General features: G+C 42.5%; 41 protein-coding genes (1 of these 41 only partly in view). 26 read left to right on the forward strand and 15 right to left on the reverse strand.

Annotated elements, in window-relative coordinates; genetic code table 11:
- Positions 1 to 128: 128 nt before the first annotated feature.
- The 13 genes from KXQ82_RS18440 to KXQ82_RS18500 all read left to right on the forward strand — a co-directional run bounded on the left by KXQ82_RS18440 (position 129) and on the right by KXQ82_RS18500 (position 14,324).
- Positions 129 to 965 carry an ABC transporter ATP-binding protein gene (locus KXQ82_RS18440; RefSeq protein WP_219490032.1) on the forward strand — a complete coding sequence of 279 codons (837 nt, stop codon included), beginning with the start codon at positions 129 to 131 and terminating at the stop codon, positions 963 to 965.
- Between the two features lie 3 nt (positions 966 to 968).
- On the forward strand, positions 969 to 1,904 hold the full coding sequence (locus tag KXQ82_RS18445; protein WP_219490033.1) for a hypothetical protein: 936 nt from the start codon (positions 969 to 971) through the stop codon (positions 1,902 to 1,904).
- Between the two features lies 1 nt (position 1,905).
- A complete protein-coding gene (locus tag KXQ82_RS18450) occupies positions 1,906 to 2,280 on the forward strand; it encodes a GntR family transcriptional regulator (protein WP_219490035.1) in 375 nt (124 codons plus the stop codon).
- Positions 2,281 to 2,293: 13 nt separating this feature from the next.
- On the forward strand, positions 2,294 to 3,076 hold the full coding sequence (locus KXQ82_RS18455; protein WP_219490037.1) for a hypothetical protein: 783 nt from the start codon (positions 2,294 to 2,296) through the stop codon (positions 3,074 to 3,076).
- A 70-nt stretch (positions 3,077 to 3,146) separates the two neighbouring features.
- A complete protein-coding gene (gene ggt / locus KXQ82_RS18460) occupies positions 3,147 to 4,829 on the forward strand; it encodes a gamma-glutamyltransferase (protein ID WP_219490038.1) in 1,683 nt (560 codons plus the stop codon).
- Positions 4,830 to 4,912: 83 nt separating this feature from the next.
- A complete protein-coding gene (locus tag KXQ82_RS18465) occupies positions 4,913 to 5,776 on the forward strand; it encodes a helix-turn-helix domain-containing protein (RefSeq protein WP_219490039.1) in 864 nt (287 codons plus the stop codon).
- A 99-nt stretch (positions 5,777 to 5,875) separates the two neighbouring features.
- Complete coding sequence (locus KXQ82_RS18470; protein WP_219490040.1) at positions 5,876 to 6,658, forward strand: class I SAM-dependent methyltransferase; 783 nt, start codon at positions 5,876 to 5,878, stop codon at positions 6,656 to 6,658.
- Between the two features lie 172 nt (positions 6,659 to 6,830).
- Positions 6,831 to 8,030: an MFS transporter gene (locus KXQ82_RS18475; protein WP_219490041.1), complete on the forward strand. Its 1,200-nt coding sequence runs from the start codon at positions 6,831 to 6,833 to the stop codon at positions 8,028 to 8,030.
- Positions 8,031 to 8,280: 250 nt separating this feature from the next.
- Entirely contained in the window at positions 8,281 to 8,796 is a 516-nt protein-coding gene (locus KXQ82_RS18480; protein WP_219490042.1) for an RNA polymerase sigma factor, read from the forward strand.
- A complete protein-coding gene (locus tag KXQ82_RS18485) occupies positions 8,793 to 9,686 on the forward strand; it encodes a HEAT repeat domain-containing protein (protein WP_219490043.1) in 894 nt (297 codons plus the stop codon). Before KXQ82_RS18480 ends, KXQ82_RS18485 begins: the two co-directional genes overlap by 4 nt.
- A 7-nt stretch (positions 9,687 to 9,693) precedes the next feature.
- On the forward strand, positions 9,694 to 10,548 hold the full coding sequence (locus KXQ82_RS18490) for a hypothetical protein (RefSeq protein WP_219490044.1): 855 nt from the start codon (positions 9,694 to 9,696) through the stop codon (positions 10,546 to 10,548).
- Between the two features lie 4 nt (positions 10,549 to 10,552).
- Positions 10,553 to 11,443 (forward strand): DUF4097 family beta strand repeat-containing protein, encoded by an 891-nt coding sequence (locus KXQ82_RS18495; protein ID WP_219490045.1) that lies wholly within the window; start codon positions 10,553 to 10,555, stop codon positions 11,441 to 11,443.
- 136 nt (positions 11,444 to 11,579) lie between these two features.
- Positions 11,580 to 14,324 carry an outer membrane beta-barrel protein gene (locus KXQ82_RS18500; protein WP_219490046.1) on the forward strand — a complete coding sequence of 915 codons (2,745 nt, stop codon included), beginning with the start codon at positions 11,580 to 11,582 and terminating at the stop codon, positions 14,322 to 14,324.
- A gap of 61 nt (positions 14,325 to 14,385) precedes the next feature.
- Here KXQ82_RS18500 and KXQ82_RS18505 read toward each other — a convergent pair whose 3' ends face one another.
- Both KXQ82_RS18505 and KXQ82_RS18510 read right to left on the reverse strand, forming a co-directional pair.
- On the reverse strand, positions 14,386 to 16,797 hold the full coding sequence (locus tag KXQ82_RS18505; protein WP_255563725.1) for a glycoside hydrolase family 2 TIM barrel-domain containing protein: 2,412 nt from the start codon (positions 16,795 to 16,797) through the stop codon (positions 14,386 to 14,388).
- Between the two features lie 56 nt (positions 16,798 to 16,853).
- Positions 16,854 to 18,971, reverse strand: coding sequence for a beta-galactosidase (locus KXQ82_RS18510; RefSeq protein ID WP_219490048.1), 2,118 nt, complete (start codon positions 18,969 to 18,971; stop codon positions 16,854 to 16,856).
- 317 nt (positions 18,972 to 19,288) lie between these two features.
- Here KXQ82_RS18510 and KXQ82_RS18515 point away from each other — a divergent pair, with 317 nt between their 5' ends.
- The gene (locus KXQ82_RS18515) at positions 19,289 to 20,515 is read left to right on the forward strand and encodes a DEAD/DEAH box helicase (protein WP_219490049.1); all 1,227 of its coding nucleotides are present in this window, start codon (positions 19,289 to 19,291) and stop codon (positions 20,513 to 20,515) included.
- A gap of 116 nt (positions 20,516 to 20,631) precedes the next feature.
- On the opposite strand, the gene KXQ82_RS18520 is transcribed toward KXQ82_RS18515, so the two are convergent.
- From KXQ82_RS18520 to KXQ82_RS18535, 4 genes are read right to left on the reverse strand one after another with little or no spacing between them, the layout of a single operon-like run.
- Entirely contained in the window at positions 20,632 to 23,763 is a 3,132-nt protein-coding gene (locus KXQ82_RS18520) for a family 78 glycoside hydrolase catalytic domain (RefSeq protein WP_219490050.1), read from the reverse strand.
- Between the two features lie 43 nt (positions 23,764 to 23,806).
- On the reverse strand, positions 23,807 to 24,787 hold the full coding sequence (locus KXQ82_RS18525) for a transglutaminase family protein (RefSeq protein ID WP_219490051.1): 981 nt from the start codon (positions 24,785 to 24,787) through the stop codon (positions 23,807 to 23,809).
- Between the two features lie 39 nt (positions 24,788 to 24,826).
- On the reverse strand, positions 24,827 to 25,765 hold the full coding sequence (locus KXQ82_RS18530) for an alpha-E domain-containing protein (RefSeq protein ID WP_219490053.1): 939 nt from the start codon (positions 25,763 to 25,765) through the stop codon (positions 24,827 to 24,829).
- Between the two features lie 29 nt (positions 25,766 to 25,794).
- Complete coding sequence (locus KXQ82_RS18535; protein WP_219490055.1) at positions 25,795 to 27,243, reverse strand: circularly permuted type 2 ATP-grasp protein; 1,449 nt, start codon at positions 27,241 to 27,243, stop codon at positions 25,795 to 25,797.
- 295 nt (positions 27,244 to 27,538) lie between these two features.
- Here KXQ82_RS18535 and KXQ82_RS18540 point away from each other — a divergent pair, with 295 nt between their 5' ends.
- Together KXQ82_RS18540 and KXQ82_RS18545 are read left to right on the forward strand one after the other, a co-directional pair.
- A complete protein-coding gene (locus KXQ82_RS18540) occupies positions 27,539 to 27,679 on the forward strand; it encodes a hypothetical protein (RefSeq protein ID WP_219490246.1) in 141 nt (46 codons plus the stop codon).
- Positions 27,680 to 28,094: 415 nt separating this feature from the next.
- Positions 28,095 to 28,430, forward strand: a complete 336-nt coding sequence (locus KXQ82_RS18545; protein ID WP_219490057.1) for a hypothetical protein — start codon at positions 28,095 to 28,097, stop codon at positions 28,428 to 28,430.
- Between the two features lie 167 nt (positions 28,431 to 28,597).
- On the opposite strand, the gene KXQ82_RS18550 is transcribed toward KXQ82_RS18545, so the two are convergent.
- The 3 genes from KXQ82_RS18550 to KXQ82_RS18560 form a co-directional block, all read right to left on the reverse strand.
- Positions 28,598 to 31,147, reverse strand: a complete 2,550-nt coding sequence (locus tag KXQ82_RS18550; protein WP_219490060.1) for a winged-helix domain-containing protein — start codon at positions 31,145 to 31,147, stop codon at positions 28,598 to 28,600.
- Positions 31,147 to 32,307 carry an ATP-binding protein gene (locus KXQ82_RS18555; RefSeq protein ID WP_219490062.1) on the reverse strand — a complete coding sequence of 387 codons (1,161 nt, stop codon included), beginning with the start codon at positions 32,305 to 32,307 and terminating at the stop codon, positions 31,147 to 31,149. The genes KXQ82_RS18550 and KXQ82_RS18555 overlap by 1 nt, the downstream gene beginning before the upstream one ends.
- A 996-nt stretch (positions 32,308 to 33,303) precedes the next feature.
- Positions 33,304 to 34,335, reverse strand: coding sequence for a LacI family DNA-binding transcriptional regulator (locus KXQ82_RS18560; protein ID WP_219490063.1), 1,032 nt, complete (start codon positions 34,333 to 34,335; stop codon positions 33,304 to 33,306).
- A 273-nt stretch (positions 34,336 to 34,608) separates the two neighbouring features.
- On the opposite strand from KXQ82_RS18560, the gene KXQ82_RS18565 reads away from it, so the two are divergent.
- The 3 genes from KXQ82_RS18565 (at position 34,609) to KXQ82_RS18575 (ending at position 37,640) form a co-directional block, all read left to right on the forward strand.
- A complete protein-coding gene (locus tag KXQ82_RS18565; RefSeq protein WP_219490064.1) occupies positions 34,609 to 36,249 on the forward strand; it encodes a glycoside hydrolase family 28 protein in 1,641 nt (546 codons plus the stop codon).
- Between the two features lie 120 nt (positions 36,250 to 36,369).
- Entirely contained in the window at positions 36,370 to 37,143 is a 774-nt protein-coding gene (xth, locus tag KXQ82_RS18570) for an exodeoxyribonuclease III (protein ID WP_219490065.1), read from the forward strand.
- Between the two features lie 11 nt (positions 37,144 to 37,154).
- Positions 37,155 to 37,640 (forward strand): YdeI/OmpD-associated family protein, encoded by a 486-nt coding sequence (locus KXQ82_RS18575; RefSeq protein ID WP_219490067.1) that lies wholly within the window; start codon positions 37,155 to 37,157, stop codon positions 37,638 to 37,640.
- A gap of 4 nt (positions 37,641 to 37,644) precedes the next feature.
- Here the strand turns inward: KXQ82_RS18575 and KXQ82_RS18580 are convergent, their stop codons facing one another.
- Both KXQ82_RS18580 and KXQ82_RS18585 read right to left on the reverse strand, forming a co-directional pair.
- Complete coding sequence (locus tag KXQ82_RS18580; protein ID WP_219490068.1) at positions 37,645 to 39,555, reverse strand: tetratricopeptide repeat-containing sensor histidine kinase; 1,911 nt, start codon at positions 39,553 to 39,555, stop codon at positions 37,645 to 37,647.
- A gap of 88 nt (positions 39,556 to 39,643) precedes the next feature.
- Complete coding sequence (locus KXQ82_RS18585) at positions 39,644 to 40,330, reverse strand: class I SAM-dependent methyltransferase (RefSeq protein WP_219490069.1); 687 nt, start codon at positions 40,328 to 40,330, stop codon at positions 39,644 to 39,646.
- A 124-nt stretch (positions 40,331 to 40,454) separates the two neighbouring features.
- Between KXQ82_RS18585 and KXQ82_RS18590 the strand changes: the two genes are divergently transcribed.
- On the forward strand, positions 40,455 to 43,577 hold the full coding sequence (locus KXQ82_RS18590; protein ID WP_219490072.1) for an AsmA family protein: 3,123 nt from the start codon (positions 40,455 to 40,457) through the stop codon (positions 43,575 to 43,577).
- Between the two features lie 10 nt (positions 43,578 to 43,587).
- On the opposite strand, the gene KXQ82_RS18595 is transcribed toward KXQ82_RS18590, so the two are convergent.
- From KXQ82_RS18595 to KXQ82_RS18605, 3 genes are read right to left on the reverse strand one after another with little or no spacing between them, the layout of a single operon-like run.
- Positions 43,588 to 44,232 carry a response regulator gene (locus KXQ82_RS18595; RefSeq protein ID WP_219490073.1) on the reverse strand — a complete coding sequence of 215 codons (645 nt, stop codon included), beginning with the start codon at positions 44,230 to 44,232 and terminating at the stop codon, positions 43,588 to 43,590.
- A complete protein-coding gene (locus tag KXQ82_RS18600; RefSeq protein ID WP_219490074.1) occupies positions 44,219 to 44,659 on the reverse strand; it encodes a response regulator in 441 nt (146 codons plus the stop codon). The genes KXQ82_RS18595 and KXQ82_RS18600 overlap by 14 nt, the downstream gene beginning before the upstream one ends.
- A 4-nt stretch (positions 44,660 to 44,663) precedes the next feature.
- Positions 44,664 to 46,508, reverse strand: a complete 1,845-nt coding sequence (locus KXQ82_RS18605; RefSeq protein WP_219490075.1) for a PAS domain-containing sensor histidine kinase — start codon at positions 46,506 to 46,508, stop codon at positions 44,664 to 44,666.
- Positions 46,509 to 47,100: 592 nt separating this feature from the next.
- Between KXQ82_RS18605 and KXQ82_RS18610 the strand changes: the two genes are divergently transcribed.
- From KXQ82_RS18610 to KXQ82_RS18630, 5 genes are all read left to right on the forward strand, one after another.
- Entirely contained in the window at positions 47,101 to 50,202 is a 3,102-nt protein-coding gene (locus tag KXQ82_RS18610; protein ID WP_219490076.1) for an amidohydrolase family protein, read from the forward strand.
- Between the two features lie 17 nt (positions 50,203 to 50,219).
- A complete protein-coding gene (locus tag KXQ82_RS18615) occupies positions 50,220 to 51,536 on the forward strand; it encodes an amidohydrolase family protein (protein ID WP_219490077.1) in 1,317 nt (438 codons plus the stop codon).
- 451 nt (positions 51,537 to 51,987) lie between these two features.
- Complete coding sequence (locus KXQ82_RS18620) at positions 51,988 to 52,845, forward strand: sigma-70 family RNA polymerase sigma factor (protein ID WP_219490078.1); 858 nt, start codon at positions 51,988 to 51,990, stop codon at positions 52,843 to 52,845.
- A gap of 380 nt (positions 52,846 to 53,225) precedes the next feature.
- Positions 53,226 to 53,678, forward strand: coding sequence for a PepSY-like domain-containing protein (locus KXQ82_RS18625; protein WP_219490079.1), 453 nt, complete (start codon positions 53,226 to 53,228; stop codon positions 53,676 to 53,678).
- Positions 53,679 to 53,880: 202 nt separating this feature from the next.
- The gene (locus tag KXQ82_RS18630; RefSeq protein ID WP_219490080.1) at positions 53,881 to 55,608 is read left to right on the forward strand and encodes a T9SS type B sorting domain-containing protein; all 1,728 of its coding nucleotides are present in this window, start codon (positions 53,881 to 53,883) and stop codon (positions 55,606 to 55,608) included.
- On the opposite strand, the gene KXQ82_RS18635 is transcribed toward KXQ82_RS18630, so the two are convergent.
- Positions 55,609 to 56,733 carry an acyltransferase family protein gene (locus KXQ82_RS18635; RefSeq protein ID WP_219490081.1) on the reverse strand — a complete coding sequence of 375 codons (1,125 nt, stop codon included), beginning with the start codon at positions 56,731 to 56,733 and terminating at the stop codon, positions 55,609 to 55,611.
- A gap of 83 nt (positions 56,734 to 56,816) precedes the next feature.
- Here KXQ82_RS18635 and KXQ82_RS18640 point away from each other — a divergent pair, with 83 nt between their 5' ends.
- Positions 56,817 to 57,671 carry the 5' portion of an anhydro-N-acetylmuramic acid kinase gene (locus KXQ82_RS18640; RefSeq protein WP_219490082.1) on the forward strand. 324 nt of this gene lie beyond the right edge of the window, so 855 of the gene's 1,179 nt are visible here — the first part of the coding sequence; it begins with the start codon at positions 56,817 to 56,819; the stop codon falls past the right edge of the window.

Genomic DNA, 57,671 nt, shown 5'->3' on the forward strand with positions numbered 1-57,671 from the left:
ATGGCAGATAGATGCCCATCATTTTATCCTCCATAAAAAAATATTTTCATTCAAAATTTTGAAATATCAGATCTAATTTTTACAATTGTACTGTACTATTTAAGTAGTACAGTAAAACAGATTGAATTATGATCATATTTGATAATTTAACCTTTGGCTACAAAAAGGCCGAGCCGGTACTGCAGGATCTGAACCTTGAACTTAAGCAAGGCCATATTTATGGTTTACTGGGGCAAAACGGCGCAGGAAAAAGCAGTTTGCTGTATAATATTTGCGGTTTGCTTTTTGCCAATAAGGGCCAATGCCATGTGCTGGGCCAGGTCCCTTCCAAACGCAACGTTTCGTTTTTACAACAGGTGTTTTTATTACCCGAAGAGTTTTACATACCACGTGTAAACCTTGCCGGTTACTTAAATACCTATGCTCCCTTTTACCCGGCTTTTGATAGGGATATGTTTTACCGTTTTGCAAAAGAGTTTGAAATACCCGATACCGGTAACCTGCAAAGCCTTAGCCATGGCGAGCAAAAGAAGGTGATGATCAGCTTCGCGCTGGCTACCAATGCTAAGGTATTGCTCATGGATGAGCCAACAAACGGATTGGATATCCCATCAAAAAAACAGTTCCGTAAAATTATAGCCGGTTGTATCCGGCCCGATCAAACCATGATCATCAGTACCCACCAGGTGCGCGACCTGGATAGCCTGATAGACCACGTACTTATCCTGAAGGATAAGAACATCATTGTGCACGAGCCCGTTGACCGCATTACCGAAAAACTGGTATTTAAACAAGCCATGACTTTGAATGAAGCCGGCGAAGTAATATACAGCGAAGGCGGCTTAAAAGGCTATGCTGTAGTGGCGCTAAACAAAAAAGAAGAGCCATCGCGCCTGGATATGGAAATGTTTTTTAATGCCGTGCTCAGCAACAAACAACAAATTGTTCAATTATTTAATAACTAAGATATGTCGATCAATAGAATTTGGTACCTGTTTAAAATGCAATGGGTAGAAAACCGTAAGCTTTATGTGTTGGGCTTATTAGCCATGATGGGTATTGAAGGGTTGTTTTATTTTACCTCCAGCAGCAGCCCCAATAACCAGGAGATGTTTTTTACTATCGGGCTGCTGTTATCATCATCAATTTTTACATCAACCATTTTGAGTCGGTTTACCGATAAGCGTACCGCCCTGAGCGCGTTAATGCTCCCCGCATCGGCTTTTGAGAAAATACTTGTGGCCATTATTTACAGCCTGGTTATTTTCCCGGTGGTATATACGCTGTTAACTTACCCGGTAATGTTTGCGGCTTATTATTATCATACCGAAATAAAAGGCGATCTGGCGCCACTATGGAACCTGTCACCCTCCGAAGGTAAAATACTAATCGTGCTGATGTTGTATTTTATGCTGCAGGCCTTTGTAATGTTTTGCTCAACCTTATTCAGGCGTTTAGCCTTTGTTAAAACAGCGGTATTGGTATGCGCTGTTTTGTTTGGAACCGTTGCATTGAACGACAAGCTGCAAGAGCAGCTCTATAAAAACCATCTTCAGCCCAATGTGCTCCCCAAAGGATTTATACCCAACCCACCCGATTATGCTACCCAAACCAATACTAAAACTATATATCCGCCCAAAGGCAGTACTCAGCAACCTGTAACAATTACCTCGGCTCCAAAAAAGGTTCTGTTGCCCCCCAATAATTTTAATGTTACAGGCAGCGGCATTTTTATGCCGGTACAGTTTTATGCCCGCAACACCGAGCACATAAATAATCCACTCGTGTGGCAGGCTGTGTTGCCCGCATGGCAGCAGTTTATATTCGCGTTGTTGTTTTTTATGATGGTACCGTTCTTTTGGCTGCTTACCTGGGTTAAGCTTAGAGAAAAAACACTGATATAGTATGGAGTTTAACAATACGCAAGCCATATACCTGCAGATAGCAGATTATGTGTGCGATAAGATACAGCTTAAAGAATGGAAAGAGGATGAAAAGATACCCTCAGTGCGTGAGCTTGCAGTAATGCTGGAAGTAAACCCCAACACTGTGATGCGCACATTTGAGTACCTGCAGCAGCAGGAAATTGTTTATACCAAACGAGGCATGGGTTTGTATGTAGCTAAGGATTCGGCTAAAAAGATAAAGGCATCGCGCAAGCAACAGTTTTTAACAGAAGAGCTTCCGCTGCTGTTCCGCAAGATGAACATGCTGGATATTGCCCCCGATGAGCTACAGGCCCGCTTTGATGAGTTTAAAAAGAATATGGACAACCATTAAGATATTATTGAGTATGAAAACAAGTACAAAATTATTGATCGTGTTTTTTATTGCGATACCAACAACACTTTTTGCCTATAACTGGCTTATGAAAGAGCAGTATTTAGCAGGTAATTTAATACCCCAGGCACAGCGCCCGGCAGATGAATATGCGAACGCTGAAGCGTATGTTACCCTGCCATTGCCGCAATGCAAATACGTAGTGGTTAGCGGGCAGATTACATCAGGCGATTTTGAGCATGGCGATTACCGTTCCGTGTATTCGCAGGAACGCGATATTGATATTCGTGGAGACCATGCCGGAAAACAGTTGGCCAAGGTTAATAAATATTACGAAAGCCTTTTTAAAACCAGTGTAGTTAAAGATACCTTATATATTTCCTTCTTCAGAAAAAAGCATGTAGAGAACATTAGTGGTACCGGTAACAACGGCTTACTTTGTTTATACTTAAATAAAGATGTTGAATATATCAGGACCGAATTTGCACAGTACCATACCGATGGGTCGTTCAATTTAAAACAAATGAATATTGTTGCTTTAGACGGAACCTCAATGAGCATAAACCATTTGCAAACAGAACAATTAAACCTGATTGCCAAAGGCGAGGCACAGGTTATGGTAAAATACGCCAAAAATATAGCACAATTATCATACTCACTATTGGATAGCCCGACAGTTAAATTTAATCATTGCCAGGTAGCCGCATATAAGCCTTTACGTATAGATAGTGGCGCCCACATGGATATTACCCTTAAAGGGAATAGTATACAACAATACTTAGCCACAAAACATTAATTGTAAATGAGTTACTAAAATATATGCGCTCCGGCGCATATATTTGTAACATACCCCCATTTTATTATTGATGAAAAAGCTATACCTGTTTTTTGCCTTGCTGATGTTTGTGGAATATACAGCCACAGCACAAATTACTACCCCCGAAAAATATTATAAGCGTGGCGTTGTGGTATGTGCGAAACCCGAGGCTGCAAAGGCAGGGGTAGCTATATTGAAAAAAGGAGGCAACGCTGTTGATGCTGCGGTTGCAGTACAGTTTGCATTAGCGGTAGTTTACCCCGTTGCCGGGAATATTGGCGGCGGCGGATTTATGGTTTACCGCAGCGGGAAGGGTAAAACAGCCACGCTTGATTTTCGCGAGAAAGCACCTGAACTGGCTACGCGTGATATGTACCTGGATAGTAGCGGCAATGCCATTACCAAAATGAGTTTGTTTGGCCAAAAAGCTGCCGGTGTGCCGGGAAGTGTTGCCGGTATGGTGCAGGCACATGGCCGCTATGGCAAATTAAGCTGGCGCAAGCTACTCCAACCTGCAATTGACCTTGCAGAAAAAGGCTACCCGCTTACCGCGAGGCAGGCTGCAGATTTTAACCGTAACAAAACAACATTCGTTCAATATAACCCTTTAGGTACCGCTTTGGTAAAAGATGCGGATTGGAAAGAGGGTGACATATTTACTCAACCTGAACTGGCGCGTACTTTAAGACTCATCCGCGATCATGGACGTGCCGGTTTTTACAGTGGCGCTGTTGCGGATAGCCTGGTAAAAGAAATGAACCGCGGGAAGGGTATCATCACAAAAAAAGACTTGCAAAATTACCGGGCAGTTTGGCGCAGGCCCGTTACAGGTAAATACAAAGGTTACGGCATTATTACCATGCCGCCTCCATCAAGCGGGGGTATTGGTTTGGTGCAATTGCTGCACTCGGTAGCGCCTTATCCTTTGACGCGCTGGGGCGTTAATGCAGATTCTACCGTACAGGTAATGGTAGAAGCCGAGCGCCGCGTATATGCCGACAGGGCCACCCACCTGGGCGATCCCGATTTTTATAAAGTGCCTCAAAAAACATTGTTAAGCACAGCTTATCAAAACAAACGCATGAGCACCTTTACATGGGATAAGGCAACACCCAGCAGCGAGGTTGCAGCAGGCGCTATCCCAAAAAAGGAACATGAAGAAACCACCCATTTTTCTATAGTTGATAAGGATGGTAACGCGGTATCGATCACCACAACGCTCAACAACAGTTATGGCTCGTTTGTATTTGTAAAGGGCGCGGGCTTTTTACTGAATGATGAGATGGATGATTTTTCGGTTAAGCCGGGAACACCCAATATGTATGGCCTGATAGGTGGCGAAGCCAACGCTATTAAACCAAATAAGCGGATGCTGAGTTCGATGACGCCTGCCATTATCACTAAAAAGGGAAAACTGTTTATGGTGGTAGGTACGCCGGGGGGATCTACCATTATTACCTCGGTTTTCCAAGCCATATTGAATGTGGTAGCGTTTAATAAACCGATACAAGAGGCCGTTGCCACACCTCGTTTTCACAGCCAATGGCTACCCGACCAGGTAGAGGTAGAAAAGGGTGTATTAACAGAACAGGCCCTGCAAAAACTAAGTGCCAAAGGATACAAAATAACACCGCGCGGTTCTATTGGCCGTGTGGATGCCATTGTGAAAACAAAAAAAGGTTACCAGGGCGGCGCCGACCCGCGTGGCGAGGATGCGAGTATTGGTTATTAGGGTTAAATTCACATTTACAGTGTGTTACATCTGTAGTATTTTTCTTTTTTTAGGAAAATATTTACTTTTGCTGCGCAATCTCCATGATCAATATATACAACAAAAAGTTAGAGAATCCCGATTTTTACCGCCAGTTTCGTTGCGGCGATAGTTTAATGGCTTTGTATAATTGCCCGCTAAAATCAAAATACCAGGATGCATGGAGCCAGCATAATTACATTGTATATGTAATGGAGGGCCGCAAAATGTGGCACACGGCGCATGGCAGTTATGAGCTAAACGAAGGCAGCTGTGTATTTGTACGTAAGGGTGCCTGCATTATGGAGCAGTTTTTTGATGCTACCTTTTGCCTGGTGATGTTTTTTGTTCCGGATGATTTTATTTGCGATGTGTTGAAGAGCAAAGAATCACCCATTTACAAGCCGGGCAAAAAGTACGAACCTGTGATTGAGTTGGAAAGCGATGCTGCTGTGCATGCTTTTTACCAGTCGATGATGCCCATGTTCAGTAACGGGCAGGAGCCTGACCGCTCACTTATCGAATTAAAATTCAAAGAGCTGATATTGATCATTGCAGGCAACTCAGGCAATGCCGAAATGCTCTCTTATTTTTGCTCATTAATGAATGAGCCGCAGGCCGTATCATTACAGCGCGTAATGGATAGCAACTATAGTTTCAATTTAAAACTCGAAGAATTTGCACAATTGAGCAACCGTAGCCTATCAGCCTTTAAGCGCGATTTTCAAAAACAATTTTATACCACACCCGGCAAGTGGCTGCTCGAAAAAAGACTCTCTCATGCTAAAAACCTGTTGATCAATACTGATAAAACAGTAAGCGAGGTAGCTTTTGAGAGCGGTTTTGAAAACCCGTCGCATTTTGGCCGCGCGTTCCGCCAGCGTTTCGGTACCACACCGGCCTCTATAAAACAGCCTGTATTGGCCTGAACTTTTTAGTCGATTTTCTGGACTTTTTAGCATACCCCGGTTTTTAGCGCGGCTGTAATTTTGCGCCTGTTAATTTTTAAATATCTAAATCGAATTATTATGAGCACAAAAGCAGTGCAAGGAAAATTGTGGAGTGTAGCACCGCAAAATTGGTCGGCTTATTTTGAGCCTTCGTTTTTACCCATGTACAGGGAGGCCTTAAAACAATTAAACATAAAAGATAATACTACCTTACTGGATGCAGGTTGCGGATCGGGTTTATTTAGCAGTATTGCCATAAAAGCCGGTGCGCAGGTAAGCGGTATTGATGCGGCTCCCGGTTTATTACAGGTAGCACGATTGCGCAACCCACGGAATAATTTTATGGAAGCAGACCTGGAAACAATGCCATTTACTGTTGATAGGTTTGATGTAGTAGCGGGTTTTAACTCGTTTCAATACGCCGGAAATTTTGAAAACGCATTAGCTGAAGCAAAGCGTGTGTTAAAACCTGGCGGTAAGCTGGTAATAGGTATCTGGGATAAACCGGAAATGAGTGATGCTACCAACATACTAAAAGCCATAGGCTATTTATTACCGCCACCACCTGCAGGTACGCCTGGTCCGTTTGCCTTATCTGAAGATGGCCGGATTGAGGGCATTTGCAATAAAATTGGTTTAAAAGTGGTACATACGGCTAAAGTACCATGCCCGGCATTGTTCAGGAGCTTAGGTGAAGGTGTTAACTGTTTTATGAGCACCGGACCTGCCGCGGCAGCCATGAACCACAACGACAGGCAAGTTGTTGAAGATACCGTGGCTAAAGCCTTTGCGCCTTATCATATTGCCGATAACATGCACTATCTGCATAATCAGTTTTTATTATTTATTGCAGAAAAGTAAGGTAAATGCCATCAAAGCACCACCGGCAAGGTTTCAGGCATATCACTGATCGGGTATGTGGGGATGATACCGAACCGGCTGGTGTTAGATGTATGGCTGCAATTTCCCACCTGGGAAATTTTTACAGTAAAATGTTCTTATCAAAATCAATTAGTAACACTTTTGCGCCACCATGGAACAGAAACACCCGGGTATGGCTACGGCCATCGCATTTGCGTTAATTCCCTTATCAGGTTTTGCTACCGATATCTATTTGCCCTCGCTGCCCGCAATGGCCGGCGACCTGCATGTGAGCGGTGTAAGCATACAACTAACCCTCAGTTTATTTTTGATCAGTTATGGCGTATCGCAGCTTTTTTTGGGCAGCTTTTTAGATAGCTATGGCCGCTATAAAGCTGGTTTAGCAGCGCTGTTAATTTTTGTAGTAGCCAGCTTAGTTATCGCGACAAGCACCAACCTGTACCTGATTTGCGGTATGCGTGTGGTGCATGGCTTTGCCGTAGGGCTTATTATGGTTGGTAAGCGCGCTTATTTTGTTGATGTATTCACGGGAGAAAAGCTGAAACATTACCTCAGCATGCTCTCTATCATCTGGTCGGCAGGGCCAATAGTAGCGCCGTTTTTTGGCGGGTACCTGCAAAAGGCTTTTGGCTGGCAATCTAATTTCTATTTCCTTGCGGGCCTGGCATTTATTATCCTGGTGCTCGAGTACATGTATGGCGGCGAAACATTGCCTGTGCGCACGCCATTTAAATTAAAAAGAGTAGTTCTTTTGTATAAAAAAATGCTAACTACGGCATCATTTACCTTAGGTATTGTTATGCTGGGTACTGCCTATGGTATGGTAATGATCTATAACATGACTGGCCCTTTCATTATCCAGCATCATTTAAATCTTTCGCCGGTAGTTACCGGCTACAGTTCGCTATTCCTTGGTTTTGCCTGGATGACAGGTGGCTTTATCGGTAAAGCCACCATTAAGCACTCGTTTTATAAACGTTTATTGGTTAACCTGTTTATACAATTCGTATTTATAGCTGTTATGCTGGTAAGCCTGCAATTTGTATCCAATATTTATTCGCTGCTGTTCTTCGCGTTTATTATTCATGTATCGGCTGGGTTTACATTCAATAATTACTTCGCTTTTTGCCTGGGCAAATTCCCTAAAAATGCCGGAATAGCGGGCGGCCTTACCGGCGGGCTTAATTATGTTATCATATCTTTTTTAAGCTATGGTGTGGTCAATCTTTTTCCCGCCAGGGATGAGCGTAACTTAAGCTACAGCTACCTGCTGCTTATTCTCATATCAGCCGTGGTGATGTTCGCTGTATCGCGGTTTAAGGATAAAGAAGAAGTTTTAAGTCCAAACTAAAAATACCATTGTAAAGTACAAGGAGCGGCAAAGCTCCTTTTTTTGTGCCCTTTTGTTGCTAAAATTTTGAAATATGAAAAGTACTTTCTATACTTGTACTGTACTACTTTAATAGTACAGTAAGTTTAATGGATATTGTATAAATATCCGGAACTGCCATTTATAAACTGACCGCTTTGCGAAAAATATTTTAGGGTTGATGTAACCTTTTGTTCCGTTTGTGATACTGTTAAATAAAAAGAGATAAAGAATGACTGATGAGTCTTTAATGCTGTGTGTTAAAAAGAACGACCTTGATAAGGCAGCTATTCTTTACGAGCGGTATAAAAAGAAATTATACCAGTTTTTTATGTATAAGAATTATAACGATCAGGAAAAGAGTGAAGATTGCGTACAGCAGGTTTTTTACCGGGTTATAAAGTACCGGCAATCGTATACAGAAGGCAATAACTTTAGGATATGGGTTTACAGCATAGCTAAAAACATACAATACCAGGATTTTAAAGAACAAGTAAAAATGGATGCAGCACACGCCAGCTATCAAACAGATGAAGCCTACACCCTGGTGAACGATGAGCACCAGGCCATGTTGCAGGCATTAAAACTGCTACCCGAACAGTACCGCGAAGTACTGGTGATGAGCAGGTTTTTAGGGATGAAGTATGATGAGATAGCCGAAATAAATAATTGCTCGGTAGGGGTAATTAAAACAAGGGCATTCAGGGCCATAAACAGTTTACGTGAAGCTTATTTTAAAATAGCATGAAAAGAGAAGAAACAGAAAGGCTGTTAGCCGATTACACGAGCGGCGAGATAGCGCCCGCTGATATGCAGGTGCTCGAAGCATGTTTTGTGCAAGACCCGGCTTTGAAAAAAGAAGCAGAAGAAATGCGCGCCGTTTGGAACATGATAGGCAACGAAGCAGAAAGCAAACCCATGAGCGATACCATGGATACACAGTTTTTTGCCATGCTGCAGAATGAAAAATTGGCCACACCATCAAAAACGGCAAAAGTTGTACAGATAAACACTAATTGGTTAAAAGCCGTAGCCGCAGTTGCGGCATGCATTTTAGCTTTCGTTGGCGGCAGGTTTACTGGCATGCCTGCACCGGTAGTGGAGTATAAAACAGTATATGTTAAGCAGCCTGCAACAACAATACCGCAACCTATACAACAGGTGCAGGTTGTAAAGCAGCAGCCCACTCCCGAAAAAGTTGTTGCAAAAGCGCCACAGCAACAGCCTGTTAAAAAGGACTCTGTAATAGATAACTCCGCGTTGGCATTGGAACTGCGGTCGGTTTACGCCTCAGAACGGATTGGCGCGGTAATGAAAATGACCGGTAAGGGTAACTTAACCGATGCCGATTTGCGCCGGCTGGGGCTTGCACTGCGCGAAGACCCAAGCCCTAACGTGCGCTTAACCATTTTAGATGCATTGCGTCCCCTGGCAAGCCGTGCAAATGTGCAGGCGGTGCTGATAAGTTTGCTGAGCCATCAAAATGATGAGTTGATAAAATCATCGATAGTTGATCTGCTCATCGATACTAAATCGCGACAAGCCATACCACAAATGATTGCCTTGCTGGATGATAAAACTACTAACCCCGGTATGCAGAATAAAATTAAGGCAGGTATTGAAAGCTTCCTGAACTAAACTGACTATGAAAATATCTATCACCATATGCTTTTTTATCTGCGCTTACAGCTTGAGCTTTGCGCAGACATCACAGTTCAGGGCTAAGCTTAACCGCAGTGATGAACCTGTTTACCTTAGGATTGACCAGGTATCGGCAGATATTATTGGTTATGATGGCGACGAGATCATTATCGAGGCCGTACCATCGGTAACGGGTGTTAAACCTGCTGCTGCCGCAGGCCTTGACGAGATAATATTACCCGGCCGCCCCAAAGAAGATAATATTATTAAGCCCAGCATGCGCGAAGATACATCGGGCCTGAGCATTAACATACCGCCGGGTAATTTTAGCAAATTATCCATCAGGGTACCTAAAAGCATTATTTTATTTATACGGACGGATATGAACCTTATTAATGGAAAAATAACCGTAAATAACATCAATAGCATTGATATTGAAGGTACCCTTGCATCAGTAGAGGTGCATAATGTAACCAATTTTGTGGTACAGGGCGGCGGCTGGCACCAGGGGAGCCGGGCAACGGGCAAGGTGATCATATCCGATGTGAAATGGACCGATGCCCCGGTAATAATAAATGGCGAACCGCACCATCGTACCTATATTGTAGGTACAACTAATAGTGATATTGAGCTTTCAATACCGGCAGATGCAAAAGCTAATTTTATTTTTTCATCAGATTACGGAAAAGCGTACTCCAACCTTGATGTTAAGGCCCAGGATGTATCTGAAGAGTTTATGATTGATTATAAAAGATTTTACCACAGGGCATTAGCCTTAAAAAGCATCTCGTTAAATAATGGGAAGGTTAATACCATTATTAACAGCAGTTATGGAACCATTTACCTAAAAAAAGAATAATGCCATGAAAAGGATAGTTACGCTACTCACTATAATTTTTGGCTTTACAGCGGCTTTCGGGCAAACCTTCCAAACCACTGTAAATTATAATCCAAAAAGGGAACAACCGTTGGTTGAATCGCACCTGGCAAAATTTCACGTGAAGGGGAAAGAATTAATTGTTATTGATGTTCAGGAGGCCACAGCAAACTTTGAAGGCTATGATGGTGATGATATTGTGATAGAAGCCGACCCTGTGGCATCAAAACCGGCTGTTGTTTTGCCGGGCTTTTCGTTAGCATCAAGCGGCCTGTTACCCAGCGATAATCTGGTACATTATAGGGTACTAACGAATGAACCCGGCGTATTTGGACTAAGTCTGACCATACCTTACACCACAGGTTTAAAATTTGGGCACTACAAAGTATTGGTGCCTAAAAACATCAAGCTTAAAGTAGTTTTTGTGATCAGCGAGTTAGGTGCAAAAATGTCGTTCAAAAACCTCAGCAACGGTTTGGAGGTTGAAGGTACCGCACCTGTGATCACATTTGATCATATCAGCGGACCGTTAACCTTATCCGAAGGAATAAATGGACACAGGATAGGCGGAACAGAAAAGATCATCATATCGCACCTCCAACAATCTAATGCACAATTTGACAGTCTTGAAGATACCCCGCTTTTAAATATTATAACTACACATGGCGATGTAGATATATCGTTACCGCAAGAGGCAAAAGCAACCATACAGGTTGATGCAGGATACGGCAACCTCTATTCCGATCTGAACATGGTTAAGCAGAGGCCAGCGTTCCCTTTGGTAAAAAGCCGTTACACGGGTAACGTAAATGGCGGGGGCCGAATGATCGTGATAAACGCCGCTAATGGCAACGTGTACTTGCGCAAAGAAAAGTAACGGATTTATGGAATTTATATGCCTTTATCATCCTTTTAACAACTGCTAACATTATATAACAATATTTAACAATACCTAATCACGTATAATATATACCTTGCACCAATAAATAACCTTATACCACCTTATCACAACCATGAACCGAATAATAACCCTCGCGGGCATGCTGCTGCTTTTTGCCCTGGCAGGATACGCGCAAAATAAAGCCGATATTAAAGGCAGAATTGTTGACTCGCTCACCAACGAGCCACTTGAATTTGCCACCGTGGCAACACTTGATCTTAAGGATTCGTCATTAGTATCATATACGCTGAGTATTAAAGGGGGAGCCTTTGCTTTGCACAAACTACCATCTGATAAACGCTTGAAACTGGTGGTATCATTTGTGGGCTATAAAAATTTCCGCAAAACTTTTACTTTGGAGAAAGGTGTTGAAGTTGATTTTGGTGAAATTAAACTGGCCAGCAAAGGCAGCCTGAACCAGGTAAACATAAATGCCGAAGCCAGCCCCGTTGTAATGCGAAAGGATACCATCGAGTTTAATGCGGAGGCCTTTAAAACACCACCTAACGCGGTAGTTGAAGAGCTGTTGAAAAAGCTCCCGGGCATACAGGTTGATATGGATGGCACCATCACGGTTAATGGTAAAAAGGTTAACAAACTATTGATAGATGGAAAACAGTTTTTTGCCAACGACCCTAAAATCGCGTCGCGCAACCTGGATGCCAGCCTTATTGATAAGGTACAGGTGTATGATGACCGTGAAAACGACCCTGACCATATTGTACCCGACTCGAAAGTGGAAAAGATCATCAACCTTAAATTAAAATCGGCTATTAAAAAGAGTACCATCGGTAAAATTAAAGCAGGCATAGGTACAGAAGACCGGTACGATGCAGGGTTGATATACAGTGTATTCAGGGATACGCTGCAAGTGAGTTTGATAGGTATAGGTAATAACCTTAACCGTACAGGCTTCAGCAACCAGGAACTCACATCGCAAGGTGGCTTTAACCGCAGCGGCAGCGATGCCTTGTATAATGGCAGCGTAGCTACCGGTGGCAGAAATTACGGTGGCGGCATACAAACTGTAGGCTCCGGCGGGCTGAACATTAATACCGATTATGGTAAAAAACTAAAACTGAATTTCCTGTATTTTTACAGTTATACATCAAATGTAAGTAAATCGTCATCATTCAATCAGCAGTTTTTAACAGATACCATTAGCTCATCGGGTAGCTATGAAGGCCACTCCAGTACAAACAATCATGCCTTTAGCGCGCTGGTTGAATGGAAGCCGGATACTGTTTTTAACCTGAGGTACAACCCCAGGCTTAATTTTAGTAATTCAAACTCGGGTAACTCGGGTATTAGCAGCAGCTACTCAAACGTATTGCCCCAGCTCAATTCGTCTTCGTCCGGCGGGAGCAATAACAGCAATAACCTGCAGTTTCAGCAGTCGTTCAGCTATTACCGCAAGTTGCATAAAAAAGGCGAATCGCTAAACATAAACCACAACCTCAATATCAGGCCGGGTAAAAGTTTTGATTACTCAAGCAATAACTTTATATCCTATAGCAGCGCTATAGCATCAAGTAACCTGTATAGGTTAGGCAATAATATTAACAACACTGCCGATGGTAGCCTGGGTATAACTTATCGTTACCCTTTCTCTAAAAAGTTAACCGGCAGCGTAGAGTTAACAGGTAAATATAATCAAAACACAGGGAGGCTGATGACATTTAACGAAAACCTGAGCACCGGCCAGTACGATGGTTATATTGATAGCCTGAGCCATAACCTGGAACGGCAGCAATTTACCGAAACTTTGCGCCCCGAACTTACCTATCAGCTTACCAAGCAAGCCAGGTTATCGGTAAACCTGGGTGTGCAACTGATGCAAACCAACAACAAATTTAACCGTAATATAGCCGATATTAACCGCAGGTCTCTTTACCTGCTCCCTGCCTTCAGGTTTAATACAGAAAGCTTTTCTGTTGATTATAGCGAGTATGTTGACCAGCCAAGCATAAACGACCTGCTGCCGCAAACTACCGTTTACAGCCAGCTATATAGCCGTGTAGGTAACCCCGATCTTCAAGCTACACGCACGCACAATATTTATTTCAGTTATTACAAGTACCAAACCGAAAAAATGCTGAACACAAATTTTTATGCAAGCATTAGCGTGTATGAGAATAGTATTTTTAATGAGCGTACAGTAAGCCCTGTTGGTGCAACTGTTTCTAAAAATGTGAATAAAGATGGCAGGTATTATACCTATGCCGGCATGAGCATAGGTAAGAGCTATAAAAAGATAAACGACTGGCAATTTAAATTTAACAGCAGGGTAAGCATTAACCTGGATCATGATTTTTTCCAGGTAAATAATTTGCAAGGCTATCAAAACAGGTTGTACTTGTCGTACAATCAGCAGTTCACCTTAAACTGGAACAATAAATTCGATATAACGCCAACATACAGCATCAGCCCTAATATAACATCATACCAAAATGTAACTTACAATACCTTAAAATATGTTACCCAAAGCCTTGATGTACCTATATCTATACGTGCAATAAAACACATGACGATTGAGGGGAACTATAACTTCAACTACAATCCGCTGGTTTCATCAGGCTTCCAAAAAAGCAGCAATTTGTTAAATTTCGCCATAGCCAGGCAATTTCAGTACCGCGACCGTGGCGAGATCAGGTTATCGGTATATGACTTGTTAAATCAAAACATCAGCTCGTACCGTTATGCCGACGGCAACTCCGTTACCGATTACCAAAGCCAGATATTGAAACGCTATTTCTTACTATCGTACACTTACCGGATAGCAGCTACAGTTACAGCTAAAAAGCCGGTAAAGAAATAAAAAACTGTTAATCAATCCCATTTCCAAAAAAACCAATCAAAAACGTCTCGACTTATGCCATTTATTTCAGCCGGTTTATTTCAATCGGTTTTAAGCCCGGAGAATTAAAACGGATCATCATTTCCACTCTCGGGTCAGCGTTAATATAAGCTATTAATTTACCATGGAAAACCCGGCGCTTATTTGCCTTGTAGTCTTCATGGCTTAAATTGTCGCCACTTTCCAGGCCGAGTAGCTTAGCGTAACCTGTAATGTCAACACTGATCTCGTTATTTGCATTGTACACAATATTGCCATTTTTATCAACCACGGCAATTGTACGCTGCCAAAGTAACGGGCTATAATCATTATTGTCATCAATAATTTTAAGTGCGTAGGGCTCTCCGGAAGTAACCAGTTTGTATGTGCTAACAACAACGCCATTGTTATATGCTTTAACTGATAACTCTCCGGGGGCATAAGTAACGTCCCACGTTAAAATATGACTGGTAACACCTGTCATTGTTTTTTTACCCAATGATGTTCCGTTAATAAAAAGCTCGGCCTCATTGCAGTTGGTGAAACAGCTTACACGTACCTGCTTTCCCTCCGGCCAGTTCCAGGTTGGTTCGGCATTATGGTTTTCCCGGCCTTCTCTCCGGGGTATTTCGCTTGTGCCGATATACACCATTGGCTTATCACTCCATAAACTCTGGCGGTAGTAAAACTCAGGCTTTTTAAACCCGGCAAGATCAAGTAAGCCGGGCGTGCTGCTTCGCGCAGGCCATTTCCTGGCTTCGCCGAGGTAGTCAATGCCCGTCCAGAGGTATTGTCCGGCTATATAGTCGTTGTCGGTAACAGCTTTCCAGGCTTCGGCGTTCATGCCGTTTTCGCTACCGTAAATTATCCTGTTGGGATATTTGGCATGATCTTCCGGGTAACGAAACTCCTGGTAATTATATCCTACCACATCAAGCACTTCCGGGTAACCTACCTCGTTTGACATTACTACCCCAGCCAGTGCCGCGGTAACAGGGCGGCTGGTATCGTTTTGTTTTACCACAGCTACCAGGTGTTTTGCTATCCGTGTTAAATTATCTGCCGAAGGATGATCGGGTGTGTAACCTTTGCCATATATCTGTGGATTACGACCGGTATTTAAAACCTGGTGGGTGTATGGATCGTTGGGATAATCAATCTCGTTACCAATGCTCCACAAAATAATGGAAGGGTGGTTGCGGTCGCGTTTGATCATGTCGGCAAGATCGCGGTCGGCCCAATCTTTAAAATACTCGTGATAACCGTCCTGACCGGGCTTTCCTTCGTTCCAACCCGCTATCCATTTATTTTTACCTAGTTCCCATTCATCAAAGGCTTCGTCCATCACCAGTAAACCCATCCGGTCGCAAAGGTCATACAGGTAGTCTGCATGAGGGTTATGGCTCAGGCGGATAGAATTTACGCCTGCTTCTTTTAAATTGTGAAGCCTGCGTGCCCAAACGGCTTCGGGCACAGCAACACCAAAGTTCCCCGCGTCGTCGTGTATACAAACGCCTTTCAGCTTCATGCTTTTCCCGTTAAGGGCAAAACCTTTATTGGCATCAAAAACCGCGGAGCGTATACCTACCTTTTGTATAATAATATCTTTTACTTTACCCTCAATTGAAATGCTTACTGCTAAGGTATATAGCGCAGGATGATCAACCGACCACAACTGCGGACTGCTGATAGATAAAGGCAAATTTTTGTTGAGATGCTCGCCGGGCGCGGCTATAATATGCGATACATCGCCTTTCGCTATTAACCTGCCTTCGGGATCGCGCAATACTGTATTAACAGTAACAGCAGCCAGCTTGTTAGAAGTATTTGTAAACGATACATTGACATTGCCGCGAACAAAGTTGGGTTGAATAGCGCCATGAGTAAAAACAACACCCCAGTTATCAATGCGGGTTGCTGGTGTTGCTACAAGGTAAACATTACGGTATATGCCCGAACCGGTGTACCAGCGCGAATCGCCAAACTGGCTATGGTCGCACTTTACGGCAACGGTGTTTTTTCCATTTGGGTTAAGATACTTAGTGATATCGTACTCAAAAGAAACAAAACCGTTGGGGCGCTTACCTAAGTAATGCCCGTTTATCCATACCTCGCTATTGTTATAAACGCCATCAAAGTAGAGGTATATGTTTTTGCCTTGCATTGCAGGCTTCAGATCGAATGTTTTGCGGTACCAGCCTATGCCTGCGGGCAAATATCCGGTAGCGCTGGCCCATTTCTCATCAAAAGGCCCTTCAATGCTCCAATCGTGTGGCAGATCGAGCTTGCGCCATGCAGCATCGTTAAATAGGGGTTTATCTGCACCCAAAGTATCACCTTTGTGAAACTTCCAATCAGCATTGAACAGTACCGTTTGGCGGGTTTGGGCCAAGGTGCCAAAACTTGTAAGCGCCAAAGCAAGCACTAAGCATGATTTGATATAAAGTATCTTCATTTTATTATCTAAAAAAATCAAGTTCAGCATGACCCCTGTTTATAGCTTTTTGAATTTTACTCCTTCCAAACCACCACACTCGCTGTATTGAGCGTTCGGCTGCCTATCAGTATTTTTGCCGTTGCCGGGATGGGTACCTGGTAAGCTTTTGGCCCGTAATTTACGCCCACCCAAAAGCCATCGCGCCATTCTATGATAACACCTTGCGGCAGGTTACCGGTGGCTATGCCAGCCTGGCTGTATACCATTTTAAGCACATCTTTTTCGAGCGCCCCATCGTGTGTATCGGGGCCAACAAAGGTTACGGTACCCTTGCCCAGTTTGCGGTTAATTACAGCGGCGCGGCCCGCGTAAAACTGGTTAGTATATGTTGCCCATGTTTCGGTGCCGGGGTTAGGGTCCAGTATATCGCCCCAGGTATTCCAGCGGTAGGTTTTCATGTTCATTTTTACGGTGCCTTGTACACTATCGGGCATCAGGTCGTAAAAAGGTATTTTGGCACCTATCAGGTTATAAACAGGCTCGGCCCATTTCATTTCCCACAGTTTGCCGTTGCGGTCTTTTTGGCCGGTGCGGCTGGTTAATACCAAATGGCCGCCGTTCTCCACATATTTGGTCCAGCGTTCAACCAGTTTGGCATCCAATAGTTCGTAAGCGGGTGCAATCAGCACAGGGTATTTCGAAAAATCTTTAGCTTCAGTTATCACATCAACCGGGGCACCAAACTCTTTCAGCGCGCCGTAGTAACGCATCAGGTGGCTCTCGTAATCCCACTGGTAAGTTTGTGGCTGGTTATCCTGTTCCCAGCGGTTATCGGGGCTAAATATTACCGCTGCCTGTTTTACCTGGTAAGCCTTTGGCATTTTAGCGTCAGGCTGGTAATATGGCTTAATCGATTTTAGCTCTTTTATTACCTTAATATACTCCAAACCGCTGGTGCTTGGCGTAACGCCATCGGGGCCAATAATACCGTAATGGTATTGCTCACCGCCGGTAAGCGGTTCTTTAAAGCGATAGTTACAAACAAATTTATTGCCGCCGGCAAAGGCATGCCATATCCACATGCGTACCACGCCGGGCATAGGCTGCGGGTTAAACTTGCCCCAGTTTACCTGGCCTGGCTGCAGCTCCATTACACCCGTTGTGCCGTTAATAGATCGGAACAGGTCATTCGCGTAAGCTATACTCGTTGGCGATCCCATCCTGAAACCTTGCGGGCCTATACCCTTATCGTAACCTGCAACCAGGTATTTGGTATAAGTTACAAAGTCAAGGTTGGTCATGCGGGTTGGGTCAACCGGGGTATGCTCGGGCATCAGGTTGGTGGTTATCCATTGTTCAGGCTGTATGTATTTGCGCAGGATGTTATATTGCAAACCCAAAAAGTCGGTTACCTCGTCGGATGAGAAACGTTTGAAATCCAATACGGCATGCGGACTTGGCTGCGCTATCAGTTCTTTTGGGTTCGGTATGCGTATCTGGTCAAAACTGCTGTAGCGGATACTCCAGAAAGCGGTGCCCCAAACTTTGTTGAGCGTATCAATATTTTGATATTTATTCTTCACCCACCGGCGAAAGCTTTCCTGCGCGGCAGGGCTATAATCATACTGGCCGTAGTGCGATGGTTCGTTATCCAGCTGCCAACCCCAAATGCGTTTATCATTGGCATAGTGTTTGGCAACGGCGGTTACCATTTTGCTTACATACTCCCTGTACACCGGGCTGCTCCAGCTAATGTGCTGCCTTGAGCCATGTTGCATGGTTACGCCCAGTTCATTTACCATCAATATTTCGGGATGTTTGATAGCCAGCCACGCCGGTGGCGTTGGCGATGAGGTGCACATAATTACCCGCACACCGTTTTTGTGTGCCAGCTCAACAGCCTCATCCAGCCATGCAAAATCAAACTTACCTTCTTCGGGTTCAATAAAGGCCCAGGCAAACTCGCCAAAATGCGTAAAGTCAAAACCCACTTCGGCCATCTTCTTAATATCGCGTGCCCAGTATTCATGCGGCCATTGCTCGGGGTAATAGTATGATCCGATAGGCATCAAATCACTTTTCGGGAAAAACTTGTCGGCGCTTTGCGCTAATGCGGTGCCGCTCAACATCCCAAATAAAACTGCCGGCAATACGGCTTTTATAAGCTTGCGAAAGGGTTTCAATAAATACATGGCATTGAGGTTTATGGCGCAATATATTATTATTTTTAATAGGTTGCATCCCGTGGTGTGGGGTATGTTTTGCTCATACTTTAACAAGTTCAGTATTTTGGCTATGGGCGTTTCCCTGCGGGTCGGGCTATACAGGGCTTCGCTTCGCTACGGTGCTGCGCACTAAACCCTTCCTATCCCTAACGCGGGCCCCGTCACCCACATCCTCAATGACTAAAATAGCCACCCAATTGCCACATCTTCCATTTTACCTCACACATTTTCCATCAACCAAATAAAAACCCTACCTTGCAAATATTTAATTACGCTTCACAACATTGACTTTCGCAGATTTTAATTTCAACGAACATTTATTTGAAGGGATAACCAGCATGGGTTTCAATACCCCAACGCCTGTACAGGCCGAAGCTATCCCCATTATATTATCAGGCAAGGATATCATCGCTTGCGCCCAAACAGGTACCGGTAAAACCGCGGCTTACCTGCTGCCTGTAATACATCATATCAGCAAATTACATAACCCTAAGATCGATACGCTTATCCTGGCCCCTACGCGCGAGCTGGCCCAACAGATTGATCAGCAGGTACAAGGCCTGGGTTACTTTACCGGCGTTACCAGCATTGCTATTTTTGGTGGCGGCGATGGTATGGTATACGAGCAGCAACGTAAAGGTATTGAGCATGATGCCAATATACTAATTGCTACTCCGGGCCGGTTACTGGCACATTTGGCCAGCGGCAAAATGAAACTGAAAGACCTGAAGCACCTGGTGTTAGATGAGGCCGACCGTATGCTCGACATGGGTTTTATGGATGATATTATGCGCATCATCAGTTTTTTACCCGAAAAAAGGCAAACATTGCTGTTTTCGGCAACCATGCCACAGCGCATATTAAAACTGGCTAAATCAATTTTGCACGAGCCGGAGCAGATCAGCCTGGCCATATCGCAGCCTGCCGTGGGGATAGATCAGCAGATATATAAGGTTTTTGACAGCCAGAAAACACCTTTGATAGAATCGTTACTAAAAGGTTCAACCTATACCAGCGTGATCATTTTTTGTGGGATGAAGGATAAAGTGAAAGAGGTTTTCAAGGTGCTAAAGGGCCTGAAGATATCTGTAATGGCTTTCCACTCCGATCTGAAACAGAATGAGCGCGAAGATATTTTGCTCGACTTTAAAAACCGCAAACTGCAGGTTTTGGTAGGTACCGATGTGCTATCGCGCGGTATTGATGTGGAGGGGATAGACCTGGTGATCAACTACGATGTTCCCGGCGACCCGGAAGATTATATCCACCGTATTGGCCGTACTGCACGCGCCGCAACAACAGGCACAGCCATTACTTTAGTTAACGAGCGCGACCAGCGCAAACTGGCAGCCATAGAAACCATGATAGGCCGCCCCGTACCCGAAACTGAGCTACCCGAGCAATTTGGCGAGAAGCCCGTGTTTAAGCCGATGAGCGCTGGCGGTGGTGGAGGTAACTTTAACCGCCGCAATAAAGGCAAAGGCGGTGGTGGCTGGAAGAAGAGGAAGTAGGATAGATCTTAATATCAGAGGTAAGATCAGGTATAATAATTTCGCTTAAGTTTAGCGGTCCAGCAGATGATAGCGAAGTATTAACCCAACCTGCCATTTAGGTAAATAGTTTCTTTTTATTGTTTTACAGTAAATTGATATTGGCCGGAACCGATGGTTTTAATAATATCTTTAGATAAATAAACCGTTGCACTTGTATTGGCCGGAACAGTTACAGTTAATGTAATATAATTAGCGCTTCGCTTCCATTGGCAGTTAATATTACCGCTTATAGATGCATATGAACCTTTTACCCAATCCAAACCCTGCAGAAACACCGGTTTGATGTTAAATTTACGGAAACCAGGCCCGCTTTGATCAGGGCTGATGCCGACTAAATCGTTAAAAAACCATTCGTTAATTTGGCCCGACATAAAGTGGTTTTGTGAACCGAAACTACCTACACCGGCATTCCATTTTTCAGTGAGGCTTGTAGCTCCCATTTTGATCTGGTAGCCATATCCCGGTTTATCGCTTTGGTTGTTCATGGCATACACCACATCCGATCTTCCGCCATCGGCAAGGGCTCTCAGCAAAAAGCGGTAACCCACCTCGCCCGATGTAAAACTATTATTGCGTGCTTGTATATCAGCCACTAATACATCTAATAATTTTTGCCTGTTTTGCGGTTCAACAATATTAAAAAACAAAGGCATGGCACAGGTAGTTTGCGAGCCGGTAGCATAAAGCCCCGTTTCGGGATGGTAGAACATTTTATTGAAAGCTATTTTAATCAAGTCAGCCTCCTGTTTAAAAGCTATGGCATCTGCTCCTTTACCTAACTGTTTTGCAATGTTATACATTATCCAGTTATCATAATAATAAATAGCTGTAGCTGTAAACTGTACCGGTGTAAGCTGCGAGCCCCAGGGTTCTTTTGGCCCAATATCGTACCAATCGCCAAGGCCGGTATAGATAATATGATCTTTGGCTTCCTTTGACAGAAAAGCGGTGAAGCGTTTCATCCGGTCATAATAACGTTGCAACAGCGAGATATCTCCCGAGAACAGATATTGCTGCCAAGGCACAATAATGAAAGAGCTGCCCCATTCGGGCGAGTTGCGCATAGCATTACTCAGAGCGGGCGAACCGGCGATAAAATATTCGGGCGCTATGTTTGGGATCAAACCATTATCCAACTGGGCATCTGCCATATCGTTCATAACCTTGCCAAACAATGGCGCCATATCAAAATTATAGCGCAATGCAGGGCCATTCAAATGATTTTCTTCCAGCCAGCCCATTTTTTCGCGCTGCGGGCAATCCGTCATTAAACTCATCATATTGCTACGCTGTGCCCACCTTACCAAAGTGTAAATTTGGTTGAACAAAGGGTTTGAGCACTCAAAACTGCCAATAGGTGTTGATGAGGAATGTACGATCACATCGGCTAATTGCTCTACTTTAGGCAGTTCAGTATTGCTTTTGGCCGGGTATAATTCCACCTGAAGGTAGCGTGCCCCCTGGTAAAAAAACTTTGGAAAATACTTTTCGTTGCTATTGCCGCTCAGGGTATATTGCCACCAGGCCGGCCTTACGCCACTCTGTGTTGCCGAGGTACGGTCTGCCAATCCATTTTTACCAAGTAATTCAGAAGGGATCATCCGGACATACGATCCCTTTGGTCCGTTTATGGTTAATAGCGGCATCATGGAGGCATTTTGCCCAAAATCGTATATCCAAAGGTTGTCTTTTATTTTGGTGATTTTGACCGCTTTGATGGTATCGATCGCTCTGATGGGGGGCGCAGCAGCGGATAATCCTTTCAATACCCCACCCGGCCCATCGGTTTCGATGGCACTTACCCATTTTGGCTCAAGGTTAGCATCGTAGTCTTCGCCACCATACAGGTTGGAATAAGTGATAGGCCCCGGCGAAACCCACCAACTCTTATCAGTCACAATAGTTTTAGCGGAACCATCCGCATATTCCAAAAGTAATTGTGCCCTGGCTTTTGCCGGCCCAAACGTAGTAATGAATTTAACGTAGCGCAAGGTATCGGGCTGTATATTGTAAACGCTGTTTCCTAAAATTATGCCAATGGTATTATTACCACCTTTAAGTTGGTCAGTTACATCGTAGGTATCATATAAAATAGTTTTCCGGTAGTCTGTCCAGCCGGGGGTGAGCAGGTAATTGCCTATTTTATTGCCATTAATGGTCAATTCATATTCGGATAATCCGCTGATGTTGATCACTGCCCTAACCAGGGTGGGCTTTACTTCAAATTCCTTATGCAACTGCATCGAAGAATAATTTGGAAAGGTTGAATGATCTTCCAGCCCATCAGTTAAGTTATTCTTTGTAAAGCCATTTGTTTCATCACTATCCATTGTTTCAATGGCTTTACCGGCGGCTATATTTTTGCCGGATGAAATGACTTCTATCTGCCGTAAGGAAAACGTATAATTAGCTCCCACTTTGGGGTTTTTAGTTACCGTTAACCGGATATACCTACCTCTGGCATGTGCTGTGTTATAAACATGAATGGGTGAGTACCCCGGATTGCGTACATCGGCTCCCGTTTTATTGCCAACCAAAACCGGGGTTTTAAATGTTGGTTCGTTGGCGCACTCCACCTTAAACCTAAGTGGGAAAGCATAACCTGCGCGATCGGAAAAAAATGTTGGAAATAGTTTTACTTCGTCAAAGGCTTGCCATTTGCCGAGATCGACCTGAACCCACTGTTCATTACTGTCGGTCTTCATATCTTTTGATTTATAACCAACTGATGGCAAAGCATATTTATCGGCCCCGTTGGCACTTATCCATTTAGCTTGCCAATCGTTGGGGGCCATGATGCCCATCGTCCAGGTTGCTGTTTTGCTCCAGGCAGATACTTTTCCATTTTGATCCCAGACGCGAACCTTCCACCAGCATTTTTGGTTTGATATGAGCGCTTTGCCTGTATAAATAATATAAGCCATTTGGCTGCTCACAACCTTTTTTGAATCCCATAGCTCAGCAGCAGCTTTAAAATCAGATGAGCCTGAAACCCAAATTTGATAGGCCGTTTGACGGCTACCTTTAGTGTTGGAGGCAGCTTTTAAAATGTAGCTTAAACATGGGTTAGGTAAGTCAATTCCTAATGGGTTGGCACGTAGTTCACATTTTAAACTAACAGGAATAATGGCAGCGGTTTGGGCCAGCACCTGCACAACATAAACATTTAGCAGGAATACAAGAACTATCGCTTTTATTTTTTGCATTGGTTTATAAAAACTATGTCCTTCCTAAAGCTGCTTTTACTGATCACTGTTGTTGTTGCTGCTGTTGTTGCATCATCTCCATATACTGGCGGTAGCTATTTTTGGGTACGTTGGCGGGTTTTGGTATGGGTGCATCATGGTGGTGAATATCGTGTTCGTATTCTTCCATGTGGTCATCGTCGGGGTTGCCTACAGATACGGCTACTTCAAGCGTATGGCCGGCGGCGCCTTTATATACACCTTTTACGGGCGAGCAATCGCTAAAATTACGGCCAACGGCTAAGCGCACGTGGTTTTCATTAGCGATGATGTTATTGGTAGGATCTAAACCCAGCCACCCGTAGTTGGGTATGTAGGCTTCGGCCCAGGCGTGGGTAGCGCCTTCGCCACGCATGGTGGCCTTTGAAGTACATATGTAGCCACTAACATAACGCGCGGGTATGTTTACCATGCGGAGCATTTCCATCAGGATGTGGGCAAAATCCTGGCAAACGCCGGCTTTAATTTTCCATATCTCATCAAGAGTGGTCTCTACGGTGGTTACACCTTTTATATAGTCGAAATTTTCGTAAACATATTTGCAGAAACGCATAGCCAGTTGGTAAGGCGTTTCGTTAGCTATCTTTTGCGATTCGATGATAGCTTTTAACTCATCTAAACCTTCAAAATATTCCTGGCGTAAAAAATCAATAAAAGGTACCTGGTGGTTTAAAAGGCGCAGATCACTCCATTGCTGATCGGCAAACATATCATCAATAGGGTACATGCGGTGCTTTGTTATCACCAGCATTTTTGATGATATCTCGAGTTTAGTATGCGATTCGGTATGCGTAAAACTGCCTACCTCGTTACCATAATAATCAATATGTACATCAACAAAAGGCTCACCTGTGATCTTGATATCGTGTTTTATCACCTCCTGGTAATCATCCTGTATGGGGTACAAAATGACCTGGTTGGCGCTATCGCGAACGGGGCTATCGTAAGTATATTTAGTAACGTGCTGTATTTTAAACTCGGGCATATTAGTGTTTTTATACTGGCGCTAAATGTATAACGCTATTTATGAATATGCAAAATAATGTTTATTTAATGCATCGCCTATTTTAAACAGCTCGCTGCGGATGTTGGTGAGGTAATCGTGCAGGCCATCCTGCCTGATGGTTTTTACCGAACTGTATTTGATACTACTTTGTAAACGGCCGATAAGGAACGACAGATCGCGAAACTCGGGCATATTGCTTTCGTGCTTCAGCTTATCAAAATACCGCTGTATATGGTTTACCGAATAGAGCACCGAGCGGGGGAAATCATTGTTTAACACTACCTGCTCCAGCACGTTTTCGGCTTCGAAACCCTGGCGGTAGGTTTTAAGGTATATCTCATACCCGCCAAGCGAAAGGAGCAGGTGCTTCCAGTAACTGGTATCGGTGAGCAGGTTGGGATTATCATCTATCGAACCAAATTTGGTATCCAAAATATCAACCGACTGTATGCCCCGCTCCAAAAATTTACCTATGTTGATAAATCCACGGCCCTCGCCGCGCTCCATGGTAATTTCGAGGGTGCCGTAGTAAAGCATGCCTTGTTTTATGAGGATATCCATAGCGGTAATGGGGTCATCCTTCTCCAAAAGGAAAGCGATGTTTTGCCCGCGCACGGTATGGTAATACTCATTGAGGGATTGCCACAGATCTTTACTGATCAATTCCTGAACGCCGCGGGCATTTTCGCGCGCAAGCGTAATAATGTTGAGGATGCTGTTAGGGTTTTCCCTATCCAGCACCATGTATTTTAGTACCGAGCGGCTATCATTACCCAGGGCGGCAATCTCATCCGCATTGCGGAGGCCGGCAAATATCCGGATAACGGGTTCCCAGGTAAAGGTTTGTATGGTATCCTGCGATGATGCGTAATTGATCTTTAACATGCGCAGCAAACCATCGCTGCGCTCAATGTAACGGCTCATCCAATATAAACTTGATGCAACTCTACTTAACATATATGTGTATCCAAATGCAATCTAAACAATTAAATTAATACCCAGGTATCTTTACTGCCGCCGCCCTGGCTACTGTTTACCACCAGGCTGCCCTCGCGCAAAGCAACACGCGTTAAGCCGCCGGGTACAATTTCAATACCATCGGGGCCAACCAGTGCGTAGGGGCGTAAATCTATCCTGCGTGGGGTAAGCTTGCCCTGCATGTAGCATGGCGCTGCCGATAGGCTGATGGTGGGCTGGGCAATAAAATCGCGCGGGTTTTTTATTATCTCGGCTTTGTACTCGTCCATTTCCTGCTGTGTGGCCGCATGGCCCATCAGCATGCCGTAACCGCCCGATCCGTTGGTGCGCTTTACTACCATTTTGTTGAGGTTGCCAAACACGTATTCGGCTTCTTCCGGGTTGCCCAACTGATAGGTAGGTACGTTTTTTAGGATGGGTTCTTCGTTCAAATAATATTTGATCATTTCGGGCACGTAGCTGTAAATGGCCTTATCATCGGCTACACCGTTGCCTATGGCGTTTACAATGGCTACGTTGCCTTTGCGGTAGGCACCCATAATACCGGCTACGCCCAAAACACTGCTTGGGTTAAATACCAGCGGATCCAAAAATTCATCATCCACCCGGCGGTAAATTACGTCAACTTGTTGGAGGCCGGTGGTGGTCTTCATAAACACTTTATGATTGTCCACCACCAGGTCGCGGCCCTCCACTAACTCAACCCCCATCAGGCGTGCCAGGGTAGTATGTTCAAAGTAGGCAGAATTGTATATACCCGGGCTGAGTAAAACTATAGTAGGATTTGGAATTTGCCTTGGCGACAAACTCAACAGGTTTTTATATAAAATATTGGGATACTCGGTTACGCTGCGAACGCCGCACTGTGGCAGCAGGTCGGGGAATAAGCGTTTGGTTATCTCGCGGTTTTCGAGCATGTAGCTTACGCCCGATGGTGTGCGCAGGTTATCTTCCAACACGTAAAAAGTGCCATCGTAATCGCGGATGAGGTCGATCCCGGCTACGTGTACGTAAATATCATAGGGTACCTTTACGTTATACATTTCGCGCAGGAAATGCGGGCATGAGTATATAATATCTGCCGGAACGATGCCGTCTTTTATGATGAACTGGTTGCTGTACACATCCTTTAAAAACAGGTTGAGCACCTCAAGGCGCTGCTTGATCCCTTTTTCTACAAAGGCCCACTCATCGCCGGTGATGATGCGGGGGATGATATCGAAGGGGAATATCTTTTCGATGCCCTCATCGCCGCTGTATACGGTGAAGGTGATGCCCTGGCTCATAAAGAGGCGCTTGGCAAGGTCTTCCTTTTTATTCAGTTCTTCGATGGATTCGGCGCCGAGGTACTGGATAACCTTTTGGTAATGGTCGCGAATTTGGGCATCTGCACCAAACATTTCGTCCCAGGTGTTTGGTGTTGGGGTGTATTTGGTAAAATAAGCCGACTCCTGCATTAATTATCCCTTTCGTTTGTTGTTAATTTGGGTGTGTTGTTTTAAAAAACGTAATTTATGAAGAAGTTTTTTAAAAATAAAGAACTAAAAATCAATAATGAATATAAATTTTTAATAAATCGGCATAAAAATCAATAATAATTGTATTTAACAGTGAAATTTACTGTAAAATGTTGGTATAAATTAGTGAAAATATTTTGTAATTGTTGTTTGGCGAAATTTACGGTTTTGCCTTGTTGCTAATTTAACAATTTTATTTGGTTGAATGTTTGCAGCGGAATTTGTAAATTCAAATATGGAAAATTCATTCAACTATATTCCTGAAGAAAAGACTACTTTGATGGATGACTTGAAAGAAGCTGTTGCCGAGTTGAACTTAGTTTTAACAGGTAAGCTTGAAGCGAGGGACGCGGATGAGTTATTGGATGAACTCTAAATCGCGGGCTGTTATGCTGAGGCACTCGAAGCATTGGTGCGGTAGGTAGTTTGACGGTATTGGCGTTAAAGCAGGGCGCATAGAATGTTACTTTCTTTGGCCGTCAAAGAAAGTAACCAAAGAAACTCTCGGCTGCGTACGCTTCTACTGCGGTTGTGAGTGAAGTTGGGACGGTGGTTGCCGAACCGTACGATGCCGAATTTTTGGTGAAGTTAGGGCAGTGCTTTTGGATGGTGCATAAGGTAGTCGGAGACTACAGGCATAGTGGTTCGAAGTTTGGAAGCTTCGAACAGCGGGGGATTTTCTTCCGTGTCATTTCGACCAAAGGGAGAAAACTTTACTAAGTGATAGTTACGAGCGATAGCTTACCCGGGGTTACCTTTAAGCCTGACGGGTATTAAAGTTAAACCTAAGCATGAAACCTCTTGGCTGGCTTTTTCTTTTGGCTCCCTTTGTTTTAACCGGCATTGGCTATTACGTGTTGTACTATATTAAAAAACATAAGCGGGACGCCGACCTGCAGGGTACGGTAGCTTTTTTAGTTGCCATTTTTACCGGGATTGTTGGCGGCTACCTGGCCTTTATACCCATAGGCTATCTGTGCTTTGCCATTTGCCCTAACCTGCCGCATAACGGGCACTACGGTATGCCTATGGGCCAATATTTTAGCGCTATAGTGTTGACTGTTATTTTTGGTATTGTTGTGGCTATTGTTGCGGGGAGGAGGATTTTGAGGTGGCAGAAGAAGTGAGGGTTTAAGGCACACGCGGAACGCGAACAAGTAATAGCTGCGGTTACCTGGCGCTTTGATACCACAAGCGAGGACGCTTGCGGGAGCGGGGTGAAGTTAGGGCAGTGCTTTTGGATGGAGCATAGGCACACGCGGCACGCGTGCGCCAGCGAGGGGCTGAAGAATAACTAAGCATACTCAACTGCCATTTCTTCAATTCGTTTCAATACATCTGCAACGGGTTGCTTCAATTCATCGCCCATTTTTAAATACTCGTTAGGGTATTCATCTTTCATGTGGTGCATTAAAGCGTAGTAGATGGGTTTGAATCTATCTTTAAAATTTAGGTCTTCTTTTTCGAATAGGGTTAGGGTGAAATGGTATTGTTTTTTTGTAAGAAGAAGAAGAATTAATAGTTCTAGCAAATTGTTGTTAAATTCAAGTTCCTGTCTTGATGCTGTTGTTAAATACTTCTTTATTATTTTAAAGGCATCGGTAGCATTATTAGCCCATATATATATAATTGATTTTAAAAGGTGTTCAATCCCATTTGTATGGTCTAATTCATTAACTATTTTAAGCGCTTTGTCTTTGCTCTTGATATCGATGTATAAAAATGAGAGAATGATAATTACCCGCTTGTAATTCGCACCCATTGAATTTCCACTTTGCAATAGTTCTTTTTTAGCATCAAGAAATAATTTTTCAAACCCATTATCATGAAAGTGAAAATAAGAAAGACAAGCCTTGTAGAATAGGAAGTCGCCATCGGCGATCTTGGTTTTTAATCCTTTGGTAATCTGATTGGCTGCCTTTTTATAATCTTTATATCTAAATAAATACAACTCTATTAAATCTTTTTCAAATTCAATTTTTCCGGAATTAATAGCTTTTAACAAATATTTTTCAAGATTTTCATAGTCTTCATTTATAGTATATACATCTATGATATCGCTATACACATTTTTATTATCGTGTTGTAAAGCTAGACTATAGTATTTTAAAGCATTTTCATTATCGTTAGCTATAGATTTATATAAACTGCCAATAGCTCCAGCAATTACACCCTTCCTCTTTTTGTTTATTTCTTTTTCAAAAGCATGTTCAAAAAGTTTGTATGCTTTATTAGGGCTTCCTAATATTAGATAACACCAACCAGATAAATAAGGTTTAAATATTTCCGAAGAAGATGAAGGAATTAAATTTAAAATATCTAAGGCTTTTTGTGGATGATTTAAATCCAAATAACATAATACTATTAATTGATTTACTTTATCAGATTTTTGATCAACCGATTGCAACAACGCTAAAGCTTCCTGTGCTTTTTTCTCCCGTAAAAGCTTTACGGCCTCAATTAACTTTTCTAAACTTACCCGAGGTAATGATTTTTTTTGATCTTCATTTAAAATTTCAGCCGTTTCTTTTATCAACAATGCTTGGTTTTTCAAGTCTATTTTGGATGAATTTGTCCAAGCTTCTGCAAGTTTTAAAGCGGATAGTGGATCATATTTGCCAGATCTCAATAATTTGACATGTCTTTTAATAAAATCTCCTATACTCGCTTCATCATCATACCAACTTTCCAAAAACCTTGTCAACCAAACAACGCGGCACTTGTCCATTCTGTCGCCATTACGCATCAGGTACCAGATGTTGAAAAAACGTTCTTTTAATTGATAGAGATGGTTTTTGGTATTGGTTTGCTTTTTCTCAATCACATTGTTTTTTTCGAGTTGTTGCAACTGGGCCGATATAAGTTTGGTTGGCATGGGCTGCCCATTCTCACGAATATTTTCGGCGATTTCTTTGGTGCTAACAGCGTCCCATTTTTTTGCTATTACATCAATTATCTTCCGTTGCTGTGCTGGCAGGTCTTCAATGCGGTGTTTAAAGAGGGGAGTAATGCGGTCGAGTATATTATCAAGGTCACGCAGGGCGGTGCCATCTTCATCAGTTAAAATAACTTCGTACAATAACATAATGGTGCGTATTACCCCACCTGTTAAAATGGCAAGCGTTTCAATTTTGGCTTTGTTTTTTTCGAGGTTTATTTTCTTTTCTGATTTATCCTGAAGTTTTGTGATCAGCTGAAAAGTTTCATCTTTATTTAATCCTTCAAGCGTAATGATCCTGAAAAACTCGAAGAATGGTTTTGAGTAGTCGTGTAAATCGTGCAATACTACGGCCGATGCTCCAATTATCCTGATGTCGTTGCAATTCATCAGAATTTCCCGAAAACGATGTTGTTCTTTGTCGCTTAGATTATCCAAGAACAACTGCCCAAAGTTGTCGAAAAAGATAACCAGCTTTTTTTTCTCCTTATTGAGTATGCTGACCAATAATGCGTAACAGCTTTTTTCATAATCGGCAGTACCAACAAACTCGTCGGTACGTTTATAATACTCGCCACCTGTTTGCCATAGGTTATCCAGGTATTTTAACAGCTTTTCCCAAAGGTTTGATAACGTTGTTAAATCGTAAGATTCTTCGTTAAAAAAAACAGGTACCAACCACGCATTCAACTTAGGCGTTTTTTCTATTTCGTATTTTAAGCGCAGCAATAAGGTGGTTTTACCCATACCGCGTTGCCCTTGTATTAAGTAATGCTGCTCCGGGTATTGCATTTTACCACTTTGCAGATCTTTAAATAGCTTTTCAAATACATTTGTACGTACTACAAAGTGTTCTATCAACCATTCCTTTGGTTGGCCTGCCGGGTTATATATCTTGCTTTCCATTATTTACAAATGTGTTTTTTGCACCATGACTGAAGTATGGGAGAGGTATAACGATATGCATCATCTTGTTTAAACAGATAGCCATCGCCCTCTAATATGTCCAAAATATTTTTAGTGTCTTCAATGTTATGCTTTACACTTTTGTCACTCAATACCATGTTATCAATCACATCATTGTTGGCTACATATGTTAGTACTTCGAGTACAAAACCGTACTCGCTGTCTTTAAATATCTTGGTTAACCTCGAAAAATAGGGCTCAAACTGAGGTTTATTCCTTGAGTGTACTATTTGATCGTATGCCTGATCGATGGCCGCTTTATCAATAGGATTATTGGTTGATTCATATACGTCTACAATTTCTTGTTGAATGAGCTGCAAATGGAATGGAATTAACCACTTTACTCTTTCCAAAACATAATCAATCATGTCATTATCAAGTGTAAACTCTTCATTGTCCATTAGTTTACTAATAAAGTCTTTGGCATCGTCGTAATCTAATGGATGTACATCCACCGTTCGTACATCGTTAATGGATGTTAACTCTATCACTTTTTGAATCATAGGAAACAACGACACAGAGCCGGTATATATAAAACTGACTTTATCAAGTGCATGTTTATTGTGTCTTAATTCGCGATTTTTTAGAATGAAGTTGGCAGCTGTTATTTTATCATGTTTGTCGAAAATGTTTTGAATAGTTTGGGGGAACTCATCGATCATTATAATAACCTGACCATGCTCCTTTTTAATATGTGAGAGCAATTCTACAAAGGCATCATAATAATTTACATCTTCTTTCTCTCTTAGTTCAACAGGCCCTACTTTTTTTACTATACCCATTAAACCTGCTATCGCGCTTGTAATTGCCGAAGAAAGTTGCTCAATCTTTTTAATCACATCACTTTTAATGACTTCTTCAAAAATTACTTTAAAAAACTCATTTGGATCATCTACCGATTCTGTTATTACATAAATAAAATGATAGCCTTCCTGTGGAAATTCCTCCAAGTGCTTTAAAATGGAAGTTTTGCCAACACGGCGCGGTGCCGCTAAATATATACTTGCGCCGGTTTCTAAAACGCGATAAATCTTTTTTATTTCTTTGGACCGATCGTAAAAGCCATCGCCCCTCGCTGGATTTCCTAAACTATTTTTCATTTGACAATAAATCTATTGCCAAAGATAGTAACAAAATTTCTATTGTCAAGTTTTTTGGCAATAAATTTATTGCCAAAGTGTATTTGGTGCAAACTTAACCAATGCGACTACTCAGCTTATGGTCGGTGTTATCATTCATTACATTTCCCTCCTTTTTTGCAAATCCCACCAAAATTTCGTATCTTATATCGAGTGCCGGGGCCTGCTGTGGTTTCGGGGAGTTTTTAGTCCGTAGCGTCCGTTTTGGGTTTGTCAGGAGGATGGTTTTTCAATTTTTCGGTTTACCCCGCGACGGGCTTAGTTAATTTGTCACCACAAAAGATGATTAGGTGGGTTGATTATCTCTTTACAAAAACGATAATAAAATTATAAATCTCATAATTGAGAAAGCCAATTTACCTAAAAATACCCAAGAATACCCAAGAATACCCAAGGAAAATACTCAGGTATTGGGTGCGGTGTTGCAAAATTGATAATAATGGTTGATTGGTCATTGGTTGATTATGTGAGTGGTGGGCCGTGGTTGTCTCCTGACAGAAGCGATAGTAAAATTACAAATTTCATAATAGAGTAAGCGGATTTTCTTAAAAACACCAAGAATACCCAAGGAAAATACCCAAGTTGTGGGTGTGGTGTTGCGAAATTTGTAATTCCATCCTTCGCTAAAGCTACGGCGGGCGAGGGGTTCAGGCTTGGTGGGTGATATGTCCGGCGTGAATGTCGCTTAGTAAAGGTTTCTCCGAGCCGAAGGGGCTCGTTCGAAATGACATAATTTTAGAGGCTTGGCGGGTTACCTGTCGCGCGTGACTGTCGCGTAGAGTTTGCTTCGTTCCTCGCAATGACGTGATGGTGAGGCTTGGCGGGTTATGTGTCGCGTGGTCACCTGTCTGATGGGGTACCGATCCCAACTTAAGTCGGGACGGCATGACTTGGTGGTTAGGCGTGAATAGCAAGCAGCAAGGCATTTGCACATCCGCACATTTACTCATTTGCACATTAAAGGGCAGCGCCTGATGATTCCCTCACAACAAGTTCGGCATCCAGCATGCGGGTTTCAAACTCGGTTACGGGGTGTTTGGATTCGATGAGGCTGATGAGCATTTCGGTGGCTATCTGGCCTATTTTGAAGGCGGGCTGGCGTATGGTGGTCATGGCCGGGTTGAACAGGTCGGCCACGTCGCTGTTGGTAAAGCCCGCGATGGCAATATCGGTTGGTACTTTGATGCCGTGCATTTTTAAGGAGCTGAGGCAACCCGCGCTGAGTCGGTCGGAGGCTATCAGTATAGCATCGGGCCTGTCGGCAAGGGCGAGCAGTTGCGTTACGGCAAGCTCCACTTCGGCCTGTATCATGCCGCCATGCTCGCAATGCAGCAGGTAAGCCGGGTTAAAGGGTACGTTGTATTGCGCCAGCGCCGCGCGGTAGCCATCAAACCTTTCGGCCGTGATAGACAGGTTGGGCGAGCTGGTAAGGTGCGCTATTTTACGCGAGCCCGATTTGATGAGGTGCTCTGTAGCATCAAAAGCCCCCTGGTAATTATTGGCTATCACCTTATGGGTCTCTATCTCATTTGCCACCCTGTCAAAAAACACCATAGGCAGGCCTTTTTCGTGCAGGTATTTAATGTGGCTGAGGTTTTGAGTTTCGGATGAGAGTGAGATGAGCAAACCATCCACCCCGCGCGATGCCATGTGCTGTACGTTCACTACCTCACGGTCAAACGACTCATGGGTTTGGGTAATAATAACGTGGTAACCACGGTTATAAGCGATGGATTCGATACCGTTTATGGCTTGCGAGAAGTAGTTATTGGCTACCTCGGCCACCACTACACCAATAGAATGGCTGCGGCGCTCTTTTAAGCTTTGCGCGATGGGGTTGGGCTGATAGCCTATCTTCTCGGCATATTCGAGCACCAGTTTTTTGGTTTCGGCGCTGATCTCGTAACGGTCTGTAAGGGCACGCGATACGGTGGATGTTGATAATCCGAGCGCTTTGGCAATATCTTTTATCGTTATTGGCTGAAACATGCTTTGTACTGATCAAATAAACATCCCGCAAGGTGTAAACCAAAACCGGCCGTTACAAATATAGCATCAATTTATTTACAATAGTTTAATCTGAATGGGAACGATTGCATAAATTATTTACAGCTGCAATTTCGTTTATGGCTGTAAAACAGTTAACCTTGTTATCATTAAGGTACGTCGGAATATTAAAAAGGCAATCAGTACACATTTTTCCTTTCGTGATTTTTTTGACACCGCCAATAAAGCCAAATATCTACCAAAATATATTTAATAATGCGATTTAACAAACTCATTGCGCTTGCTTTTTTAAGCCTTGGCGCGCTACAGGCATCAGCACAAACAAAACCCTACTCGTGGAGCAACTTGCCAAAAGCATTGGTGCCCACCTTTAAAAAAGATACCTTCAAGATTGTAAAATACGGGGCTAAGCCGGATGGGCTTACGCTCAACACCAAAAGCATTAACGATGCCATTACAGCCTGCAGTGCAAAAGGCGGCGGGGTAGTACTCATCACACAGGGCTTGTGGCTAACCGGCCCAATTGTATTAAAAAGCAATGTAAACCTGCATGTTGATCGTGCTGCCCTGGTATTGTTTACCGGCGATAAAAGTAAATACGCTTTAATTGAAGGTAACTATGAGGGCCGCCCCGCGGCAAGGAATGAATCGCCGATAGCGGGTACCAACCTCACTAACATTGCCATAACCGGCGAAGGTATATTTGATGGCAACGGCGAGGTATGGCGCGCCATTGGTAAAGACAGGCTGACCGAAAATGAATGGAAGGCTAAAGTAGCATCGGGCGGTGTGGTTTCGGCCGATGGCAGGTCATGGTACCCGTCTGAAAATTTTGAGAAAGCCAGTAAAATAAAGGATGTAGGTAATTTGCAAGCCGGTAAAACCATAAATGATTATGCAGTTTATAAGGATTTTTACCGCCCTAATATGTTGGTGCTTACCAATTGTAAAAAGGTATTGCTAACAGGTTCTACCTTTCAAAACTCGGCAAACTGGTGTATGCATACCATACTTTGCGAGGATATGACGATCAGGAACGTACGTGTAAAAAACCCGGCTAACGCGCAAAATGGTGATGGCATAGATCTTGAATCGTGCAAAAACGTATTGTTGGAAGGCAGTACTTTTGATGCCGGGGATGATGGCATCTGTATTAAATCGGGCCGTGATGCTGATGGCCGTAAACGCGGTAAACCAACCGAAAATGTAGTGGTGCGCAACAACATAGTTTACCGCGCACACGGCGGCTTTGTTATTGGCAGCGAAATGAGCGGCGGTGCCCGCAACCTGTTTGTTACCGATTGTACTTTTGTTGGTACTGATATTGGTCTGCGTTTTAAAACCGTACGCGGCAGGGGCGGCATAGTCGAAAACATCTACATCAAAAACATCAGCATGCGTAATATTGTTAACGAGGCTATATTGTTTGATATGTATTACATGACTAAGGCTGCATCAACCCTGCAAAAAGCAGAGATACCTGCAGTAAATGAGGGAACACCACAGTTCAGAAACTTTTATGTAAACAATGTGTCGTGCAATGGAGCTAAAAAAGCCATAATGGTGCGCGGCTTGCCCGAAATGAGCATCAAAAATATTAACATTGAAAACGTGACCATTAAAGCCGATATGGGTGTTGATCTGATTGAAGCTAAGGACATCAAGCTGAAAAATATTACCCTGCAAATTACCGATCGCAAGCATCTTATCAATATTGAAAATAGTAATAATATTATTTTGGATGGTATAAAAAGTGTTGACCCTACCGATCTGTTTGTTAACGTAGCCGGCGACCGTACCGGTAATATCAAGGTAACACATACCAATATTCCCGATGCCAAAAAACGCGCTGAATTTAATAACGGCGCTGAAGAAAAAAGCCTGGTGATAGATTAAACTGCATCCGGTTTATTAATAGAAAAGTCTGGTTTAGCCGGGCTTTTCTATTTTACCAAAACCCGGCAGCACAATTGGCTGATATAAATGTTATTCTTATTTTGGTTGTAAATCCGGTAAATGAAAATAGCTACCTATAATGTAAACGGTGTGAACGGGCGGTTGCCTGTATTGCTCCGCTGGCTACAGGAAACGGCACCCGATGTTGTTTGCCTGCAGGAATTGAAGGCGCCCGATGAGAAATTTCCGCTGCAGGCTATTAACGATGCAGGGTACCAGGCCATATGGCACGGGCAAAAAAGCTGGAACGGGGTTGCCATCTTATCCAAAACAGAAATTAAAGAATTAAGGCGCGGCCTTCCCAGCGACCCGGATGATACGCACAGCCGTTATATTGAGGCATTGGTAAATGGTATTGTGGTAGGATGCTTATACCTGCCCAACGGCAACCCGGCCCCCGGCCCCAAGTTTGATTATAAGTTACAATGGTTTGAACGGTTTACCGCGCATGCCCGTGGCCTTTTTGATCGAGGTATACCTGTAGTGCTTTGCGGCGATTATAATGTAATGCCCACCGAAGCTGATGTGTATAAGCCTGAACGTTGGGTTAATGACGCGCTCTTCAGGCCCGAAACGCGGCAGGCTTTTAAAACGCTGATGGCCCAGGGCTGGACGGACGCGATACGTAAACTATATCCCACCGAAACGATCTACACTTTTTGGGATTATTTTAGGGATGCCTACGGCCGCAACGCAGGCTTGCGGATAGACCATTTTTTATTAAGCCCCCAGGCTGATACGCGCCTGCTTGCTGCCGGGGTTGACAGGCATGTGCGCGGCTGGGAAAAATCAAGCGACCATGGCCCTGTTTGGATAGAACTGGCTAACGGGTAATTTGTTGCAGGATGCCGGGCGTAAAGAAATATTCATTCAAGGCCACAATTTATAAAACAGGGATCAATTTTGCCGTTGATGTGCCAGGCGAAATTACAACTGAGCTTAAGGCTGTTAAAGGTTACATCAGGATAATGGGTACGGTAAATGGGTTTGAGTTCACCAAATCCCTGGTGCCGGTAAAAAACGGGCCATACCGCCTGTTTGTAAACATGATAACATTAAAAGGTGCCAAAGCAAATGTTGGCGATACGGCTGCATTTATTATTGCACAGGATACTACCGATCCCGAAAGGGAGCATCCCGTACCGCAGGCGCTTATCGTTCAGTTACAACAAAAAGGCTTGCTTGTAAAATTTGATGCCTTAACTCCATCCCGGAGAAAGGAAATTGTGAGGTACCTAAACAGTGTTAAAACCGATGAGACCTTTCAAAAAAACATGGATAAACTAATTGCCCGGCTTGAAGACGATACGGTAACAGTTAGGGTACCATAATGCGTCACAATCCCATTATATTTTGCGGGATAGAAACATAAAAGGTGCTGCCCTCATTTTCTTTGCTTTCCATACGGATATTGCCATTGTTCAGGTCAATAAAATCTTTACATATCTTTAACCCCATGCCTGTGCCTTTTTCATCATCAGTACCCAGGGTAGTATGGCTGGTGAACGAAAATATCTTGGCCATGTCTTTTTCTTTTATTCCAATACCTGTATCTTCAACAGCTATCACTACAAAGCCGTTCTCAAACTTGCTTTTAACTTTTATGGACCCATTGGCAGGCGTGAATTTTATAGCGTTTGAAATTAGGTTGCGCAACACAATTTTTATCATCTCGCTATCGGCACGAACAATAGTACCCGGTTCAACCATATTTTCAACATTAAGCGCTTTTTGAGTGATAATTGGTTTCAGGTGTTGTATAATATTGTTTATCACTTTATCTAACTCAAAAGGCAGTGCTTTAAATTTAAAGCCCTGCAGCTGGTTGTTCGACCATATCAGCAGGTTATCGAGCAGGTCGAGCGTTTGTATGATCCTGTTTTTTACTATAGGCGTTAACTCCGTCATTTCGTGGTGTTTCATTTCGCCTTGTTCCCACAAATTTAGTAAGCCAATAACTTGTGTAATAGGGCTGCGCAGATCATGCGAGATAACCGAAAATAGCTTATCCTTAACTAAATTATTACTTTCGAGTATTTTGTTTTGCCGGTTAATAATAGTGCTTTGGTGTTTCACTTGCTTATTAATACTGATGAGGTAAATTAAGCCTATAGCAATAATAACCAGCCCTACTATTAATATAATTTCTGTAGTGTTTTGGTGGATAATAATGGCTTGATTTTTTTCTTGTTCTATTTTCAGTCGCTCGTTTTCATCCGCCCTCTTTTGCAGGTCTGATTTTACTTCGTATAATGACAGCACCCTGCTTTTGGTAACATTCATTAAACTGTCGTTTAGCCGAACATACTGGTGGTAGTTTTTTAAAGCCGATAAGTAATTCCCCTTTACCGAATCGATAAGGTAATAGCCATGATAAACCCCCGTAATGGTTTCGGGGTTACCAATCTGGTTGCCAATATTTAAACTGCGGTTAAAATATCCCCGTGATTTATCGTAATTTTTGAGTTGAAAACTAAGCTGCCCTAAGGTTAAGTAAACCATAGCCAGGTCTTTGGGCCTGTAATTGACGGGGCCGGCTAAAATGTTCATCATTTTATTAGCGTAATAAGTAGCCTGGTTAAGCTTATTTAGTTTGAGATGAGCCGAAACCAGGTTACAGTATGCCGATATAGGGATGTTATTTTGCTTAGTGCTTACAAAATCGGCCATGGCCCTTTGGTAATAGGCAAGTGCCGAGTCGGGTTTGTTTGCTGCCTCATAGCTGTTGCCAATGTTACCCAATATGGTTGCTTTGATAGCAATTTTATTTGATCGTTTTATCTGCCCGAATGCCTGGAGCAGGTAATTGAGCTCTTGCTCGTTATCTTTTATGCGGCCATAGTAATAGCCCATATTATTTAAAATTTTGGCGCTATTAACGCTATCGCCCAGCTTTTTAAAAATGGCTAACGATTTATCGAAGTATATTAATGCCAATGGGTTTGCGTTACTGCCCATGTAACCCAGGCCAATGTTTTTGTAGGCAAATGCTTCGCCATTGCTAAATTTTAGTTTGAGCGATAACTGTAACGCCTGGCTAGCATAAGCTTTGAGCTGGCTAATATTTACACCATAATAATCAAACGCTATTTGGTTTAACAGGTTAACTTTATTGGTATCGTTAATCGATTTTTTTGATAAAATGTGCGTAAGGCTGTCAATATCCTTTTGTTGGCTGTAGGTAGTGCCGGTTATTACGCCAATAAAAACAATACAAGTAAATAAAGCTTTGTAAAATAAACCCATATAATGTCCTCAATAGTGTAATTAATCCTAATTGTGTGGATTATACGGTAATATATGCGAAAATGTTTAATTGTTGCTTAAAATGGGCTTAAACAAGGGTTAACCTCGTTAAATATTGGCCAAATTCGTCTTCTAATAAAACATCCATTTTAAAGCCTGTTTCTGTGGCAATAGCTTGCATGGTGGCTTCATCAACGTAAAGCCATTGAAACCATTCTGTTTTCTGCCTGCCATATTCGTATTGGTACCATATCTCACCATAATAGCCGGTTTGGGGCAATTGGCCTTCATACAGGTAAGCTATGTCCGACGAGTCGAATAGTATTTGCCCGCCGGGGTTGAGCAGTGTAGTTAAATGGAGCAGCAGCTGCTTTAATTTAATGATAGTGCCGGCAAGCCCTATCCCGTTCATCAATAACAATAAAGTATCAAACTTACCCTGGTTATAAGAAAAGATATCGGCCAAAACAGCTTTTTTAATCCCTTGTTCCTTCATCACATCAACAGCAAGTGGCGATATATCCATTGCAGTAACATCCATACGCCGCTCCTGTAATATCAGGCTATGGCAACCTGCGGCAGCACCAATATCAAGCACCTTGCCGCGGCATTCATTCAGGGCAAGCCACTCCATATCGGGCATGTCATCTTCCGTTCTGAAGTAAGTACCAAGGGGCATTTCTTCTCTGGGGCCGTAACGGTTATTTATCCAAAGCTTTTGCCGGGATAATTTGTGGTAATGTTTATAAATGGCTTGTCCTAAAATATCGCTCATGGCAATGCAAATGTATAAAGGATATCCGTATACAAAACCGTAACATGTTTATGCTTTTTTTATGCTTTATCATTTCATAAATTAGCTTGAAGTATATTTGCCGCTACAACCCTTATCACGTTTTATGAATTTCCCTGTTAAAAGGATACTGCTAAAAATCCTGAAAATTACCGGAATAACCCTGGGTAGTTTATTGCTGCTGATGTTTTTATTGCCGGTATTGTTCCCAAAAGCCATCACACAAAAAATAAATGTTTGGGCCAATAGCAATATTAACGGTAAGATAGCCTTTACAGGAACAGGCTTATCTTTTTTTAAGCACTTTCCGGAATTGACATTAACGCTGGATAATGTGGTGCTGAAGGGGAGTGCGCCATTTGAAGTGGATACACTGGTATCTGCCAACGAAATATCATTAGGTATCGATCTTTCTTCGGTTTTTAAAAGTAAGATCAACATCAATAAAATATACCTTAGCAATGCCTTTATCAATATTGAAACAGATAAGAGCGGTAGGGGCAATTATAATATCTATAAACCCGGGGCGCCGCAAACAAATGCCAAAGCGGATACAGGCAGCGCATCATTAGGGATTGAAAAGATACTGATAGAAAAAAGCCGTTTGGTGTATGATGACATGTCGTTACCGATGCAGGTAGAGGCCCGAGATTTTAACTATACCGGCAGCGGCGATCTGAGCAAAGATGTATTCGACCTGCATACCCATACCGAGATAGGCTCGCTCGATTTTTTTTATGCAAACAAGGCATACATTTTATCAAAAAAGGTAAATGCCGATCTGGTAACCAAAATCAATACCAAATCGCTCGCGTTTATATTTCAAAAAAACGACCTGTTGATCAACCGCCTGCCTGTGCAGTTTACAGGTAAGTTTGCTTTTATTAAGGATGGTTATGATATGGACTTTAAGGTGGATTCGCATGATAGCCATTTGAAAGATATTTTTACCGCGCTACCGGCAGTTTACCAAAAAATGATAGCCCAAACCGATATTGATGGTATTGGTAACATAAAGGTGGAGCTAAAAGGGAAGTACCTGGCCAAAACCAATACCATGCCCAACCTGAGCATGAACTTTAAAGTGCGCGATGGTTATGTATCAAGCAATAAAGCGCCGGCGCCGGTAAAAAACCTGTTTGTTAACCTGGATATAAAAGTGCCGGGGTTGAGCCCTGATAGTTTATTGGTTAATCTGGACTCGATCTACTTTAATATCGGTAAAGATTATTTCAGTTCGGTAATGCGGGTTAAGGGTTTTAAAACGCCAGATATTTATGCTAAGATAAATACCGAGATAGACCTCGAAAAATGGAACCGGGCTTTTGGTATAAAACCTTTTGAGGTAAAAGGCAGGTACACGCTGCATTTGCTTGCCCAAGGTAAATATGCTACAGGCATTGAGCATGTGGGGTTGAGAAAGATTGATACCGTAATTACCAGCATACCCAAGTTTACGGTACAGTCGTCATTTAAAAATGGTTACTTTAAATACGCTTCGCTGCCGCAGGCCATACAAAACATCAGCTTTAATTTTAATGCTGCCTGCCCCGATAACAATTACAGGCACATTAGCATGGCAATGGATAACCTGAATATTACCGCGCTGGATAATTACATCAGGGGGTATTTTAAAATGAGTAACGCTGCCGATTTTCCGGTAGATGCCGAATTGAAAAGTAAGTTTAACCTGGCCGAGCTAAAACAGTTTTACCCTTTGGATAGCATAGACCTGAAAGGTAACCTGTTTGCCGATATTAAAACCAATGGCAAATACCTTCCCGCGAAAAAGAAATTCCCGGCAACGGTAGCTAATATTAGTTTGAAGGATGGTAGCATCCAAACCAAATACTATCCGCACCCTATACATAATATACAGGTAAACACCAGTATAACCAACCGTACAGGTACTTTAAACGGCACAAATATTTCGGTAAAACCCATCTCGTTTAGTTTTGAGAACGAACCTTTTATGCTGAAAGCAGAACTGCACAACTTTGCCGATGTGGATTACAACGTGAGCGCGCATGGTATGCTTAACATTGGTAAAATATATAAAGTATTCGCTGTTAAGGGCTATAACGTAAATGGCAAAATAGCCGCCAACCTGGCCTTTAAAGGCAAGCAAAGCGATGTACTGGCCAAGCGGTATGATAAGCTTCAAAACTCGGGCAAGTTGAGTGTAAAAGATGTGGCTTTAACCTCCGATCTGTTCCCTAAGCCATTCCTCATCAACAGGGGAGTATTTAGCTTTGAGCAGGATAAAATGAAGTTCGATTCTTTTACGGCTAATTACGGCAACTCGGTAATCGTACTAAACGGCGCTTTATCAAATGTGATCAGCTACGCGTTAAAACCCGGATCGGTATTAAAAGGCGATTTTAATTTGAGCAGTAATCAAATTGTTGTTGACGATTTTATGGCTTTCGCGGGATCGCCTTCGGCCGCGGGTTCATCAACCACAACTGGCGTTATCATCGTACCCAAAAACCTCGACCTAAATTTTACTGCCGATGTTAAAAAGCTGAAATACCAGGATCTGACCCTCAATGATGCCAAAAGCCAGATGACGGTAAACAACGGCAATATTACATTAAAACAAACCGGCTTTAACCTGATAGGTTCGCCTGTGGCTATGGATGCAGCCTATACCAATGCTACACCAAATACAGCGTATTTTAACTACCATATCAGCGCGAATGATTTTGATATAAAGAAGGCCTATAACCACATTAAACTGTTTCACGATATGGTAACCTCGGCAGCGCATGCCGAAGGCCTCATATCGCTGGATTATAACTTAAGCGGCAGGCTTAATGCCAATATGCAGCCTGTGTACTCATCACTAAAGGGCGGCGGCGAGCTATCGGCAAAGCAAATAAAAATGCATGGCTTTAAACTGATGGGCTCCATAGCCAAATCAACCAACCGTGATAGTATTAGCCGCAACCCCGATGTAAGCAAGGTAGCCATTAAAACCACCATCGCTAAAAATATCATTACCATTGAACGCACCAAACTGCGTATGGCAGGTTTCAGGGCCCGGTTTGAGGGGCAGGTAAGCTTTGATAAAAGATTGAATATCCAGTTCAGGCTGGGTTTACCGCCATTAGGTATCATAGGTATCCCCCTTACCATTACTGGCACACAGGATAAACCTAAAATACGTTTAGGCAAGGGCAAAAAAGAGGATACTTTAGAAGGTACCGATGACCCGGATAGTGAATAAGAATTTGTAATTACTTACCTATACTTGTTTTAGATATGGCAGTGATGCTTTTTATCACATCGTCCAATTCATTAGCAGATTGGAAGAGGTAATCAACTACCTGTTCCATTTCATCTGTATTAGCTTTTATCAGGTACATCAGGCCCATCATGCGGGCAAGTGGCGCCCTTATCACATGCGATTGCATCCATGATATTTCGCGCATTTTTTGGTTTTGTTCTTCGATGGCTTTTATGTGAGCAGATAGTGAGATGAGCGATCTTTTACGCTCCAGGCTGTAGATGATGCTTTTATATAGTGATAAAGATGTTAATTCATCTTTCAATATATAATCGATGATGCCCCACGATAATGACCTGATACCAAAGTTAAGATCGGTGTAACCCGTTAACACAATAACCGGTACATCGGCCGCTACCTCAACTATACTTTTTATCAGTTCTTCGCCTGTTTTATCAGGCAATGTCAGATCAAGTAATACAACGTCAAAGGCGTTTTTCCTGTCCGATAACATTACCCTCGCGTTCTCATAAGTTTCACAATGTGTTATCACAGGAAAATGCATCTTTTCAGATAAAAAATCTTCAACCAAAGCAAAATCGCCGGGGTTATCCTCAATAACCAATATCCGGTCATCTTTTTTATCGCCTAACATGTTCGGTTTGGGTTGGGATAGATACAATATTGATCCAGAAATCTTCAATTTTAGCTATCGCGTTCATAAATTCAGACACGTCTATCGGTTTGGTGATGTAACAATTGGCATAGTGCTTATATGCCGATAGAATATCGCGCTCTGATGATGATGTAGTGAGCATAATTACGGGCACCTGGTTATGTCTTTCGCTTTTTTTGATGTACCGTAATACCTCATGCCCGCTTTTTTTAGGCAGGTTAATATCTAATAGAACCAGGTCGGGTACTTGCTCTTTATCCGTCACATTTTCAAAAAAATCAATCGCTTCCTTTCCATCGCGTATCACACTTATCTTATTGGTTATCTTGCTATCCTCTAAAGCTTCAATAGTTAATAAAATATCGCCTTCATTGTCTTCAACTAATAAAATGTGAATTGATTTCATGAGTTTATTTTTTTAAGATATTAAAATAAAATGTGCTCCCTTTTCCCGGTTCAGATTCGAGCCAGATCTTCCCACCCAGGTTTTCTACTATTTTTTTTGTTACGGCCAGGCCCATCCCCGTGCCCGAGTAAATTTCTTTATTGTGCAGGCGCTGGAATATGATAAATATCGTATCGAAATATTCAGCATCGATACCTATCCCGTTATCTTGTACCGAAAAAGTATAATATTTTGAAGTTTGGGTATAATTGATTTTTATTACAGGCACGTTACCCGCTTGCTGGTACTTTAACGCGTTGCTTACCAGGTTTTGAAAAACCTGCCTTAACGGTACTTTGTAGGTGTTTATGGTTGGCAAATTATCATATTGTATAACCGCCTTTTTATCAGCTATCTTTTTATGGTATAACGATATGATGTCGTTCAGCAATTTGTTGGTATCTGTTGGCTCAATGCTATCCTCTACCCGTCCCACCCTTGAAAACTCAAGCAGGTCAAGAATGATCTCCCGCATACGTTTGGCGCCGTCCACAGCAAAATGAATATACTGCCTGCCCTTGCTGTCAAGTTTGTCGCTGTACCTTCTTTCTATCTGACTCAAAAAGCCGGTAATCATACGCAAGGGCTCTTGCAGATCATGTGATGCCACGTAAGCAAACTGCTCAAGCTCGGCATTTGATGTAGCCAGTTCTTTAGTTTGTTTTTTAAGATCGTTATTTAGTTCCTTTAATAGTATTTCAGATACTTTGCGTTCTGTAATATCTTTAAAATAAACCGACAAGCCTTTACCTGAAGGGTAAGCGCTTACCTCGTACCATTTATTTAAGCGTTCATAATGGTCTTCAAAATGAACGGCTTGGTTTGTTGCAATGGCCTCGTGGTAATTATTGTAAGAAACTGAACCTATGGCGTCTTTAAATACATCCCAAAGCATTTTATTAATAATGTTGCTTTTGGGTGTTTGTAAAACCTTTTCGGCCATGTTGTTCCAATAGGTAACTATCCAGTTTTCATCAACAGCAAAAAATGCATCGCCAATACTTTCCAGAATATTGTTTTTTTCTTTTAATGACTGAGTTACAGCCAGGCTTAATAATTCTCTTTGCAGTTCTTGGTTTTTTTGTGAGGTGATATTTCTTATAAAGAGTGATATGCCATTGCCCGATGGGTATATCCGGTTTTCCTGCCACAGATTTAAAGGCTCGTAATGGTCTTCATTGCTGACATATATTTTTTCGGTGAATGCTTTTTGTATCGCGTGGTATGTTGCCGAACCTACTGCGTCGGGAAATATCTCCCAAATATTTCTGCCGATGAGGTTTTCGCTCTTCATGCCAACCATATTCTCAATAGCCGTGTTAACATAAGTGTAACACAGGTTTTCATCTAACGATGCAAAGCCATCAGTAATACTTTCTAATAAATACTGTACCTGGCTTGTTTTTTTCTGTACTTCAATTTCAGCAAGTTTACGCTCAGTAACATCAATAAAATTGCACACAATTGCATTTATCTCAGGCTCATTAAACATGTTGGTATAAACACATTCCAACCAAATGTAATGGCCACTAAAATGTAATGATCTGAAACAACCTGTTTTACTAAGGCCGGGGCTATCTAACACTTCATTTAAAAGTAGTATAAGTTGCTCCCTGTCGTCAGGGTGGGTTAGGTCCTTTGTTGTATTTTTAACACGTTCGGCCATATTCCAGCCATTAATGCGCTCGGCTGACGGGCTGCGGTAAATAATATCCAGGTCGCGGTTCAATAAAGTTATTCCCGAAAAGCTGTTTTCTATCAGCTTACGGAAGCGGGCATCGCTATCAATATTTTTTTGTTTTGTTTCCATGATATGCGACAACGGAACATGCAGTTTTTTTATCCAAACTTATCCGGGTACTCAGGTGCTTTATCATGGGTCGCACAGCTTCAACATAGATCATACCGGGTAACGGAAAATGCTATACGTTAAAATATTTACTGCACAGATAAACTGCACGCTAATAAGGAATATTATAAGGATAAATTTGTACGCATGTATTAATTAATTGTTGGTTAAAAAATATAGTGATGTGATTTGAAGGTTATTGGTTTTTATAAAATTATGCATCCTTTTTATACATATCAAGTGTTTTTTTATCCATGCGTATAAATACTTAATTATTAAAAAACCATTAAAATGATATTAAGCATTGAATTTTTAATTGGATCCCGTTGCGATTTTTTTATTAAAGAGCCAATCATATTATTTTTTTAATCAATATTGTGGCTATACGCAATACATAAATACCGTAGATATACGCTTTCCTACTAATCCTGTAGATATAATATGCGTATTGCAAACCTCATAATTCTTTCAAAATTTGGTAACAAAGGTGTGGCAATAACTGCGCCCCGGTAAATAATTAAATATATTTATGGCACACAAAAACTGACCCACAATGAAGAAACTTTTACCTTTCTGCATTGCCCTGCTATTCGTTCACTTCGCGCAAGCGCAGCAAACCTTCCCGGTAAATGGCGCTTGGGATGTACGACCAGGGCAATATGCTTTCACTAACGCTACCATAGTAGTTAGTGCCGATCAAACCATTACTAACGGAACACTTTTAATTAAAGACAGGGTAATTGAAGCCGTAGGTGCTGCAATTGCCATCCCAAAAGGATATGTTACCGTTGATTTGAAAGGCAAATTTATTTACCCAAGCCTTATTGATGCTTACACCACTTATGGTGTGCCCGATGCAGCACGTGCCGCTTTTGGTGCCGGCGGAGCCGCTACCGGTGGCTTTGGCCGTACGCAGGTACCAGTATCAACTAAGGCAGGCCCCTATGGCTGGAACGAAGCAATAAAGGCGGAGATGAGCGCCAAGGCAGTATTCCATGTTGATGCTGCAAAAGCTGCCGAATTGAAAAAGATTGGCTTTGGTACCGTACAATCATTGATACATGATGGTATTGCGCGCGGTACATCAATGGCTGTTACCTTAGGCGATGAGCGCGATAACTTTGTGATATTGAACGACCAGGCAGCGGCGCACTACTCTTTTAGCAAGGGTACTGCTGCAACAAATTATCCGTCATCATTAATGGGTAGTATAGCGCTGCTACGCCAAACTTATTATGATGCGCAATGGTATAAAAATCAAAAAGAGGAGTATAATATCTCTTTAGATGAGTTTAATAAAACACAAAGCCTGCCACAGGTATTTGAAGTTACCGATCCCTTAAGCGTAATGCGTGCCGCCAAAATAGGTAAAGAGTTTGGCAAGCAATATATTTATAAAACAGACGGTACAGAGTACCAGCGTTTGAATGAGATGAAAGCCACGGGCAGCAGTTTTATTATTCCGCTTACTTTCCCTGCGCCGTATGATGTTGAAGACCCGATAGACGCCCGTAACATTAGCTACGAGCAAATGAAAGAGTGGGAGCTGGCGCCAACTAACCCCGCTACTTTAGAAAAAGCAGGTATTAAATTTGCCCTAACTACATATGGTTTAGATAATACGGGCACCTTTTGGGCTAACCTGCAAAAAGCTATTGATTTTGGATTGACCGAAAAACAAGCCCTGAATGCATTAACTGCTATCCCTGCCGAAATGCTGGGTGTAGCCGATAAGGTAGGCACATTAGCCCCGGGCAAAATGGCAAACTTTATCATTACTTCTGATAACCTGTTCAAAAAGGATAACGTTATTTATGAGAACTGGGTTGAAGGCCGCCAATATGTAGTAGGCAAATTAGGGATATCCGATCTGCGTGGCGCATATAATTTAACCGGCGCCGGTTTAAATAACATTACTTTAAATGTAAGCGGAACCCCGGGCAGTTATACACTTTCGGCGTTACATACCGGGGTTGACAGCACACGTACCACAGGTACATTTACCCGCGCAGGTGATGGTGTTAGCATGTACTTTGATTTGAAGGGTAACCCTGTAGGTACAATTCGTTTAAACGGATACATCACATCCTTATCGCCGGTTACCTTAAAAGGCTTTGCTACACTGCCCGATGGTTCTTCTACGGGCTGGGTGGCAACATATACCGGTCCGGCCGCTGCCGGCGGTGGCGGCTTTGGTGGTCGTGGCGGTGGTGCTGCTACAGCGGCAAAAACCAATACCAATGTAGGCCCTGTAATTTATCCGTTTACCGCTTTTGGTAACGCCGAGATACCTAAGGCCGAAACCGTATTATTTAAAAACGCCACAGTTTGGACAAACGAGAAAGACGGTATCCTTAAAAACACCGATGTACTGATAGAGAACGGTAAAATAAAAGCTGTAGGTAAAAACCTTGCAGCCGGTACTGCCAAAGTTATCGACGCTACAGGCAAGCATATTTCGGCAGGTATTGTTGATGAGCACTCGCACATTGCTTTAAGCGGTGGCGTTAACGAAGGTACACACTCGGTTACTGCCGAGGTACGTACAGCCGATGTGATCAACTCTGAGGATATTGATCTGTACAGGCAGTTGGCAGGTGGTGTTACCACATCACATATCCTGCACGGATCTGCAAACCCGATAGGTGGCCAGCTGCAAATTATTAAGCACCGCTGGGGCATGGCACCCGAAGAGTTGAAATTTGAAGGAGCCGATGGCTATATCAAATTTGCCTTGGGCGAAAACGTGAAAGGCAGTAATAACCCTGTTCAGTTTGGCGCTACTTATGTACGCTTCCCGCAAACACGTATGGGCGTTGAACAGGTTTATGTTGATGCTTTTCAGCGTGCTAAAGAGTATAAAGCGGCACGTGCGGTAAAAGGCAGCAATGTTCGCCGCGATCTGCAACTGGAGGCTCTTGCTGAAATTCTGGATAACAAACGTTTTATCACCTGCCACTCTTATGTACAAAGCGAGATCAATATGCTCATTCACGTGGCAGATTCAATGGGCTTCCGTATCAACACCTTTACTCACATTTTGGAAGGTTATAAAGTTGCTGATAAAATGAAAGCGCATAACATTGCAGGCTCTACCTTCTCAGATTGGTGGGCCTATAAAAATGAGGTTGCCGAAGCTATCCCGTACAACGGAAAACTGATGCACGAAGTTGGCCTGGTAACCGGCTTTAACTCTGATGATGCTGAAATGGCCCGTCGCCTGAACCAGGAAGCCGGTAAAGCGGTAACTTATGGCAACATGAGCGAAGAGGAGGCTCTGAAACTGGTAACCCTTAACCCTGCCAAAATGTTGCATATTGATAATAAGGTTGGCAGTATTAAAGCCGGTAAAGATGCAGATATCGTACTCTGGTCGGCCGATCCTTTATCTATTTACGCTGTTGCTGAGAAAACCTATGTTGATGGTGTGCCATATTGGGATCTTTCGCAGGATGCTGCCAAGCAAAAAGCGATGAAGATAGAAGAAGCAAGGCTGATTCAAAAAATGATAGATGCCAAAGGCAGTGGTTCTGCTACGCAGCGCGCAGGTGCCGCAGGTGGTCGCCGCCGTCCGCAGTACGAGTGCGAAACTACCGAAGATGAGCAGGCTGATTTTGTATCAGGTTTAGGAACCCAAAGCAGTGGTAAACAATAATACTTAGCAGTAACATCATGAAAAAAATATTTTTAAGTTTAGGAGGATTATTGCTGGGCACTATCCTTACCTATGGGCAGGCTACTATTTCGCCTGCTAAGCCGCAAAGTGCTGCAATTATAATAACAGGCGCTACCATACATATTGGTAATGGCCAGGTAATAGATAAGGGTTATATAGCTTTTGATAAAGGTAAAATTACTGCGGTAGGCACGGGTGCCGCCCCGGCAATTGCAGGGGCACAGGTTATTGATGCTACAGGCAAACAACTATATCCGGGCTTTATATGCCCTATAACTACCTTAGGTTTGGTGGAGATTGAAGAAGGTGCACGCGGTACGGTAGATGATACTGAAACCGGCGATATGAACCCTAATGTACGTTCACTGATAGCTTATAACACTGATTCGAAAGTAATACCTACAGTACGTTCGAACGGGGTTTTACTGGCACAGCCAACACCCGAAGGCGGTACCATTTCGGGCCAGTCATCCGTAGTGCAGCTGGATGCCTGGAACTGGGAAGATGCTGCTTACAAAAGCGATATTGGTTTACACCTAACCTGGCCCGCATCATCAAGAGGTGGCCGCAGGGGCGGTGGCCGTGGTTTACCTGTTGCCGGTGCAACAACAGAAACACCCGCAGAGCGCGCGCAAAAAGCATTGGATGCTTTGGATTCTTACTTCGCGCAAGCAAAAGCTTATGCCGAAGTAAAACAGCCGGTAGCAAATTTACGTTTTGCAGCTATGGCCGGATTATTTAACGGTACTAAAAAGCTATTTGTTAATGCCGATGGTACAAAGGAAATTTTGCAGGCCATTGCATTCGCTAAAAAATACAACCTGCAAATGGTACTTGTGGGGGGTAAAGAGGCTTATATGGTTGCCGATGTGTTAAAGGAAAACAATGTGCCCGTAATCATAAAAGAAACCCAGGCATTGCCATCAAAAGACGACGATGATGTGTACCTGCCATACAAAATGCCAAAAATATTGCAGGATGCAGGTGTATTATACGGTTTAACAGGGATTGGTTTTTGGCGCCAGCGTAACCTGCCATTTGAGGCGGGCCAGGCAGTAGGCTATGGCTTAACCAAAGAACAGGCGCTGAGTATGATAACGCTGAACAACGCCAAAATATTAGGTATTGATAAAACTACCGGAAGCTTAGAAGTTGGCAAAGATGCTAACCTGTTCATTTCACCCGGTGATGCTTTGGATATGATAACGCTTGATGTAACCACAGCCTTTATACAAGGCCGTAACATTAACATGGATAACCTGCACAAGCAGTTGTATAAAAAGTTTAGCGATAAATATGGGTTAAAACCATAAAGGATTAATTGTGATTTTTTTTTGAGAAGCTTCCCTGTAACCGGGGGAGCTTTTTTGTTATAGGCCGGCCGGATTCAATTTTGTATCATTTGATTGGCCAAAACCATTATCAGTGGAAAGGTACCGATAAGTTAAGCGGACCTGTTATTAACATTTAAATCAGTTGCTGCAGAGGCTTAATAATGAGTGTTGTATTTTAATTTAAATAAGCATACCTTTGCGCCTCGAAACAATATCGCTCTGTATTGGTTTAACTTCAAGCAGACACGATAAATGCCGGCATCCGTTAAATTAATTATGCGGTTATTCAGTATTGTGTCAAATAACAACAGTTATAAATTTAATTTGCAATTAAAATATAATTTTTCTGTTAGTGTACGTATACACAAAGTAATTGACTACATTGTACAGCAATCGTAGCCGGATGCTTTTATTCAATATATTTTAAAAAATGAGACAACTCAAAATTTCCCAATCCATTACTAACCGCGAATCTCAGTCGCTTGATAAATACCTGACCGAGATTGGCAAAGTAGATTTGATAACCGCTGATGAAGAGGTTATTCTGGCACAAAAAATCAGGGAGGGAGATCAGGCCGCTTTAGAGCGTTTAACCAAAACTAACCTCCGTTTTGTTGTGTCTGTTGCTAAACAATATCAAAACCAGGGCTTAACCCTTGGCGATTTAATTAATGAAGGTAACCTGGGCCTTATCAAAGCGGCAAAACGTTTTGATGAAACCAAGGGCTTTAAATTTATATCATACGCCGTATGGTGGATCCGTCAGTCTATCCTTTCGGCTGTAGCCGAGCAATCTCGTATTGTGCGTTTGCCTTTAAACCAAATAGGTTCGTTAAACAAAATACGCCAGGCTTTTTCAAAGTTAGAGCAGCAGTATGAGCGTGAGCCATCGCAAGCTGAGCTGGCTGATATATTGGAAACTACCGAAGATAAAATATCAGATTCGCTAAGTAACTCTGGCCGCCATGTATCAATGGATGCACCGTTTGTACAGGGCGAAGAGAATACATTGTTAGATGTATTGCAAAATAACGAGCCGGGTACTGATGATTTCCTGATGGACGAATCGCTATCGCAAGAGATCATGCGTTCGTTAGTAACATTAGCTGAGCGTGAGCGCGAAGTTATTGTATTGTTCTTCGGGTTAGGTAATAACTACCCGTTATCGTTAGAAGAGATAGGCGAGAAATATAATCTTACCCGCGAGCGTGTTCGCCAGATAAAAGATAAGGCATTACAACGCCTACGCCACACGTCAAGAAGCAACCTGTTACAGTCTTACTTATAATATACACGCAACCATATTTAAAAGAGGGAGGATAATATTCTCCCTCTTTTTTTGCTTGTCTAAATACCGAAAGGTATTATTTCTGTTTATTTAAATACCGAAAGGTATATTAATGATTTTTTGACCTTAGTTTATATAAATGTTACATAAAATGTATTAAAATTAAAGTCAATCAGTTAAACTATTGATAGGATAATGCGTCATAATGTTGAAAATTTGATAAAATATTACTGTAATACCAAAAGGTATTTAAAAAATTGTAATCATTTGGATGTTTATTTAAAATATTTACATAAATTAAAATAATTTTTTGATAATAATATAATTAAGTACCTTTGCTATTGAAATTAATGTATTAAAATAATTAAATCATTATCATTATGAAAAAGTTACTAATTCTAATTTCTGTATTCTCTTTAGGATTTGGATTTTATGCAAAAGCGCAATATATAGGTGCACAAGACTTACCTGCTGATATCAACCAGGATTTTTCTGCAAAGTACCCTAACCTTTCTAAAGTAGATTGGGAGAAAGACGGCAAACAATTTAAAGCTACATTTAGCGTAGAGAAATTTGCACACGAGGTAGTTTACGATCAAAACGGTAAAATTGTATCACAACAATTTGGTTTACCTTTAACAAGCATTCCTGCTGATGTATTTGGTGGCGTAAAAAAGAACTTCCCAGAGTTGGAAGTAAAAGAAGCTGACCAGATAGTTGAAAAAGGAAGGGTTTCTTACAAACTAAGCCTGAAAGATGAAAACAACGCTATTGCCAAAGTAATTATGGCACCTGATGGCCGCGTTATCAGAACCATCATCAACGAGCAATAATCGTTTAAATATTCTTACTGAAAACTTTAAAATCCTGCAATTATGCAGGATTTTTTTTGTGCAATAATTTTTAGTTTTTATAGTTATACCTCAATACTTTGTAAGTTGTTTAATAATAATTTGTTTGGCAACTATACACATAATATAACCGTATATTAGTATATAATTGCTGTACTGATCTTTAACCTATTATTGCTAAACTATGATGAATAAGTACCTGTTGCTGTTCATTTTATTTGTTACGCTAAAAGCGGCAGCACAAACGTGCCCGCCTAATATTGGTTTTGAGAAAGGCGACTTTACAGGCTGGGAATGCTATTATGGCACAGTTTCGCGCGATGATGGCTCATTAAGCTTAACCCACACCAATTCTGTACCAACTATAGGCAGGCAGCAGATATTCAGCAAAGCGAACAATCCTGGTAATGATCAATATGGTGGTTTCCCCAGGTTGTGCCCTAACGGTAGTAATTACTCTGTACAATTAGGTAATAATGAAACTCCCGGCATAGCCGAACGCATATCATATACTTTTGTGGTTCCTGCCAATCAAACTGATTATACTATTTTTTATAATTGGGCAGCAGTTTTGCAAGATGTAGCCTCAAAAGACGATTTAACGCATTCTCCGGATACTAAAAAGCCACTCTTTTCGGCACAGATATACGATGTAGAAGCAAACCAGTACATTACCTGCGCTTCTTTTTCATTTAACTCGGGCGCAAGTTTACCAGGCTTTGAAGCTTCGGTAGTTCCTCCACCAAAGGCTATGCCCGGAGGTATTGTTTATTATAAAGGTTGGACATCATCAAGTATAAATTTGCGTGGCTATGCCGGCAAAACCATCAGGTTGGAATTTACTGCACGGTGTTGCCAACCCGGAGGGCATTTTGGTTACGCTTATTTAGATGTGAGCGAACCTTGTGGCTCTTCCATTACAGGTAATAACTATTGTATCGATCAAAAAGGGACAAAGCTATATGCTCCTGGAGGTTACAGTGAATATAATTGGTATAACGCAGATTTTAGTAAGTTATTAGCTACGGGTAACCCTTTTACACTAAACCCCGTACCGCCCGATAAAACAGTAATAGGTTTACAAATGATACCGTATGCCGGCCTGGGCTGCCCCGTTACCATGACGGCCACCATCAACGCTATCAATGCGCCTTTTAATTTTGTCCTGCTCGATTCGGTTGGACAATGCCCCGATAAACCAACGTATGACCTTACTGCCGCGAAGGTAACACAGGGCAGCGATGCGAACCTGATATACACCTACTATACAGATCCGGATGGCCTGAATTTTTTGCCAAACCCCAGTGCTGTAACCAATGGTACATATTATATCAAAGGGGCCAATCCATATGGGTGTTCAAATATATTGCCCATAAAAGTTATTATCAGCAATCCTATTGTAAAGGTTACTAACCCCAAGCCAGTTACATATCCCACCCCGGTTGATCTGTCTGAAACATTTACACATGACCCGGAACTAACATATTCGTATTACTATGATGTGCTGTTAAAAAATCCGATAGAAGATTTTGAAAACATGCATTATACAGGTTCATATTATATTAAAGCGACATCAAAATATGGCTGTTATACCGTTATCCCCGTATTTGTGTTTGTTTATCCTCCTCCTCCTCCGGTAGTTACAGGCTCAAATACTTTTACCCCGAACAGTGACGGCGTTAATGATAATTTTAGCATCAGCATAAAAGGCTATGGCGCTTTTAAAAGTTTGAAAATATTTAACCGCTATGGCAAAGAAGTATTCTCATCCACAGATATCACTACCACCTGGGATGGTACTTATAAAGGCAAGCCGGTACCGTTAGGCAGCTATTATTGGGTTTTTAACGGAACGAATACTTATGATAGGTCGCTGGTGCACGAAGCCGGGGTAATTACCCTGGTGCGATAACTAAACTTTAATAATGATGTTCTTTTTGTACATTATCATCAAAATACCTAACCAGAAAAGTACCAATGCCAAGCCGAAAGCGAGTGACGCGTTTATGGGCGAAAAGTAAGGCGCAAAAAAACTCTCGTACAGATAACCTTTTAAACTGGTGCTTTTTCCGTTTAGGGTAGCAGGTATCATATTCATAGAGCGGGCCATCAGTTGCGAAAAAAAGTAAACTACAATAGCGTTCACGCCGTAAGCTACAAAAGGTGTTGTGAATTTTTTATAGCTCCGCACATCGGTTATCCAGTATAGCAAGGCTAAGGCAATGGTTGCCCATCCACCGGTATAAAGCACGTATGAGCTTGTCCATAACGATTTATTAATGGGGAAGAACCTGCCCCAAACTACCCCGGCCAAAATAGCCAGTGCACCAACACCAAACATCCATGCAACTTTAACCGTATCATTTCGGTCTGTGCGTTTTAGCCAGGTACCCATTAATATGCCGAATAAACCTGTAGCTGCCGAAGGCAATGTACCCAGTAAGCCTTCCGGGTCCCATACTTTCGATTCTTTCCAGAGGTGGGCCTCGCCTAATACTGTCCTGTCGAGCCAGGCACCAAGGTTGGTTTTAGCTTCGAGGTTGGCTGGCCCGAAACCGGGTACGGGCACAAAATTTATGATAAGGTAATAAGCTATCAAGAAGATAAAGAATAACCATAACTGTGTTTTTCTACCGGTGTAAATATAGATGAGGCCACAAGCTGCAAATACAAGCGCTATGCGTTGTAAAACTCCCGTAAGGCGAATAGTGTGTAGATCATAATATGGAAATCCAGAAAAAAGTAAACCTAAGAACAGCAAAATAAATGCCCGCCTTAATACACCCTGTGCTAATTTTTTATGCAGGGCTGTATCGGCCTTTTTACTTTCCATAGCGTATACAATAGATACGCCAACAATGAACAGGAAGAAAGGAAAAATAAGATCAGCAGGGGTACAGCCGTTCCACTCCGAGTGTTCAATTGGAGCATAAATATGGCCCCAATCGCCGGGGTTATTTACCAATATCATGGCAGCAACAGTAATACCGCGAAATACATCGAGCGAGAGCAGGCGTTTATTAGATTGTATGGTCATTAACGGTTTGTAAAACGGTAATCTAAAACTAACATTTTTTAAGTCATGATTACTGCGCGCACTAATTTTTTATATTTGGATGGATGAACGTCAACCTCGAAACATTATTTAAAACGGCACAAAAACAAAAGCGCATTGGTGTGGGCCTCATGTCGGGCACATCGCTGGATGGTTTGGATATCGCACTTTGTAAATTTAGCGGGAATGGTTTAAAAACTACTTTCGAACTGCTGGAATTTAAAACTGTAGATTATAACAACGATTTTAAGTACGAGGTGAGGCAGGTATTTGCACGTAAAACAGTCGATCTTGAAAAGCTGTGCATGCTGAATGAATACATAGGGGATTACCATGGCCGCCTGGTTAATGAAGCATTAAAAAGCTGGGCAGTTGGAAAAGATGAGGTTGATTATATTGCCAGTCATGGCCAAACCATTTATCATGCGCCACAACGTTTGCATGGGCAGGATAAGTATCCGAACAGTACCTTGCAAATTGGTGATGGCGACCATATTGCGGTGAAGACAGGGATATTAACCATTAGCGATTTCAGGCAAAAGCACCTTGCTGCAGGTGGCGAGGGCGCACCGCTAGCCCTTTACGGCGATTATATTTTGGGCAGCAAACGGGGAGAAGACAGGGTGTTAATGAATATAGGCGGCATCAGCAATTTTACCTATTTGCCTGCAGATGGTGATGGGCGTAGGGTAATGTGTAGTGATATAGGCCCGGGGAATACGTTGATAGATGCTGCCTGCAAAAAATATTTTGACCGCGATTACGACAAGAACTCTGAAATTGCTTTTAGCGGCCAAGTGAATCATCCTTTATTGAACGCGCTTTTAGCACACCCGTTTTTTAAAGAAGAATTGCCGAAAACTACAGGCCCCGAATTATTTAACCTTGAGTACCTTGGAAAAGCAAGGCAGCAATCAGAT

The organism is Mucilaginibacter rivuli, assembly GCF_019391655.1.
In the GTDB taxonomy this organism is placed as follows: Bacteria; Bacteroidota; Bacteroidia; order Sphingobacteriales; family Sphingobacteriaceae; genus Mucilaginibacter; species Mucilaginibacter rivuli.

Bases quoted from the DNA above. Each gene is read 5' to 3' on its own strand.
- KXQ82_RS18440 (WP_219490032.1), top strand. From the start codon at position 129: ATGATCATATTTGATAATTTAACCTTTGGCTACAAAAAGGCCGAGCCG.
- KXQ82_RS18445 (WP_219490033.1), top strand. From the start codon at position 969: ATGTCGATCAATAGAATTTGGTACCTGTTTAAAATGCAATGGGTAGAA.
- KXQ82_RS18450 (WP_219490035.1), top strand. From the start codon at position 1,906: ATGGAGTTTAACAATACGCAAGCCATATACCTGCAGATAGCAGATTAT.
- KXQ82_RS18455 (WP_219490037.1), top strand. From the start codon at position 2,294: ATGAAAACAAGTACAAAATTATTGATCGTGTTTTTTATTGCGATACCA.
- ggt (WP_219490038.1), top strand. From the start codon at position 3,147: ATGAAAAAGCTATACCTGTTTTTTGCCTTGCTGATGTTTGTGGAATAT.
- KXQ82_RS18465 (WP_219490039.1), top strand. From the start codon at position 4,913: ATGATCAATATATACAACAAAAAGTTAGAGAATCCCGATTTTTACCGC.
- KXQ82_RS18470 (WP_219490040.1), top strand. From the start codon at position 5,876: ATGAGCACAAAAGCAGTGCAAGGAAAATTGTGGAGTGTAGCACCGCAA.
- KXQ82_RS18475 (WP_219490041.1), top strand. From the start codon at position 6,831: ATGGAACAGAAACACCCGGGTATGGCTACGGCCATCGCATTTGCGTTA.
- KXQ82_RS18480 (WP_219490042.1), top strand. From the start codon at position 8,281: ATGACTGATGAGTCTTTAATGCTGTGTGTTAAAAAGAACGACCTTGAT.
- KXQ82_RS18485 (WP_219490043.1), top strand. From the start codon at position 8,793: ATGAAAAGAGAAGAAACAGAAAGGCTGTTAGCCGATTACACGAGCGGC.
- KXQ82_RS18490 (WP_219490044.1), top strand. From the start codon at position 9,694: ATGAAAATATCTATCACCATATGCTTTTTTATCTGCGCTTACAGCTTG.
- KXQ82_RS18495 (WP_219490045.1), top strand. From the start codon at position 10,553: ATGAAAAGGATAGTTACGCTACTCACTATAATTTTTGGCTTTACAGCG.
- KXQ82_RS18500 (WP_219490046.1), top strand. From the start codon at position 11,580: ATGAACCGAATAATAACCCTCGCGGGCATGCTGCTGCTTTTTGCCCTG.
- KXQ82_RS18505 (WP_255563725.1), bottom strand. From the start codon at position 16,797: ATGAAGATACTTTATATCAAATCATGCTTAGTGCTTGCTTTGGCGCTT.
- KXQ82_RS18510 (WP_219490048.1), bottom strand. From the start codon at position 18,971: ATGTATTTATTGAAACCCTTTCGCAAGCTTATAAAAGCCGTATTGCCG.
- KXQ82_RS18520 (WP_219490050.1), bottom strand. From the start codon at position 23,763: ATGCAAAAAATAAAAGCGATAGTTCTTGTATTCCTGCTAAATGTTTAT.
- KXQ82_RS18525 (WP_219490051.1), bottom strand. From the start codon at position 24,787: ATGCCCGAGTTTAAAATACAGCACGTTACTAAATATACTTACGATAGC.
- KXQ82_RS18530 (WP_219490053.1), bottom strand. From the start codon at position 25,765: ATGTTAAGTAGAGTTGCATCAAGTTTATATTGGATGAGCCGTTACATT.
- KXQ82_RS18535 (WP_219490055.1), bottom strand. From the start codon at position 27,243: ATGCAGGAGTCGGCTTATTTTACCAAATACACCCCAACACCAAACACC.
- KXQ82_RS18540 (WP_219490246.1), top strand. From the start codon at position 27,539: ATGGAAAATTCATTCAACTATATTCCTGAAGAAAAGACTACTTTGATG.
- KXQ82_RS18545 (WP_219490057.1), top strand. From the start codon at position 28,095: ATGAAACCTCTTGGCTGGCTTTTTCTTTTGGCTCCCTTTGTTTTAACC.
- KXQ82_RS18550 (WP_219490060.1), bottom strand. From the start codon at position 31,147: ATGGAAAGCAAGATATATAACCCGGCAGGCCAACCAAAGGAATGGTTG.
- KXQ82_RS18555 (WP_219490062.1), bottom strand. From the start codon at position 32,307: ATGAAAAATAGTTTAGGAAATCCAGCGAGGGGCGATGGCTTTTACGAT.
- KXQ82_RS18560 (WP_219490063.1), bottom strand. From the start codon at position 34,335: ATGTTTCAGCCAATAACGATAAAAGATATTGCCAAAGCGCTCGGATTA.
- KXQ82_RS18565 (WP_219490064.1), top strand. From the start codon at position 34,609: ATGCGATTTAACAAACTCATTGCGCTTGCTTTTTTAAGCCTTGGCGCG.
- xth (WP_219490065.1), top strand. From the start codon at position 36,370: ATGAAAATAGCTACCTATAATGTAAACGGTGTGAACGGGCGGTTGCCT.
- KXQ82_RS18575 (WP_219490067.1), top strand. From the start codon at position 37,155: ATGCCGGGCGTAAAGAAATATTCATTCAAGGCCACAATTTATAAAACA.
- KXQ82_RS18580 (WP_219490068.1), bottom strand. From the start codon at position 39,555: ATGGGTTTATTTTACAAAGCTTTATTTACTTGTATTGTTTTTATTGGC.
- KXQ82_RS18585 (WP_219490069.1), bottom strand. From the start codon at position 40,330: ATGAGCGATATTTTAGGACAAGCCATTTATAAACATTACCACAAATTA.
- KXQ82_RS18590 (WP_219490072.1), top strand. From the start codon at position 40,455: ATGAATTTCCCTGTTAAAAGGATACTGCTAAAAATCCTGAAAATTACC.
- KXQ82_RS18595 (WP_219490073.1), bottom strand. From the start codon at position 44,232: ATGTTAGGCGATAAAAAAGATGACCGGATATTGGTTATTGAGGATAAC.
- KXQ82_RS18600 (WP_219490074.1), bottom strand. From the start codon at position 44,659: ATGAAATCAATTCACATTTTATTAGTTGAAGACAATGAAGGCGATATT.
- KXQ82_RS18605 (WP_219490075.1), bottom strand. From the start codon at position 46,508: ATGGAAACAAAACAAAAAAATATTGATAGCGATGCCCGCTTCCGTAAG.
- KXQ82_RS18610 (WP_219490076.1), top strand. From the start codon at position 47,101: ATGAAGAAACTTTTACCTTTCTGCATTGCCCTGCTATTCGTTCACTTC.
- KXQ82_RS18615 (WP_219490077.1), top strand. From the start codon at position 50,220: ATGAAAAAAATATTTTTAAGTTTAGGAGGATTATTGCTGGGCACTATC.
- KXQ82_RS18620 (WP_219490078.1), top strand. From the start codon at position 51,988: ATGAGACAACTCAAAATTTCCCAATCCATTACTAACCGCGAATCTCAG.
- KXQ82_RS18625 (WP_219490079.1), top strand. From the start codon at position 53,226: ATGAAAAAGTTACTAATTCTAATTTCTGTATTCTCTTTAGGATTTGGA.
- KXQ82_RS18630 (WP_219490080.1), top strand. From the start codon at position 53,881: ATGATGAATAAGTACCTGTTGCTGTTCATTTTATTTGTTACGCTAAAA.
- KXQ82_RS18635 (WP_219490081.1), bottom strand. From the start codon at position 56,733: ATGACCATACAATCTAATAAACGCCTGCTCTCGCTCGATGTATTTCGC.